The sequence below is a fragment of the Frigidibacter sp. MR17.24 genome (genome assembly GCF_037095655.1).
GTDB lineage: Bacteria > Pseudomonadota > Alphaproteobacteria > Rhodobacterales > Rhodobacteraceae > Frigidibacter.
In genome coordinates, this window is record NZ_JBAWKE010000002.1 from 854504 (window position 1) to 910462 (window position 55959).

Genomic DNA, 55959 nt, shown 5'->3' on the forward strand with positions numbered 1-55959 from the left:
CGCGCAGATCGCCGACCTGCTTGGGCGCGACGCGGTGCCCGAGCGGCTGGCGCGCGCCGCGGGCGACCTGTCGGGCCATGACGCGCTGCTGGCGCTGCTGGACGCGGCCCTGGTGGCCGAGCCGCCGCTTTTGGCCCGCGACGGCGGCTTCATCGCCAGCGGCTACCAGCCCGAGCTGGACGAGACCCGCGCCCTGCGCGACGAGGGTCGCGGCGTGATCGCGCGGATGCAGGGCGACTACATCGCCCAGACCGGCGTGCAGTCGCTGAAGATCAAGCACAACAACGTGCTGGGCTATTTCATCGAGACGACGGCGACCCATGCCGAGAAGATGCTGTCGGCCCCGCTGAACGAGACCTTCATCCACCGCCAGACCACCGCGAACCAGGTCCGGTTCACCACCGTCGAGCTGTCGTCGCTGGAAACCCGGATCCTGAACGCGGCCAATCACGCGCTCGAGATCGAGAAACGGCTCTATGACGGCCTGAAAGGCTCTGTTCTGGTCGAGGCGGCGCGGATCGGCGCCGCGGCGCGGGCGCTGGCCGAGATCGACCTGTCCGCCGCCTTCGCCGAGCTGTCGGCGACCGAGGGCTGGTGCGAGCCGCAGATCGACGCGAGCCGCGCCTTCGAGATCGAGGCCGGGCGCCACCCGGTCGTGGAGCGCGCGCTCTCGCGCTCGGGCACGCCCTTCGTCGCCAACGACTGCGCCCTGACCAGCGGCGAGACCCCGGCGATCTGGCTGATCACCGGGCCGAACATGGCCGGCAAATCGACCTTCCTGCGCCAGAACGCGCTGATCGCGCTTCTGGCGCAGGCGGGCAGCCACGTGCCGGCGGCCTCGGCCCGCATCGGCCTCGTCAGCCAGTTGTTCAGCCGCGTCGGCGCCGCCGACGACCTCGCACGCGGGCGATCGACCTTCATGGTCGAGATGGTCGAGACGGCGGCGATCCTCAATCAGGCCGACGACCGCGCGCTGGTGATCCTTGACGAGATCGGCCGCGGCACCGCGACCTATGACGGTCTGTCGATCGCCTGGGCGGTGATGGAACACCTGCACGGCCAGAACCGGTGCCGGGCGCTGTTCGCGACGCATTACCACGAGATGACCGCGCTGTCGGCGAAGCTTGACGGGGTCGAGAACGCGACGGTCTCGGTCAAGGAATGGGAAGGCGAGGTGATCTTCCTGCACGAGGTGCGGCGCGGCGCGGCCGATCGCAGCTATGGCGTGCAGGTGGCGCGGCTCGCGGGCCTGCCGCCGGCGGTGATCGACCGCGCCAAGGTGGTGCTGGACGCGCTGGAGAAGGGCGAACGCGAGGGGGGCGGGCGCAAGGCCGCGGTGATCGACGACCTGCCGCTATTCTCGGCACTGCAGGCGCCGCCGATCCCTGCCCCGGTGGCCGCGCCCGCGGGCCCCTCGGCGGCCGAGGCGCATCTGGCGGGCCTGCATCCCGACGAGATGACCCCGCGCGAGGCGCTGACCGAGCTTTACAGGCTGAAGGAGCTGCTGGCGCGATAGCCGGCGGCCGCGCGAGCGGCGAGCGGGTCGAGCGGCGCCGCCTCGCGCTCGCGCGCGCGCATCATCCGCATCTGACGATCGGCCGCCTGCCGCACCGCCCCGGCGAATTCCGCATCCGTCCAGCGCCCGCGCGCGGCCTGCGCCAGCCGGGCCGCCCGCGCCTTGTCGACCCGCCCGCTGGCCAGCGCGTCGGCCGCCAGCGCGTTCAGCCCGCTCAGGATCTCGGCATCCGTCAGTGCCGCGGCCGGCTCGGGCTCCTGCGCGGCCCTGGCCGCGGCCCTCGGGTCCGCCCGGGTTTCGGCACGCGAGTCGGGCCTTGGCGCGCCGGCCGGCGGCCGGGGCTTGCGCGCCTCTGCCGCGCGGCGACCGAAGAGGGTTGCGAACAGGGACATCGGGACGGGCAGCCTCGTGAGGACTTTGCTGAAAATCCTCTTAATCCCGACCCACGCCAAGCGCAGCAGAAAGATGAACAGACGGTTAACGCTTCGCGTGACAAACTGCAGCCGCATGAGTCCCCCTCACCGGAGTACGAGTATGGCAAAACTGAACCTGGCCCCGCGGGCCCTGTCGCAATCGATCCTTCCGTGGTTCCAGAATGCGACCTTCTCGGTCTTCAACATCGTCGTCGGCCAGACACCGCGCCCCGATGTCGAGGACCGCGTGCTGGATGACGTCGGCAGCTATGGCCGCCAAATCGGGCGGATCGGCGACGCGCTTGCGGTGATGCTGCGTCTGTTGGACACGCTTCAGCGCGAGGGACGGCTGACGGGGTCGCTTGCCCTGACGCCCGAGGACGAAAAGGCGCTGTGGGCCCTGCGGCTGCAGCTGGCCGCGGTCGAGGCGGTGAAGAAGCAGGCCTGACGCGAAACGGCCGCCCCGGGGGGCGGCCGTTTCATGTGAAACAGGGGCGGTCCGGGATCAGGACTTCGGCGTCGAGCTGACGCCGACCTGCGCCGGACGCAGCAGGCGATCGTGCAGCATGAAGCCTTCGGCCATCACCTGGATGATGTCGCCGGCCTTGGTGTTCGGCACCGGCGCCTCGAACATCGCCTGATGGATGTTGGGATCGAAGGTGTCGCCGACCTGCGGCATCACCGCCTCGAGCCCGTGCTTCGAGAACACCTTGACCAGCTCGCGCAGCGTCAGCTCGACCCCTTCGATCAGCGGGGCGGCGGCGGCCCGCTCGGTCTCGCCGGCATGGTCCAGCGCGCGGCGCAGCGAATCGTAGACCGGCAGCAGGTCGCGCGCGAGCTTCGAGCCGCCGTACTGCTCCGCCTCGCGGCGGTCGCGGTCGGCGCGCTTGCGCGAATTCTCGGCATCCGCCAGCGCGCGCATGAAGCGGTCGCGCAGCTCGTCGCGCTCGGCGACCAGCGCCTCGTAATCCGCCGATGCGGCGTCCAGACCCGCCTCGTCGGCCGGTTCGGTGATCTGTGCCTGATCCTCGAGGATCTCGTCTTTTTTCGTATCGCTCATTTCTCAACCCTTGCCCCGGCGGTGCGACCCTACCGTTCCGACAGAAGCCGCCCCACCAGTTGCGCCGTGTAATCGACGATCGGAACGATGCGGCCATAGTTGAGCCGCGTCGGACCGATCACGCCGATGGCGCCGATGATCTTACGGTCAGCGTTCATATAGGGAGAGACCACCAGAGAGGAACCCGAAAGTGAGAAAAGCTTGTTTTCGGAGCCGATGAAGATGCGCACCCCGTCGCCGCCCTCGGCCAGTTCCAGGAAATCGACGATGTCGCGCTTGCGCTCGAGGTCGTCGAAGAGCGTGCGCACCCGCGCAAGCTCGGCCGCCTCGGCCGCGCCGATCAGGTTCGACCGCCCGCGCACGATCAGCCGCTCATAGGTTTCGCCCGTGTCCTGCCACAGCGCCAGCCCGCTCTCGACCAGATCCTGCGCCAGCCGGTCCAGCTCCTGGCGGTGCGCGGCGATCTCGCGCGCGAGGTCGCGGCTGAGATCTGTGAGCGTCTTGCCCTCGGCCACAGCGTTGAGGAAATTCGCCGCCTCGCGCATCGAGGACGGCGTCTGGCCGACCGGCGGGCGGAACACCCGGTTCTCGACATGGCCGTCGGCGAACACCAGCACCACCAGCGCGCGGTCGGGCGCGAGCGAGACGAATTCGATATGCCGGATCGGCGCCTCGCGCTTGGGGGCCAGCACGAGGCTCGCCCCCTGGGTCAGCCCCGACAGCGCCGAGCCGACCCGGTCGAGCAGGGTGCCGACATCGCGCTCGTTCGTGCCAAGCGTCGCGTCCAGCGCCTCGCGGTCCTGGCTCGCGACGGTCGACACCTCCATCAGCCCGTCGACGAACATCCGCAGGCCCAGCTGCGTCGGCACCCGGCCGGCCGAAACATGCGGGCTGTCCAGCAGCCCGAGGTATTCCAGATCCTGCATCACGTTGCGGATCGTCGCGGCCGAGACCTTCTCGGTCATCGAGCGCGTCAGCGTGCGCGATCCCACCGGCTCGCCGGTATCGAGATAGCCTTCGACCACCCGGCGAAACACCTCGCGCGAGCGCTCGTTCATCTCTGACAGAAGCTTGGAGCCTTCGTTCATCTCACGACCCATCACGGGGACCGATCCTGCCGCGTTCCGCGCTGCACCGCAACAGGGACCCGGGCTTGCATCGCCCCCGCCCAGCCCTCTAATGGGCCCCGATTGCGAGGAAAGGACGGACACATGCGCCCCTCTGGCCGAAAGCTAAGCGAGATGCGCCCGATTTCAATCGAGACCGGGATCACGAAACATGCCGAGGGCTCGTGCCTGATCAAGGTCGGCGACACGCACGTGCTGTGCACCGCCACCGTCGAGGAAAAGGCGCCCTCGTTCCTCAAGGGTACCGGGCTGGGCTGGGTGACCGCCGAATACGGCATGCTGCCGCGCGCGACCCACAGCCGGAACCGGCGCGAAAGCGCCGCCGGCAAGCAGTCGGGCCGCACGCAGGAGATCCAGCGCCTGATCGGGCGATCCTTGCGCGCCGGCATCGACCGGGTGGCGCTTGGCGAGAAGCAGATCGTCGTCGACTGCGACGTGATCCAGGCCGATGGCGGCACCCGCTGCGCCTCGATCACCGGCGGATGGGTCGCGCTGCGGCTGGCGGTGAACAAGATGCTGAAGGCGGGCGTGCTGAAGACCGACCCGATCGTCGACCACGTCGCCGCCGTCAGCTGCGGCATCTACGGCGGCCAGCCGATCCTCGACCTCGACTATCTCGAAGACAGCGAGGCCGGGACCGACGGCAACTTCATCCTGACCGGCGCGAAGAAGCTGGTCGAGGTGCAGATGTCGGCCGAGGGCGCCACGTTCAGCCGCGACGAGATGACCCAGCTTCTCGACCTGGCCGAGGCCGGCACCGACGTGCTGGTGGCGGCGCAGAAGGCCGCGCTGTGATGGCGCGTTTCACGGGAAACAGGCTTCTGGTCGCGACCCACAACGCCGGCAAGCTCGAAGAGATGGTCGAGCTGCTGGCCCCGTTCGGGATCGAGGTCGTCGGCGCCAAGGCGATGAACCTTCCCGAGCCCGAAGAGACCGGCACCACCTTCGTCGAGAATGCCCGGATCAAGGCCCATGCCGCCGCGAAGGCCACGGGACTGCCGGCGCTGTCGGATGACAGCGGGATCGAGGTCGACTGCCTCGACGGCGCGCCCGGGGTCTACACCGCCGACTGGGCCGAGACCCCCTCGGGGCGCGATTTCGTCATGGCGATGGAAAAGACCTGGGCCGCCTGCGACGCGGTCTCGGCCCCCCTGCCCCGGACGGGCCGCTTCCGCTCGACGCTGGTGCTGGCCTTCCCGGACGGCAGCGACGAGGTGTTCGAGGGCCGCGCCGAGGGCCAGCTGGTCTGGCCGATGCGCGGCACGCAGGGCCACGGCTATGACCCGATGTTCCAGCCCGACGGCGAAAGCCGGACCTTCGCCGAGATGAGCCACGAGGAAAAGAACCGCATCAGCCACCGGGCCGATGCCTTCCGCAAATTCGTCAAAGGATGCTTCGAATGACCGCCAAACTGATCTCGTCCGGGTCCGCCTTCGAAAAGACCATGGGCTACAGCCGCGCCGTGGTGAAGGGCGACTTCTGCTTCGTCTCCGGCACCACCGGCTATGACTATGCCACGATGACCATGCCCGACAGCGTCGCCGATCAGGCGGACAACTGCTTCAAGACCATCTCGGGCGCGCTGGAACAGGGCGGCTTCACCCTCGCCGACGTGGTGCGCGTTCAGTACACCATCGCCGACGCGGCGCTGGTCGACACCGTCGTGCCGGTGCTGGGCAAATGGCTGGCCGAGATCCGCCCGGCGGCGACGATGGTCGTGGCGCCGCTGATCAAGCCCGAGATGCTGATCGAGATCGAAGTCACGGCGCTGAAGGGCTGAGACGGATGGAGGACTGGCAGAACGGCGGTTTCGGTCTTTACCTGCACTGGCCGTTCTGCGCCTCCAAGTGCCCGTACTGCGATTTCAACTCGCACGTCTCGGCCCAGATCGACCAGCAGCGCTGGAAAAGGGCCTATTTGAGCGAAATCGAGCGGCTGGGCCGCGAGACCGGCCCCCGCGTTCTTGATACCGTGTTCTTCGGCGGCGGCACGCCCAGCCTGATGGACCCGGAGCTTGTCGCCGCGATCATCGACAAGATCCGGGCAACCTGGCCGATGCGCAACGACGTCGAGATCACGCTGGAAGCCAACCCCGGGTCGATCGAGGCCGGGCGCTTCCGCGGGTATCGCGATGCGGGCGTCAACAGGGTCTCGATGGGCCTTCAGGCTCTGAACGATGCCGATCTGAAGCGGCTCGGGCGGCTGCATTCGGTGGCCGAGGCGCGGGCCGCCTTCGACATCGCCCGGTCCACCTTCGACCGCGTCAGCTTCGACATGATCTATGCACGGCAGGACCAGACGCCCGAGGCCTGGTCTCGGGAACTGCGCGAGGCGATCGCGATGGCGGTCGATCACCTGTCGCTCTACCAGCTGACGATCGAGGACGGCACCGCCTTCGGCGCCCGCCACGCCGCCGGGGGCCTGCGCGGCCTGCCCGACGAAGACAATGCCGCCGACATGTACCACCTGACGCAGGACATCTGTGACGCGGCGGGCATGCCGGCCTACGAGATTTCCAACCACGCCCGCGACGGCGCCGAAAGCCGGCACAATCGCATCTACTGGTCGGCCGGCGACTGGGGCGGCATCGGCCCCGGTGCCCACGGCCGCCTGACCCTTGGCGGCACCCGGACCGCGACCGAGACCGAGACCGCGCCGCTGAAATGGCTTCTCGCCGCCGAGCGCGGTTCGGGGGAAACCCTGAGGGAGCCGGTGGCGTTGTCCGACCAGGGCGCCGAATACCTGATGATGGGCCTGCGACTGACCGAGGGGCTGAGCCTCGCACGTCTGGGGCAGATGACCACGCTGGATGCGGCCAAGGTGAAAGGGCTGACCGAGTTGGACATGATCGAGATCGACGGCGACCGGCTGCGCGCGACGCGCGGCGGCCGCGCGGTGCTGAATGCCGTCATCCGCGAGCTGATGGCCTGACATGGCGCAGGCCGTGCGGATCTTCTGGGCGACGCTCGGATCGCTGGCGCTGGCGCTCGCCGTGATGGGCGTGGTCCTGCCGCTGATGCCGACCGTGCCCTTCGCGCTTCTCGCCGCGTTCTGCTTCGCGCGGTCGTCGCGGCGGGTCCACGACTGGATCCTGAACCACCGTCACCTCGGGCCGCCGATCCGCAACTGGCAGGAACGCCGGGCGATCGGGCGGCGGGCCAAGTGGCTCGCCACCGCGTCCTTCTTCGGCTCTGTCGGCATCGCCACCGTTATGGCGCTGCCCCCTGTCGCGATCGCGGCGCAGGCGCTGTGCCTGGCCTGCTGCGCGGCCTTCATCTGGTCGCGGCCCGATGCCTGAGCACGCCGCCTGAACACGCCGCCTGAGCGCACTTCCGGGCCGTCGCGCCTTAGCGCGACAGCATCCGGCACAGCTCGTCGAGCTGCTCGAGATCCTTGTACCCGATGGTCAGCGACCCCGACCCGTCCGCCCGGAAATCAATCGAGACCTTCATTCCCAGCGTCGCCGAGAGATCGCCCTCGAGCACGCGGGTATCGGCATCCTTTTCGACGGCACGCGGCCGCGGCGGCGCCTTGGGGGCCGCATCGGGATCCGCCGGCTTCACCAGCTTTTCCGTCTCGCGCACCGACAGGCCGCGGTCGATCACCTGCTGGGCAAGCCCGGCGGCATTGTCGGTCGTGATCAGCGCCCGGGCGTGGCCGGCCGACAGCCGCCCCTCGCGCAGGTGATCCAGCACTTCGTCGGGCAGGGTCAGCAGGCGCAGCAGGTTCGCGATGTGGCTGCGGCTTTTCGACAGCGCCTCGGCCAGCTTCTCCTGCGTATGCCCGAACCGGTCCATCAGCTGGCGATAGGCCATCGCCTCTTCGACCGCGTTCAGGTCGGCGCGCTGGATGTTCTCGATGATCGCGACTTCCAGCACCTCGGTGTCCGAGAAATCGCGGACGATGACCGGCAGGTCATGCACCTGGGCCATCTGCGCGGCGCGCCACCGACGCTCGCCGGCGACGATCTCGTAGGTGCCGCCGTCGCGCTCGCGCACGATCAGCGGCTGGATCACGCCCTTTTCGCGGATCGAGTCCGACAGTTCCTGCAACGCCTCGGGGGTGAACCGCCGGCGGGGCTGGTCGGGGTTCGGCACGATCTTCTCGACCGGAACGCGCAGGTCGGCGCGGCGCGGCTGTTCGACCGTCGGTGCGGGCCCCACGTCGGCCATCAGCGCCGAGAGACCGCGACCCAGTCCGCGTTTCTTGTCCATCATCCTGCCCTGCCCCTCATTTTGTAGTGTGATTTGCCGAATCTACCAGATCATGCCGGAACGGCAGTGCGACCCAGCAATTCCTTCGCCAGCGCGCGATAGGCCTGGCTGCCCTTGGACTGCGGGTCATAGGCAAGGACCGGAACCGCGAAGGACGGCGCCTCGGACACGCGGACATTGCGCGGCACCACCGTCTGGAACACCAGCTCACCCAGCGTGTCGCGGGCATCCTGCTCGACCTGAAGCGACAGGTTGTTGCGCGCATCATGCATCGTCAGCAGCACGCCGTCGATCCGCAGATCAGGGTTCGCGCTTGCCCGCACTTCGCGGATCGTCAGCATCAGCTGCGACAGCCCTTCCAGAGCGAAGAACTCGGCCTGAAGCGGCACCAGCACCGCGTCGGCGGCGACCATCGCGTTGATGGTCAGCAGGCTCAGCGACGGCGGGCAATCGATCAGCACGAATTCGAAGGCGAAGCGGTCGATCTCGACCTGCCGCAGCGCATCGCGCAGCAGGAAGCTGCGCTTTTCATTTGCCATCATCTCGATATCGGCCGAGGACAGGTCCGTCGTCGCCGGGCAGATCCAGACGTTGTCGGTCTGCGTCTCGCGGATCACCTTTTCCAGCGGCGCGTCGTCGATGATCAGGTCATAGGTGGTCAGCGCCCGATCGTCGACGCCATAGCCGGTCGAGGCATTGCCCTGCGGATCAAGATCGACGATCAGAACGCGATGCCCCGCCTCGGCCAGCGCCGCGGCCAGGTTGATCGCCGTCGTGGTCTTGCCCACCCCGCCCTTCTGGTTCGCGATGGCGATGATGCGAGGAGCCGGGGGACGCGAGAGGTCAGACACGACGGATGCCTTTCAGTTGCAGGACGGCGGCGGCAGGATCGGTGATACTCGGCCGGATCTGAAGATCGAATGACCAATCGCGCCGCGCCTCTTCAAGCTCGGCCTGATGGCTGGCTCCCTTCGGGAACAGCGCGGTGCCGTCGGCTGCCAGATGGCGCTCGGCAAAGCCAAGCAAGGCCGGCAGGGCCGCCAGCGCGCGCGCCGACAGCACATCCGCTGCGAGCGGGGGGACCTTCTCGATCCGGTCCGGGATCACCACGGTGCCCAAGCCAAGATCGCGGGCCGCCGTGGCAAGGAACGCGGCCTTGCGCATGTCGGATTCCACCAGGGTCACAGACAGGTCGGGCTTCAGTTCCGCTGCGAGGATGGCCACGACCAGGCCGGGAAAGCCGCCACCTGCCCCAAGATCGGCCCAATGATGCGCGCCATCGGGGCAAAGGCCGAAAACCTGCGCGGAATCGCGGATGTGGCGATCTTCCAGCGTGTCCAGCGTCGCCTTGGAGACGAGGTTGATCGCAGGATTCCACTTCCGCACCAACGCGGCATAGCGGGCGAGACGGTCGGATGTTTCACGTGAAACATCCACAAGCACATTGAGATCATCCATCTCAGCCCGCCTGCCGCAGGCGATCCATCTGCCGCAGTCTGGCGAGGATCAAGGTCAAGGCGGCCGGGGTCATGCCGTCAATGCGCCCGGCCTGCGCCAGGCTCGACGGACGGACGCGGGCCAATTTGGCCTTGAGTTCGTTCGACAGGCCACCGAGGTCGTCGTAGATGAAGTGATCCGGAATCCGGATATCCTCGTCCCGCCGCAGCGCCGCGACATCGATTCGCTGGCGCTCGATGTAGTTGGCGTACAGCGCGTCGCGGCCAAGCTGGTCGCGAATATCAGGCTCGATGTCCGTGATGCCGGGAATAGCCGGCTCGAGTTGGTCGAAGGTCACGCCTTCGAAGGCGAGCAACTGCAACCCGTCGCGCCGCTGGCCGTCCTGGCCCACCTTGATCCCGAGCGCCGCTGCCTCCCCCGGGCTGAGGCGCACCTGCGACAGAACCCCCCTGCCCTGCTCGATCTTCTCCATCTTCTCGGCGAAGACCCGGGCACGCTGCTCGCCAACACATCCCAAGGCGAGGCCCAGCGGCGTCAGGCGTTGATCCGCATTGTCGGCCCGCAGGCTCAGCCGGAACTCGGCGCGCGAGGTGAACATGCGATAGGGCTCTGACACACCACGGGTGGTGAGGTCGTCGATCATCACCCCAATATAGCTGTCAGACCGCGAGAAGGTCGCCGGAGCGCGGCCCTGCACCAGCAACGCGGCGTTCAGGCCGGCAACCAGCCCTTGAGCCGCCGCTTCCTCGTACCCCGTCGTGCCATTGATCTGCCCGGCAAGGAACAGCCCCGGAAGGGCCGCGCAATGCAGCGTCAGATCCAGCGCGCGCGGATCGACGTAATCGTATTCGATCGCGTAGCCGGGCTGGGTGATCACCACATCCTCAAGCCCGCGCATCGACCGGACATAGGCTTCCTGCACATCGGCCGGCAGCGAAGTCGAGATTCCGTTCGGATAGATGGTCGGATCGTCCAAGCCCTCGGGCTCCAGGAACACCTGATGCGACGACTTGTCGGCAAACCGAACCACCTTGTCCTCGATCGAGGGGCAATAGCGCGGGCCCACACCCTCGATGTGCCCGCCGTACATCGCCGAGCGACCGAGATTGTCGCGGATGATCTGATGCGTGTGGTCATTCGTGTGGGTGATGCCGCAGGAAATCTGCCGAACCAGCGGCGCGCGGTTCAGGAAGCTGAACACCACCGGGTCCTCGTCTCCCGGCTGTTCCTCGAGCACGGACCAGTCGATGCTGCGCCCGTCCAGCCGCGGCGGCGTGCCGGTCTTCAACCGGCCGACCGGCAGATCAAGGCCCCGGATCCGCTGCGCGAGCGGGATCGAGGGCCGGTCGCCCATCCGGCCGCCCGAGCTGCGCTGATCGCCGATATGGATCACGCCATTGAGGAAGGTTCCAGAGGTCAGAACGACGGCGCGCGCCGGGATCTCTGACCCGTCTGCCAACAGCACGCCAGCGATCCTGCCGGCCTGCAGCAGGAAATCGGCAACCTCGCCCTCGATGACCGACAGGTTGGGGCGATTGGCAAATTCCTCGGCCATCGCAAGACGATAGAGCTTCCGATCGGCCTGCGCCCGCGGGCCCTGCACGGCGGGGCCCTTGCGACGGTTCAGCAAGCGGTACTGGATCCCCGCCTTGTCGGCGACGCGGCCCATGACGCCATCCAGCGCATCGATTTCGCGCACGAGATGGCCCTTGCCGAGCCCCCCGATCGCCGGATTGCAGGACATCACGCCCAGATCGCCGCGGCGAAGCGTGATCAGCGCGGTTTCCGCACCGGCCCGGGCCGAGGCCTGTGCGGCTTCGGCGCCAGCATGGCCACCGCCGACGATGATGACGTCAAAATGTTTCACGTGAAACATCCCCCTCGATTCGCCTGCCGAACCTGCGCCTACTTGCCTATGCAGAAAGACGCAAAGATTTCACCCAGAAGATGCTCCACATCCACGCGACCGACGAGCGAGTCAAGCGCGCGGATTGCACGGCGAAGATCTTCGGCTGCCAACTCTGCCGCCTCTGCCCCGTTCCTTACAGCAAGCGCGGCCGATTCAATAGCCTCGATCGCCAGGGCAATTGCCAGCCGATGCCGCTCTCGCGTGACCAAAGCCGCGTCGCCGGCGCGCGCCTCCAGCAGCGCGGTGACCTTCGCCACAAGCTCGGAAACCCCTGCCCCGGTCTTGCCGGACACGCCGCCGCCGCCATCCGCCTTGCCGCGGATCACGATATCCTGATCGACGGGATCGATGCCCGGCGGCAGCCCGTCGTCGGACACGAGGAAAATCCGAAGGTCTGCCGCCGCCGCCCGATCGATCGCGCGGCGCACGCCGATCGCTTCCACCACGTCCTCGGTTTCGCGCAGGCCCGCGGTATCCAGCAGTGTCACCGCCAGACCGGCAAGGTCCATCCTGACCTCGATCACGTCGCGCGTGGTTCCCGCGACCTCCGAGGTGATCGCCGCCTCGCGACCGGCAAGCCGGTTCAGCAGCGTCGACTTGCCGGCATTCGGAAGCCCGACGATCGCGACCTCGAAGCCGTCGCGGATCCGCTCGGCCATCGCGGCGCCCGCAACCTCGCGCCGAAGATCGGCAAGCATGCCGTCGAGCAGCGACAAGACCTCGGGCGACACGTCGACCGGCACGTCCTCGTCGGCGAAATCGATGGTCGCTTCGATCAGCGCCGCCGCACGGATCAGCCGCGCGCGCCACTCCTCTGTCCGTGCGCCGATCGCGCCCGACAGCACGCGGAAGGCCTGCCGCCGTTGCGCCTCGGTCTCGGCATCGATCAGGTCGGCAAGGCCCTCGACCTGCGCCAGGTCGAGGCAGCCATTTTCCAGCGCCCGACGGGTGAATTCCCCGGCCTCGGCCAGGCGCAGGCCCGGCCGGCGCGACAATGCCTGAAGCACCGCATTCACCGTGGCGATCGATCCATGCAGGTGCAGCTCTGCGCTGGCCTCACCGGTAAAGCTGCTGCCGGCGGCGAAGGTCAGCACCAGCGCCTGGTCCAGCACCAGTTCACCGTCGCGCAGGGTCCGCAACGAGGATCGGCGCGGTTCGGGAACCGCGCCGGCAAGGTGGTGAACCGTGGCGAAAGCCTCGGGGCCGGAGATGCGGATGACCGCCACCCCGGCCCGGCCACGCGCCGAGGCCAGGGCGTAGATCGTATCCATCTCAGCCGTTCATCGAGTCGAAGAATTCCGAGTTCGTCTTGGTCTGCTTCAGCTTCGAGATCAGGAACTCGATCGCATCCGTAGTACCCATCGGGTTGAGGATGCGGCGCAGCAGGTAGGTCTTCTGCAGGTCTTTCTGTTCGACCAGCAGGTCCTCTTTCCGGGTGCCGGACTTGAGGATGTCCATCGCCGGGAACACGCGCTTGTCGGCGACCTTGCGGTCCAGCACGATTTCCGAGTTACCGGTGCCCTTGAATTCTTCGAAGATGACTTCGTCCATCCGCGAGCCGGTATCGATCAGCGCGGTCGCGATGATCGTCAGCGAACCGCCTTCCTCGATATTCCGCGCTGCACCGAAGAAGCGCTTCGGCCGCTGCAGCGCATTCGCATCAACACCACCAGTCAGCACTTTGCCCGAGGACGGCACCACGGTGTTGAAGGCACGACCAAGTCTTGTGATCGAGTCGAGAAGGATCACAACATCTCGTTTGTGCTCGACCAGACGCTTGGCCTTTTCGATCACCATCTCGGCCACCGCGACGTGACGGGTGGCGGGTTCATCGAAGGTCGACGAGATCACCTCGCCTTTCACCGACCGCTGCATGTCGGTGACTTCCTCGGGACGCTCGTCGATCAGCAGGACGATCAGGTAGCATTCCGGGTGATTGCGCTCGATCGAATGGGCGATGTTCTGCAAGAGAACCGTCTTGCCCGTCCGCGGCGGCGCCACGATCAGCGAACGCTGTCCCTTCCCAATCGGCGACACCAGATCGATGATCCGGGCCGAACGGTCGCGGATCGTCGGGTCCTCGATCTCCATCTTCAGCCGCTCGTTCGGATAGAGCGGCGTGAGGTTGTCGAAGGCCACCTTGTGGCGGGCCTTCTCGGGATCGGTGAAGTTGATGCCCTCGACTTTGGTCAGCGCGAAGTAGCGCTCGTTCTCGCCCGGGGCGCGGATCACGCCCTCGACGGTATCGCCGGTGCGCAGCGAGAACTGGCGGATCATGTCGGGCGAGACGTAGATGTCATCCGGACCCGGCAGATAGTTCGCCTCGGGCGAGCGCAGGAAGCCGAAGCCGTCCTGCAGCACTTCCAGGACGCCATCCCCGCCGATCGTGTAGCCTTCCTCGTCGGCATATTCGCGCAGGATCGAGAACATCATCTCGCCCTTGCGCATGGTCGAGGCGTTCTCGATCTCGAGCTCTTCCGCCATCGCCAGCAGATCCGCCGGGCTTTTCGCCTTCAGGTCGGACAGGTTGAGGCGTTCGTCTTCGAGGATGTCGGACATGGACACTCGTTCAATGGGGCCGGGGCCCGGTGGGCCGGGCGCGGACGGTCTGGGATATCTGTCAATCGGGGGGCGCGATGGGCCGGACGGCCCTGCTGGCAGCGCAGATAAGGATCGCGCGGCCACGAGTCAACGATCTTGGCGATTTTCGGCGCGGCGGATCGAGGGTTGCGTCAGAACTTAACGATCACCGACACCACGATCACCACCAGAAGCAGCGTCGGGACCTCGTTCGCGATCCGGTAGCTGCGCCCCGGCAACCCATTCCCCCCGGCAAGCGCGCGGCGCTGCCGTGCCAGCCACATGTGAAACACCGTCATCGCGATGACCGAGACCGCCTTGGCCCAGGGCCAGGCGAAGCTCCAGCTGACGACCCCGGGCGTGGCGACCAGCGCCAGGCCGAAGATCCACGTCGCGATCATCGAGGGGTTCATGATCAGCCGAAGCAGCTTCTGCTCCATGATCACGAAACTGTCAAAAGGCTCGGAACCCGGACCGGGCCCGGCGCGTTCCGCGTGATAGACGAAAAGCCTTGGCAGATAGAAGATCCCGGCCATCCACGCGACGACCGAGATCACGTGCAGTGCCTTCGTCCAGGGGTAGAGCGAGATCAAGAGGTCCGTCATCGGGGCAGTCTCCGGTCGGCTGGGATCTCTCCCCTATTAACAATCTATTTAGAAAGAAGAAGAGTAGTTGAATCTGTAGGGCCTGTGGATCTCTGGATTTGGCAGGTTCTCCCGCAGGTTTCCCACATGGCGTCCGTCTGTGGACCAATCCGTGGGGGAATCGTGGGATCGGACAAGGTGACGGTAAAACACGATATTTATCAGTGTGTTGTAACAAGTCTCTCGTTCGTTCGCATGTGGGTTGTCTGTGGGTGGCACGAGCGTTGCCGGCAGGACTCACATCCTCGGGAAAACCGGACCAACACGTGGAAAAGGGGGTAGCGCGGCGGGGGTGGATGGGGTGAAACGGGGGCCCGGTCGCCCGGCACCCGCTTCGTCCCCGCCCCGCCTACAGGGCTCGCCCCCGAGTCCCGCACAGGAATATCCACATGCCCGTGCCGCCTGCAGATCCCGCCCCCCAGCCCAGGACGCGGCTGGTCCTTGCCACCGGGTCCGAAAGCCGGCGGGCGATGGTTGCCGCCGCGGGCCTGACCGCCGATCTGGCGCCGGCGCGGATCGACGAGGAGGCGGTGCGGCAGGCGCTCGCGGCCGAAGGCGCCTCGCCTCGCGACCAGGCGGATGCGCTGGCCGAGATGAAGGCGCGCAAGATCTCGGACCGGGTGCCGGGGGCGCTGGTGCTGGGGGCGGACCAGATCCTCGACCTCGACGGTCAGGTCTTCGCCAAGCCCGAAACCGCCGAGGCCGCGCGCGCCCAGCTGGCCCGGCTGTCCGGCAAGACGCACCGGCTGCACTCGGCCGCGGTGGTCTACCGCGACGGCGAACCGCTGTGGCGCCACGTCGGCACCGCGCGGCTGACGCTCAACACGCTTTCAGAGCGGTTCATCGACGGCTATGTCTTCCGTAACTGGGACGACATCCGCCACACCGTCGGCGGCTACATGATCGAGAAGGAGGGCGTGCGCCTCATGGCACGCATCGAGGGCGACCACTTCACCATCCTGGGGCTGCCGCTGCTGCCGCTGCTGAACTGGCTGCGCGTGACCGGAGAGATCGACGGATGAACGATCATCCCCGGATTCCGCTCGCCGGCGTCATCGGATCGCCAGTCGCGCATTCCCGCTCTCCGAAGCTGCACAATTTCTGGCTGAAGCGGTACGGGCTGCAGGGCCACTACATCGCGATGGACATCGCGCAGGCCGACCTGAAAGAGGTGCTGCGCACGCTGCCCAAGGCTGGCTTCGTCGGTTGCAACGTCACGATCCCGCACAAGGAGACCGTGCTGCAGATCGCCGACGTGGTCACCGACCGCGCGGCGCTGATCGGCGCGGCCAACACGCTGATCTTCCGCCGCGACGGCAAGATCCATGCCGACAACACCGACGGCTACGGCTTCGTCGCTTCGCTGCGCCAGGATGCCCCGCACTGGGCGCCGCAGACCGGGCCGGCCGCCGTCTTCGGCGCCGGCGGCGCGGCGCGGGCGATCGTCGCCTCGCTGCTCGAGGTCGGCGTGCCCGAGATCCGCATCGCCAACCGCTCGCGCCCCCGCGCCGAGGCGCTGCGCCAGGAATTCGGCGCCAAGCTTGTGGTCTGCGACTGGACCCAGGCCGGCATGATGTTCGACGGCGCGGTGACGGCGGTGAACACCACCGCGCTCGGCATGGTCGGCAAGCCCGAGCTGGTGCTGCCGATGGATGCGCTGTCGCCCGACTGCATCGTGACGGACATCGTCTACACCCCGCTGCGCACACGCTTCCTTGAGGATGCCGCCGCGCGCGGATGCAGCACCGTCGACGGTCTGGGCATGCTGCTGCACCAGGCGACCCCGGGGTTCGAACGCTGGTTCGGACAACGGCCCGAGGTCGACGACGAAACGCGGTCCGCGGTCCTGGCATGACCTTCCGGCTTGGCCTCACCGGTTCGATCGGGATGGGCAAGTCGACGACCGCGTCGATGTTCGCGGACGAAGGCGTGCCGGTCTGGGATGCCGACGCGACCGTGCATCGGCTGTACGGCCCCGGCGGCGCGGCGGTCGCGCCCGTGGGCGCGATGGCGCCCGGTACGGTCACAGATGACGGCGCCATCGACCGGGCGAGGCTGAAGGACTGGCTGGGGGGTGATCCGGGCCGGCTCATCCTGCTCGAGGCGATCGTGCACCCGCTGGTGGCCGCCGACCGCGCGGCCTTTGTCGCGGCCCATGCGGCGGCGGCGCTGGTGCTTCTGGACATACCGCTTCTTTACGAGGCCGCCAGCACCGATGCCGTCGATGCGGTGGTCGTCGTCTCGGCCCCCGCGGCGGTGCAGCGCGCGCGCGTGCTGGCGCGCCCCGGCATGACCGATGCGGTGCTCGAGATGATCCTCGCCCGGCAGATGCCGGATGCCGAGAAGCGGGCCCGCGCCGATTACGTGATCGAGACCGTGACGCTCGAGGCCGCGCGCGACGCGGTGCGGGCGCTGGTCGCAAAACTGGGAACTTCCGATGCGTGAGATCGTCCTCGACACTGAAACCACCGGTTTCGACCCTTCGAGCGGCGACAGGATCGTCGAGATCGGCGCGGTCGAGCTGTTCAACCACATGCCGACGGGCCGCACCTATCACCAGTACATCAACCCCGAGCGCGCGATGCCGGCCGAGGCGTTCGCGGTGCACGGGCTTGGCGACGACTTCCTGTCGGACAAGCCGGTGTTCAAGCGCGTCGGGCAGGCGTTCCTCGATTTCATCGGCCCGGATTCCAAGCTGGTGATCCACAACGCCAGCTTCGACATGAAATTCCTCAATGCCGAGCTGGGCTGGGCCGGGATGCCGCGCATTCCCGACGACCGCGCGATCGACACCGTGATGATCGCGCGGCGCAAGTTCCCGGGCTCGCCGGCCTCGCTCGACGCGCTGTGCCGCCGGTTCGGGGTCGACAATTCGGCGCGCGAGAAGCACGGCGCGCTTCTCGACAGCGAGATCCTGGCCGAGGTCTATCTGGAGCTGCTGGGCGGCCGTCAGCCCGATCTCGTGCTGGCCTCGGGCCCGCAGGTGCCGGCTGCCGGCGCCGTGGTGACCGAGGGCTGGCGCCCGCCGCCGCGCCCGCAAAAGCTGCCGCCCCGCCTCACCGAGGCCGAGCGCGCCGCCCATGCGGGCTTCGTGGCCAAGCTGGGCGACGCGGCGGTCTGGAAACGCTTCGGCGGCTGACCGTCAAAGCGCGTCGCGCGATCCCCGCCAGCGGGCATAACCGTCGTCGAATGCGGGTCGAAGCGCCGTGACAGGCTCGATCACGCGAGCGATCTCGGGCTGGGTGCAGATCTCGACGCCCGCGCCTTCGACGGCCATCATCCCCATCCGCGCCGCGCCGAAGGCGCCGCCGAAATCGCCCGCCACCGGCAGCGACACCGGCGTGCCGAGCACGGTCGCGATCACGCCCAGCCAGTAGTCCGAGCGCGACCCGCCGCCCACGGCCAGCAGGCTGTCGATCCGGGTGCCGGTCGCGGCCAGCGCGTCGCGGCAGTCGCGGATCGCGAAGGCGACGCCCTCGAGCACGGCGCGGGTCATCGCGTCGCGGTCGGTCGCATGTTCAAGCCCGAGGAAGCCCGCGCGGATCGCCGCATCGTTCAGCGGGGTGCGCTCGCCGCCGAGATAGGGAAGAAAACGGGTCTTTCCCGGCGCTGCGACGTCGGACCCCAGCGCGCGCACGAGGTCGGCGGCCCCCGCCCCGGCGATGCGCGACCACCAGTTCAGCGCATCGGTCGCCGCAAGGATCACCCCCATCTGGTGCCAGGTGTCCGGGATAGCGTGGCAGAAGGTGTGCACCGCGGTCGCCGGGTCGGGGCGATAGCCGTCATCGGCCGCGAACAGCACGCCAGAGGTGCCGAGCGAGACGAAGGCCTCGCCGCGGCGCACCACGCCGACGCCAAGCGCCGAGGCGGCATTGTCGCCGGCCCCGCCCGCGACCACCACCTGCGGCGAGAGGCGCAGCTTCGCCGCCAGTGCCGGGCGCAGCCGCCCGGACGGGGCCGAGCCTTCGACCAGCGCCGGCATCTGGTCGCGCCGCATGCCGCTTGCCGCGAGAAGCGCGTCGGACCAGTCGCGCGCCCCGGTGTCGAACCAGCTGGTGCCGGCCGCATCCGACATGTCGCCGACATGCTCACCCGTCAGCCAGAGCCGCAGGTAATCCTTCGGCAGCAGCACCTTGGCGACCTTCTCGAAGATCGCGGGTTCGTTCCGGGCAACCCAGACCAGCTTCGGCGCGGTAAAGCCGGGGAAGACGATGTTGCCGCTGATCTCGCGGAACTGCGGATCGGCATCCAGCTCGGCCGCCTCGCGGTGGGCGCGGGTGTCGTTCCACAGGATGCAGGGCCGAAGCACGTTGTCGGCCGAGTCCAGAAGCACCGCGCCATGCATGTGCCCCGACAGGCCGATGCCGCGGACATGGTCAAGCGGATGATCCTCGGCAAGAAGGCCCAAGACCGTCTCGGCCGCCGCGATCCACTCGGCCGGGGCCTGCTCCGACCAGCTTTCGGCCGGGCGCTGCACGGTCAGGGGCGCGGTCGCCTCGGTCAGGATCCGCTGCGCGTCATCCATCAGGATTGCCTTCAGCCCCGAGGTTCCCAAATCCAGCCCGATATACATGCGCGTCCTCCTCGCAGCCTCTGCGCGCCCCTCGCGGCGCGCGTCGCCAGTGATCGCCCGAGCCGGCAGGAAGGACAAGGCCCGAAGCCCTTTGAAAAGCCCCTGCCAAGGCATCTCCGGAGCGCGTGAAAGAAAATGAAAATATTTACGCTTTGCTAGGAACCTTCGCAGGCAAACAGAGTTTGTGCAGTGAACCGCGACGGCTTTGCCGGGCTGGCGCGGTGATCCGGCTCAGGTCCCCGCCAATGCCGGATGCCGCGGAACGCTCCCTTGCCCCACAGTCCCTCACTTAGGGAGCGTTCCGCGGCTCCCCATCGCTTCCCCTCGCACCGCTGTCCTGATGCATCCATGCCGCGGCGTCGTCGCGTCGCCTGGATGCGCGATTGCAGCTTGGTGAACCGTTCGTCACAGTTCACGCGTAGAAGCACCGAAAGGCGCGTTTCAGACGAAGGCCCGGTCTTGCGCGGAGATCAGACCCTGCACATCCCATCGCTGAAGACATTCCTCGAGATCGGCTCGGGGATGATGAAGATCATCGACGAGCGCAACCTTGGACTGGTTGCGGCGGGCGTTGCCTTCTACGCGATGTTCGCGATCTTCCCGGCGCTGGCGGCGGTGGTCTCGGTCTGGAGCTGGCTCGCCGCCGATCCCGAGGTGCTGGAAAGCTACCTTCTCGTGGCGCGGGGCTTCATCCCGGACGAGGCCTTCGGGCTGATCGCGGGGCAGGTCTCGGCGCTGGTCGCAGCCTCGGCGCAAAGCGGCATCGGCTGGCGTACGCTGATCTCGCTGATGATCGCGCTGTGGTCGACGCGGGCGGGGCTTGCCTCGGTCGTCCAGGGGCTGAACGCGATCCACGGTTATCCGAACCACCGGACGGCCAAGCAGTTCCTGCTGCCGCTGATCCTGACGATGACGGTGTTGGGGATGGCGATCCTGGCGCTGGCGACGGTGGTCGTGTTGCCGATCCTGCTGCACATCCTGCCGCTCGGCCCGATCGAGGGGCGGATCATCGGCGGGATTCCCTGGGTCATCACCTTCCTGCTGCTGCTGGTGACGATCGCGATGGTCTACCGCTATGGTCCCAACACGCGCCGGGCGCTGCGGGCGGGCTGGCTGACGCCGGGCGCGGGTCTCGCGGCGGCGCTCTGGGCGGCGGCGTCGCTGGCCTTCTCGCTCTATCTGTCGAATTTCGGTGCCTACAACAGGGTCTACGGCTCGCTCGGGGCCGGCGTGGCGCTGCTGATGTGGTTCTACCTGTCGGCCTATGCCGTGCTGCTGGGCGCGGCGCTGAACCATGTGCTGGGCATCCCGCGCCCGCATCCCGACGAGGTCGGCGGCCGGGGCCGGCTCAGGAGCCGGACCGGGCCCCCGATCTGAAGCCCTCGCCAAAGCTGCGCCCGGTCTGCACCCCGGTCAGGAAGGCCTCGGCCAGCGGCGGCGGCGCGTTGATGATCGGCGGCGGCGGCGGCGGCGGCGCCGGACGGCGCAGCATCGCGACCGCGATCAGCGCGACGACAAGATAGGCCAACGCCACGATCAGCGCCGCGAGCGCCGCGCCAAGCGCGTTGCTCAGCGCGATGAAGGCGGCCACGGTCGCGAAGATCGCGGCGACCAGCCCCGCGATGCCGGCGATAAGGCACAGCACGGCGGAACGCGCCAGTCCGGAGACGGCGCGTTGCACACGATATTCGAGGGCGGCGATGAGTCCGCCCATGCGTCAGCGACGCGCCGTGAGCAGGCCGAGCGCGAAGCCGATGCCGGCCGCGATGCCGACCGCGGTCGCGGGGCGCTCTTTGACGAAGGTGTCGGCCTGGGTCGCGACGTTGCTGGCAGCCGCGCCGGCCTGGCCGCGGATCGACTCGAGTTGGGCCGAGGCCTGGTTCGTCAGCACGTCGAGCTTGGCGAGCGTCTGGGCCCGCAGCGTCTCGGCCTGGGCCTTGGCGCTGTCGAGGGTCGACAGGCTCTGATGCTTGCCGTAGTCGCCCAGCGTGTTGGTGATGTTGGCAAGGTCGGTCTTGAGGTCGGCAATCTGCTTCTGAAGGGCCACGAGGTCAGCTTCGGCAGCCTTGCCGTTGGTGTAAGCGGCAGCACGCGCCATGGTGCACTCCTTTCGATAAATCGCCCAGGCGTGACCGCCCGGGCCGGACTGTTCATCGATCTTGCAACGTCGCCAGTGCCCTGACGGTTCCGCCGCGCAGTGCCCTTGCGGCAGAACACCGCATCGGGGACCGCGGCGGTTGCCGCGCCGGAACCTTCGCAGGTGCAGCGGCGTTCCGATCCCGACACCCATGATGCATCCACGAAAGGAGACCGCAATGCTCTACTGGGCCGCAATCTTCCTTCTCGTCGCGTCCATCACCGGATTCTTCGGCTTCGGCGGGCTTGCCTTCGCCTCGGCGGGCATCAGCCAGGCGCTGTCCGTCATCTTCCTGGCGCTCTGCGTCGCGGCGCTGATCGGCTCGGTCCGCGGCGGCCGCGGCGAGGGCCAGCCAGACCGCTGACCGCGGCGCCTGCCCTACGCCAGTCAGGATCCACGCACGAGAAAGGGCGCCCCCGCGGGGGCGCCCTTCGCATGTGAGATAGACACTCGGTCAGGCCGCGAGGGTCTCGGTCGAGGCGAAGAACATCGCTTGGCTCACGGCCGAGCGGACCTGCTCTTCGAGATAGGGCTTCGAGATCAGGAAGGCGGGTTCGGGACGCTCGCCGGTCAGCAGGCGCTCGGGGAACGCGGTGATGAAGATCACCGGCACGTCGCCAAGCTCGGCCAGGATGTCGTTCACCGCATCGATGCCCGACGAGTTGTCGGCAAGCTGAATGTCGGCGAGGATCAGCGCCGGGCGCTCCTTGCGCGCCAGTGCGACCGCCTGATCGCGGGTGCGGGCGATCCCGGTGACCTCGTGGCCCATCGACTGGACGATCGACTGGATGTCCATCGCGATGATGGTCTCGTCCTCGATCACCATGACGCGGCCAAGCACCGAACGCTCCATCTCGCGCAGCGCGATCGTGACCAGCTCCTCGGCCTCGCCGGGCGAGACCTGCATGATCTGCGCGACCTGCTCGAAGCGCATCTCCTCGATCGTGCGCAGCAGAAGCGCCTCGCGGGTGTTGCGGGTCAGGCTGGCCAGGTGGACCTGCGCCCGCGCCTCGAGCGCATCGGATCCCTCTTCGGCGACCGGCGCCCCGGCCGAGGACCAGATCGCGTGGAAGGCCCTAAACAGCGCGACGCGCGGCTCGAGCCCGGTTTCGAACAGGCTGCGATCGACGAGGATCGCCTCCAGCGTGGCGACGGCGTACCTGTCCCCGGTGTCCTGAGAGCCGGTCAGCGCGCGCGCGTACCGACGCAGATACGGCAGCTCGGGACCGATCATCGCCGAGATGTCCGCGGTTTGCCCTTCTGTCATGTCGTCTCCAGACGTTTTTTCATTTTTCTCGGAACCGAACGTGGGTCGCGGTGTTCGGTTCCAGAGCAAATGCAAAAAAGAATGCCTCGGGACATCATGACGCCAGACGCAAGCGACGACAGCAGGCCCACCGTCGAACGGCAGATCGACGAAAATCTGCGCCGGGTGTACCAGCAGATGGTCGAGGAATCCGTGCCTGACAAATTCATGTCCCTGCTCGCGCAGCTTCGCCAGCAGGACGGCGGGAAAGGCTCGGACGACAAATGACCGACGCCAAGTCCTGCAAGGATATGGATCCTCGCGACGAGCTCGTCACCCACCTGCCCGCGCTTCGCGCCTTTGCTCTGTCTCTCACCCGCAATTCCTCGGCCGCCGATGACCTCGTGCAGGACACGATCCTCAAGGCCTGGTCGAACATGCACCGCTTCCAGCGCGGCACCAACCTGCGGGCCTGGCTGTTCACGATCCTGCGCAACACCTTCTATTCGGCCCGCCGCAAGACCCGGCGCGAGGTTGCCGATGTCGACGGGATCCACTCCAGCCGCCTCGCGACCAAGCCCGACCATGACGGCCGGCTGGCGATGGCCGACTTCAAGGCGGCGTTCGAGCAGCTTCCCGACGAACAGCGCGAGGCTTTGATCCTTGTGGGGGCATCGGGCTTCGCCTACGAAGAGGCGGCCGAGATGTGCGGCGTCGCGGTCGGCACGATCAAGAGCCGGGCGAACCGTGGCCGCCGCCGTCTGGCCGAACTGCTCAAGCTGGCCGACGGTGAGGAACTGACGATGACGGATCCCGCGACCATGGCCGTGATGGCTGCCTCCGCCTCCTCGGGCTGAGACGAGGTGAAGGCCACCCTCCGCGCCTGGGCGAGGTTTACCGAAAGGCTGGGCGTGCGCCTGGCCTTTCTGCTGTCTGTCGCCCTGCTGCCGCTGGGCATGATCGCGCTGTCGCAGACCTGGCAAATGGCCCATGACGCCGAGGCCGCGTCCGAAACCGCGCTCCTTCAGCGCACCTCGAGCGTCGTCGGCGGCGAGCAGGCGATCATTCACGGCGCGCTCGGCGCCGCCGGGGCCCTGGCGCAATCGGTTCTCGAGAATATCAGTGACAGCGCGGTCTGCTCGGACATGCTGCGCGAGTTCGTCGTGCGCAGCGCGCTCTATTCCTTCGCGGGCTTCATCCCGACCAGCGGCAGGATGACCTGCTCCTCGGCCGGGCGCGAGATGGACCTGTCCGAGGACCCGCTTTTTCTGCGTTTCATGGATGCGCCGCGGGCGCAGGTGAACGCGACCAAGCGCGGCGGCGTCTCGGCCGAGCCCGTCGTGCTGATCAGCGTCCCCGTCACCCGCGACGGCGTGCTGCTTGGCATGATGACCATGTCGGTGCCGCACCGGATCCTGCTCAGCCTGCGCTCGGGCATCGGCGACGAAAGCGCGGTGGACGTGGTCTTGCTGAACGACCAGGGCGAGGTGCTGTTTTCCGAGCCGCGTCCCTTCGACCAGTCCGCCGAGACCCTGCCGCGCGACGTCCCGGTGTCGCGTCTCGGGCCGCACATGGACCAGCCGATCTTCCGCGGCCGGGACGGCGCCGGCCGCGACCGCGTCTTCGCCGCCGTCACGGCGGTGCCGAACCTTGTCTACGTGCTGGGCAGCTGGGACCCCGATCGCGCCCAGCTCAGCCGCGACCTGATCTCTCCCGCGACGATCCTGTTCCCGCTGACGATGTGGATCACCTGCCTTGTCGTGGCCTATGCCGCCGTCGACCGGCTGGTCATCCGGCACATCCGCGACCTGCGCGGCGAGATGCGTCGCTTCGCGCTGGGCCGCCGGGACCAGATCCCGCAGGTGCCGCGCCATGCCCCGTCCGAGATCACCGATGTCGCCCACACCTTCCAGAACCTCGCCCGCATCGTCATGCGCGACGAGGCCGAGCGCGAGGCGAGCCTGCAGGAGAAGACCGTCCTGCTGAAGGAGATCCACCACCGGGTGAAGAACAACCTGCAGCTCATCGCCTCGATCATGAACATGCAGATCCGGCGCGTGCACGAACCCGCGGCCCGCTCGGTGCTGAAAAGCGTGCAGGACCGGGTGGCGAGCCTCGCCACGATCCACCGCAATCTCTATCAGGCGGAATCGCTGTCCGCGGTGCAGGCCGATGCCCTTCTGGGCGACATCGTGCGGCAGATGTCGACGATGACCGCCGGCCTTGGCCAGGGGCCGCAGCCCGAAACCGATTTCGACCCGGTCAGCCTGTACCCCGACCAGGCGGTCCCCGTGGCGCTGTTCGCGACCGAGGGCCTGACCAACGCGCTGAAATACGCCACGCGCAGCCCCGAGGGCGGCCAGCGCTGGATCCGGATCAGTCTGAAGTCGACCGGCCCGGCGCGGGCGCGCCTCGCGGTCGAGAATTCGGCCGGGGGCGAGCTTCTGGCGGCCAACGAGCGGACCGGGATCGGCACCCAGTTGATCACCGCCTTCGCCGGCCAGCTTGGCACAGAGGTCGAACGGATCGACGAGCCCGACCGCTATGGCATCGCCATCGAGTTCGAGGTCGCGGCCTTCCAGGAAGGCATCCAGCAGTTCCCGCAGACCGCGCAGGGCAAGGTCACCGGCACGCCGCGCGACGGCGCCGGCCACTGACGCGCACCGGGGTCCGGGGCGCGCAGACACGTGGCCTCTTGCAGTCCCTGCAACGATGACAGCGGCGGGCCGTCGGGCGGGCACGGCGGCGAGCGACGACACGCCCCTGCCCCTCCGGCGACAGCCCCCGCATCCGTCGACCATCTTCCCGACAGGCGCCACGTCGGCATGACCCGCGCCACGCGCGGGCAGCGATGCACGACAAAGGGCCCGGGGATCTCTCCCCGGGCCCTTCGTTTCGGTCAAAGCGTCGGATCAGCCGTCGTTGGCCGAGTATTCCGGCATCTGCTCCATCTGCTCTTCGGTCTGCGTCACGTGGACCGAGAGGTTGCTGGCGTCTTCGCCCTCGGCGGTCATGCGCAGGTCGTCGAAGCTGAAGGCGACCGGCTTGGCGCCGATGCCCAGGAAGCCACCCAGATCGACCACGGCGTCGGTGATGGTGCCGTCATCGGCGATCACCAGCTCGGAGATGTCACCGACCTTCTCGTCGTTCGAGTCGTAGACCGGTGCACCCTGCAGCTGCTCGGCGGTGACGGTCGTCGGGTCGACTTCCATCGCGGCGGTCTGCTCGCCCTCGGCGGCCGGGGGCGTCGCGGCGGTGTCTGCGGCCATCTCGCTCGACCCGGCGGCCGTCCCGGCAGCGGTGCCAGCGGCGGCGCCCGTCGCGGCGCCAGTGGCGGCGCTGTCGGAGGCCATGGTGTCAGTGGACGCGGCGCCGGTGGTCGCGGCCCCGTCCGTGGCGGCGGTGCCAGTCGCGGCGGTGTTCATCGACGCTTGGTCGGCGGCTTGGTCGTCCTCTTCACCCGGCATGGTGAATTCCGGCGCGTTCTCAAGCTGTTCCTTCGAGGCGGTGAAGGCCACGAAGTACTCGCCCGCATCGTCGCCATCGGGGATCAGGTTCAGCTGGTCCATGCTAATGGCCACGGTCTTCTCGCCGATGCCGAGGAAGCCGCCGACGTCGACCAGGATCGCCTCGAGCTGGCCATCGCGGCTCATCAGCACGTCGCTGATCTCGCCGACGTCGTCCCAGTCGGTGTTGGCTTCGGTCATCTCGGCCGAGGCGTCGATTTCGCCTTCGGCGGTGTAGATGCGCTTGCCGATCAGGTTCGAGGCCGACAGCGTCTGTTCACCCTCGGCGGGCATGTACGAAAAATCGCTCGTGCCCATCGTGGCATTGGCGGCCGGCGCGGCGGTGTCCGCGGCGGGCTGTTCGGCGGTCTGGGCGTAGAGCGGCACGGCGGTCATGGCAACCAGCGCGGTCGAAGCAAGAAGCTTTTTCATCTCGTGTCCTTTCATCTCCTCCGTGGGGTCTGGCGGCCGCGTCGCGTTGCGGTGGGCCGCCGCGGCCCCGGTATGAACTGACAACGAAATGCGCAGGCGACGGTTCCTGTGCTAAGTTATTGATCTTGCCAGAAATATTGCACCGATACCCCGGAACTGAAAAGTCCCCCGCGCGTTACGCGCGAGGGACTTGCAAGACTGTTTGCGCTCGCATCCGCCGGGCGGCGGGTCAGTAGTCCTTCTCGAAGTAGATCCCGATGCTGGTGCCGCCGTCGCCCTCGGCCGAGCCGCGGGCGGTGATGTTGCGCGTCACGTCTAGATTGAGGTTGATCGAGGTCGATCCGCCGGCGCCCACCGTCACATCGGTATAGACCTTGTCCGAGATGTAGCGCCCGGCCCGCACCGCCGCGGCACCGTCGCTGTCGGTGGTCACGTCCAGATCGTCGAGACCGGTCGATTTGCGCAGGTTTCCGATGATCCCGTCGCCGCCGCGCCCCGCCAGCGTCGACACGGCCGAGGCAAGCTGCGCGGCCTGCAGCGGCGAGATGTTGTCAAGCCCGCGCCCGAACAGCAGCTGCGACAGCACCTCTTCCTGCGGCAGGCCGTTGGCCGAGACGAAGCTGATCTGCGGGTCCGATGCCGGCCCCTCGATCCGGATCGTCGCGGTGTCGGTGTCGGTGGTGGTCGAGGCCGCGAAGGTGATCACCGGCACCAGCGTGCCCTGCAGCTGGATCAGCCCCTCGTCCAGCGTGAAGCGCTGGCCAAGGATGTCGAGCCGGCCGCGCACCAGTTCGAACTGGCCCTGCGGCTGGACGTCGTTGGTGGTGCCGCGCACCCGCAGCTCGCCGCCCAGTTCCGCGTCAAGCCCGCGGCCGCGCACGAAGATCTGGTTCGGCGCGCTGATACGCACATCCAGCGGGAAGCCGCCGCTGGTGCCCTCGGTGCTGACGCTCGTCACCTCGTCCGCGCCGGCGCGGGCGCGGGTGCGGCGCACCGCGGCGCTGTCGTTGACGTGCCGCAGCCCCGTCACGGCGCCCGACGCGGCAAAGCCGGTCGAGGGCACGCGGATCTCGGTCTCGCCCAGCGCGAGCCGGCCCGAGATCTCGGCCCCGCCCATCAGCGGCCCGTCGATCGCGAGATCGCCCGCGATCGAGGTCTGGTAAAGCTGCGGGTCCTTCAGCACCAGGCTGCCGAGCCGGATCGCCAGATCGGCCGGATAGCTGCCGCTGAGCGTCACCGGGCCGCTGACGTTGATCGTGCCGCCCTCCGAGCCGCGGGCCTTAACGGCGATCTGCGCCCGCCCGCCCGACAGGTCGACCGTGGCGTCGATCCCCTCGAGCGCGAGGCTCGCGGCCGGGACCGAGACACGGGTGCCGCGGGTCGAGACCCGGCCCGACAGCGCGTCGAGGCCCGGCGCGCCGTTCAGCCGCAGATCGAAGCTGATCGGCCCGTCGACCGTCTGGGGCGCGATGAAGGGATTGGCCAGCGCCGCCTGGGCCGAGCCGGTGACGGACAGGTCCGCGGTCGCGAAATCGGCGGCGACAGAGCCTTGGGCGCGCGCGTTCACGCCGCCCGGCCCCTCGGCCGTCAGGTCCAGGCGATAGCCCTGCCCCTGCGGCTGGGCGATCGTGCCCGACACCGACAGCGGGCCCGGGAACTGGGGCACCACCAGCGCCATGTTCGCCAGCCGGGCCTGCAGCGTGATCTGCGACCCGTCGCCGCCGGTCGCGCCGCTGGCGCTGGCGGTCAGCTGCGGGTTCTGCAGGTCCAGCTGTTCGATCCGCACCGCGCCCTGGTCCTCTTCGGCCACCAGCGCGATCGTGGTCGCGCCGGCCAGAATCCGGTCGGCCTCGGGCTGGTTCACCGCAAGGTCGTTCGCATCGCCGTTCAGCGTGATCCGCCGCACCGGCGCGGCCGCCGTGCCGGTTTCGGTCAGGGTGGCATTGGCATTCAGCCGGCCGCGATAGCCCGGCCCCATCACCGAGAGGTCCGGCAGGCCGATCTCGGCCCGCAGGTCGCTGGCGCCGGGGTCGTAGGTGCCCGCGGCATCCAGCGTCACCCGCGGCCCCGCGAGCCGCGCGACGTCGAGGCGCAGCGCGGTGCCGTCCTGGCGGCCGCGCAAGTCCAGCTCGGTCGCGCCCTGCAGCAGGCCGCTCGCCTGCTGGATGCCGACGGCAAGGTCCTGCCCCCGCCCGGTAAGGCTGAAATCGCGCACCGGCGCATCGGCGCCGCCGCTTTCGACCAGGGTCGCATCGGCAGTGAGCGCACCGCCATAGCCTGCGCCCATCACCGACAGGTCGGGCAGACGGAAACTTGCCTTCAGGTCGGCGTCGCCCGGCCCATAGCGCCCGGTGGCATCGAGCGAGACCGCCTGGCCATTGATCCGCGCCACGTCGAGCGTGACGGCATTGTCCAGCAGCCCGCCGATCAGCGACAGCGTCGTCTCGCCGCGCAGCAGGCCGTCAAGCTGCGGCACGCCCACGCGCAGGTCGCGCCCGGTGCCGTCGATGTCGAACCGGCGCAGCGGCCCCGCCTCGCGCATGTGGGCGCTGGCGTTCAGCGCCCCGCCATAGGGGCCCCCCATCACCGACAGGTCGGTGAAGTCGAGATCGGCCGTCAGGTCGCTGCGCCCCGGCGCGACGGTGCCCACGGCGGTCGCGGTCAGGGTCTGCGCCTGCAGCCGCGCCGACCGGATCACCGTGCCCTCGGTCGAGCGCCCGGCATCCAGCGCCAGCGTCGAGCGGCCAGACAGCAGCGCGTCGACCGGGTCGATCCCGGCCCCGAGGTCGGTGCCGTCAAGGTTGACGCGCGCGTCGAAAGCACCGGTCAGCACGGCATACCGCCCTTCGACCCGCGCTTCGGTCGCCCCCGACAGCGACTGCCCGGCGAGGCCAGAGTAGCGATCGAGGTCGGCGACATTGGCCGAAACGGTGCCCGCCACCGCCAGGTCGCCCGAGGGGCCCGAGATGGTCAGGTCGCCGCCCATGCCGTAACCCTCGCCCTGCAGGCTGAGGTTCGAGATCGCGAACCCCTCGTCCACCGTGGCAAGGTCGGCGCTGCCGGTCAGGCTCGGCCCCAGCGCGCGGGCCAGGTCGGGGTCGGGCGAGGTGACGCCGCTGGCCGCGAAATCGACCGTCCCGCCAAGGTCGGCGGTCGCGCCCTGTGCCAGTTGGCCGCTGCCGTCGAGCGTCAGGTCCTCGATCCCGATGGTGGCGCTGCGCAGGCCCTTGAGATTGCCCGCCAGCCGCCAGTCGGGGCCGGTCGCGGCATCATAGTCGAGGTTCAGCGCCGCCGAGGTGACGTAGGTTTCCGACCCCGAGGTCGGCAGCAGCACGTCGCCGCCGCCCGGCAGCCCGAGGGTCAGCGCCAGGTCCGCCAGCGTCGGCACGCCGTCGGCGCCGACCTGCGCGCGGCCCGTAAGCTGCAGCGCCTGCGCGCTCAGCGTCAGGCTCGGCAGGTCCATCGCCCCGTCGGGGCCGCGGCTGCCCTGCGCCTGCAGCCGCACGTCGTTGCCGAAGAAGTCCTGATAGGCCGGCAGGAACAGCGGCGCGACATCACCCCCGAGATCGACGCGGAAGCCGCGCGTGGGCTCTTGCCCCTCGGCCGCCTCGGTCGCGGTCAGTTCGACCGTGCCGGTCAGCCGCGGCTGGTTGTCGGTGGCCAGCCGGATGTCCGCGGTGAAGTCCGACAGCGGCCCCTGCCCGTTCACCGCCAGCTCCAGCGCCGGTGCGCCCGGCAGGCCGATGGTGGTGGCAAGGATGCCGCTCGCGCCCTCGCTCAGGTCCAGCGCGACGGTGGCCTGCTCGGTCTCGTTGACGAAGCCGCCGGTCAGCGAGATGCGGCCCTGCTGCCCGTCGGTGCGCTCGGCCTGGATGTCGACGTTGCCCTCGCCGCCGGCAAGGTTGGCGCTGCCGGTCAGCGAGAAGTCGACCGGGGTGCCGATGATCGGCTGGCCCAGCGACACCTCGCCCACGATCAGCGATTCAAGGTTCAGGCTCACCGGCAGTTCGGGCAGCGAAAAGCCCGACGAGGCGGTCGAGGCCTCCATCGGGTCGGGTTCGCTCGCGGGCAGGCGATCAAGCTCGATCGACTCGGCCGACAGCTCGCGGATGTCGATCTGCCGGCGCAGCAGCGCGAGCCGGCTCCATTGCATCGCCCCGCCCCGGATCGTGAGCCACGGCCCCTGGTCGTCCGAGATCGTCAGGCTGTCGAAGGTCGCGCGCGAGGACAGCGCGCCCTCGAACCCCTCGAGGCGCACGGTGCGGCCCTCGCCGCCGAGGCTGTCCTCGATCAGGCCGGTAAGCCAGCCGCGGTCCTCGTCGCCCGAGGGCGCCGCCTGCGCGCTTTGATCCTGCGGGCTTTGATCCTGGGTCGCCTGGTCCTGGGCGGCGGCCCCCAGCGGCAGCAGGCACAGGGCGGCGAGCGGAAGAAGCGTGCGACGTGTCATCAGAAGGCCTGCCCGATGCCGATGTAGAATTGCATGCCCTCGCCCGTGTCACCCGAGACGGGGGCGGCGACGTCGAGCCGGATCGGCCCGATGCCGGTGTTGTAGCGCAGGCCGAAGCCGGCGCCGGACTGGCTGTCGCTCTGCTCGTCGCCCGAGACCCAGCCCGCGTCGTAGAAGGTGACGAGGCCGATCGACTTGGTCACGTTCACGCGCAGTTCGGCCGAGATCGCGGCATAGCTGGTGCCGCCGGTCTTCAGGTCGGGGTCGATTTCATAGACGCCCAGCGACTGGTAGGGCTGGCCGCGCACCGTGCCGCCGCCGCCGGTATAGTAGAGATAGTCGCGCGGCACCTGGCTCAGGCCCGCGCCCTCGATCCGCCCGCCCTGGAAGCGGCCGGCGATGACGACGCGGTCGTCGCTGCCGAAACCGTGGTAGGCGCGGGTGTCGAACCCGAGCTTGGCGCCGGTCCCGGTGGTTTCCAGCCCGTAGAAGGGCATGATCTCGCCCTTCAGATAGAACCCCTCGGTCGCGTTCAGCGCGTTGTTGCGCTTGTCCCAGGTCAGCGAGAACGGCAGGATCAGCTGGCGGTACGAGGTGTCGATGCCCAGATCGTCGGTCACGTCCGAGCCTTCGAAACCGAAGGCGATCTCGCCCGTCAGCTTGTCGGTGATGTAGCGCGTGAGGCCGAAGGTCAGGCGCACGTTGTCCGAGGTGTAGTCGTCCTCCTCGTCGTGGCCCGCGAGCGCGTCGATGAAGGCCGAGCTGTCGCGGAACGGCGTGCCCGGCCGCTCCAGCCGCGCGCCAAGGTTGTAGTCCATCCCGCCGACCGAGCTGCCCATGCCCGAGACCTCGCCGTCGATGGTCAGCTTCTCGGCACCGCCGAACAGGTTGCGGTGCATCCAGCCCGCCTCGAGCGCCGCGCCGTCATCGGACGAGATCGAGGCGCCGAAGCTGAGCTTGCGGCGCTTCTCCTCGGTCAGGATCAGGGAATAGTCCAGCTTGTCCCCGTCGCGGACGGTGTCGGCCTCCTTCAGCACGATGCCGCGGAAGGCGCCGGTGCGGCGCAGGCGCTCGGCCACGGCGTCGACCTCGTCGGGGTCGAAGCGTTCGCCGGTCGGAAAGCCGGCGATGCGGCGGATCGCGTCCTCGCGCACCCGCCGGTTGCCCGAGACGGCGACGCGGCCGAAGGTCACGCGCGGGCCGGGCTGGAAGCCCAGCCGCGCGTCCAGCGTGTCGGTCCGGTGGTCGGCCGTCACCTGCTGGTCGGACAGCCGGGCCTTGGCATAGCCGACGGCGCGCCAGCCATCGACGCCGGCCGCGGCCGCGTCCGAGATGGTGCTGGCCTGCGCGGGCCGGCCGACGGCGAAGTCCTCGGGCATCTCGGTCTTGGGCGCCAGCGGGCGCGCCTGCGCGTTCGAGAAGGTGAAGGCGGGGCCGGGATCGACGGTGATGATGATGCTGCCGATCTTCGCCGGCGCGTCCAGCGGCGGGATCGAGGCGGCTTCGCGCCCGTCGACGGCGATGGTGATGACGCCGGAATAATGCCCTTCGGCATACAGCGCCCCCAGGATCCGGCCATAGTCGGCCTGCGCCGCGGCCAGCAGGTCCTGCGGCTGGGCGTTGTCCTCGTCGCGGGTGACATTGGTCTGCGAGGCGGCCAGCACGGCGTTTCCGATGCTGTGGTCCTTGCCGATGATGCGGATCTCGAACTTGTCCAGCGCGAGCGCCGGCGTGGCTGCCAGCAGTCCGATACCAGCGACGGTGAACCCCGCCCTGCGCGTCAGGCCCCGAAGGACCGCGCGCCGCATCCGTTGCCGCATGCCGTGATCTCCTTGGTCGTCCCTGCCGGTGACGCACCGGCATGCCCCAGTCCTTGCAGGTCTGGCGTGTCGTTGCCACCCCCTTTGGCAATCCGGGCGGGGACTCGCCGGTTCCAAAAATGTGATCGGGACGCATGAAAAAGCCGGCCTGTGGCCGGCTTGCACGTCATGCGCGTGGCGATCGGGATGGCTTCGCCCCGCTTCGGGCGTTCCCTCCCGACCGGGACGGCGCCGCGGATCAGACGATCGGCGACTGGGCCTTCTGGGCCTCGGCGCGGCGCACCAGCTCGTTGCGGTAGAGCGCGAGGAAATCGACCGTGTCGAGGTTGACCGGCGGGAAGCCCCCGTCGCGGGTGACGTCGAAGACGATGCGGCGGATGAAGGGGAACAGCATCCGCGGGCATTCGATCAGCAGGTAGGGATGGATCTGGTCGTTCGGCACGCCCTCGATCGCGAAGATCCCGCCGTAGTCCAGCTCCAGCAGGAACAGCGCCGCGCCGTCGGCCTTGTTGTTCGAGGCGACCTTGAACTTGGCGGTCACCTCGTACTGGCCCTCGACCGGGCGCTTGCGGGCGTCGAGGCTGACCTGCACGGTCATCTCGGGCGTCACCTCGCCCGAGTTCAGGCCCTTCTGCGCAAGGATGTTCTCGAAGGACATGTCGCGCACGAACTGCGCAAGCACCTGCATCTTCGGCTGGATCTGCGGCTGCGGTTGCGGCGTGGGGGTGCCGTTCTCGGTCATGGTGGTCTCCCTCGGGGCGTTCTTGGTTGGCCAAGGGTCTAACAGGCCCGGCCAGTCACCTCAATGCGCTCCCCTCGATCCCGCGGGCCGGGCAGGGCCGGCCCCGCTCCCCTAGCGCGCCCCGTCAGTCGCGCGTCCAGCCCGAGCGGCCGTCGGCCGGCCGGCGCGAGGTTTCGCCCTGCGGGATCTCGTGGAACTCGCCGTCGATGACGTCGGCGCCCGGGCGGCGCGGGTCCGGCCTGCGGAACGGATCGCGGCCCGCCCCTGCCCCGCCGACCACGACCACCCGCCGGCCCAGCGCGCGGACGATCCCGTGGCGCAGCGGCGGCAGCAGCAGGGCAAGGCCGATCGCATCGGTCAGGAAACCGGGCAGAATCAGCAAGATGCCTGCGATCACCTTGATCGCGCCCTCGGCCACCGGCACCGCGGGGTCGCGCAGCCCGCCGATCGGCGCGCGCAGGTCGGCCATCGCCCGCGCCCCGGCCGAGCGGATCACGGCAAAGCCGACCAGCGGCCCCAGCAGCACGATGATCAGCGTCGGGCCCAGCCCGATGGCACCGCCGATCGAGACGAACAGCGCGATTTCGATGACGGGAAGCGCCAGAAGCGCGGCAAGCGGCCACATGGGGCGAGAGATCCTTTCAATTTGTCTGCACTGCGACCCGTCGGGCCGTCGGCCGTCCGGTCGAACGAGCAGGGGCGAGGCATGGACTTGAACTGCCCCCTGTCCTACATAGGTAGGGATCGCCCGATGTTCCAACCGCCGGTTCGCAATCTCGCCCCGGCCTTGCCACGACCGAAAAGGCCGTACCGATGTCCAATGCCCTTATCCAGCTGCTTGTCCTGGCCGGTGTCGCGATCTTCCTGATCCTGCGGCTGAAGGCGGTGCTCGGCAGCCGCGAAGGGTTCGAGAAGCCTCCGGTGCAGGTGCCCGATCAGGAAACCGCCGCGGCACCGCGACGCGGGTTCGAGGTGATCGAGGGCGGGCCCGACCGCGACATCGCCGACCACGTGCCCGAGACTTCGCCCGCCTTCCACGCGCTCGCCGCGATGAAGCAGGCCGAGCCGGGCTTTTCGGTGGCCGAGTTCCTCAAGGGCGCGGGCGGCGCCTACGAGATGATCCTGATCGCGTTCGAGACCGGCAAGCTCGACCCGGTCAAGCCGTTCCTGTCGCCCGAGGTGCGCGACAGCTTCGAGGCCGCCGTCGCCGAGCGTGCCGCGCGCGGCCTGACCACCGAGGCGACGTTCCTCGGCCTGCGCGAGCTTGCGCTGCAGGATGCCGAATTCGACCCGGCATCGCGGCTGGGCGAGGTGACGGTGCGCATGACCGGCGAGCTGGTGACCGCGACGCGCGACGCGGGCGGCGAGCTGGTCGACGGCGATCCCAAGGCCTCGCGGCGCCAGCGCGACGTCTGGACCTTCGCCCGCACCATGGGCGCCGAGGATCCGAACTGGCAGCTGGTGGCCACCGGCGAATGACGCGGGCCGGCGCACGGCCCCCGCAGGGCCCCGATACCCCGAACGCCGCCGCAAGGGCGGCGTTTTTCGTGTCTCCCCGCGCGGCGTGGTGACAGCGTGGGACGGCGCAGGAAAGGCCTGAGCGAGGAGGATCGCGCGCTCTGGGATCAGGTGGCGAAAAGCATCCGCCGCGAGGCCCCGCCCGCGACCCGCCCTCCCGAGGCCGGCCCCGCCCCGCCGCCCGCGCCCCAGTCCCTGCCCGACCCCGACCGGCCCCGCAGCCTGATCGACATCTTCCGGATGGGCGAGAAGGCCCCCGCCCAGCGGCCGCGCCACGACTTGGCCCCGGGCCCGGTCGAACGGCTGGCGGCGCAGGGGGTGCGGATGGACGCGGGCCAGCACCGCAAGATGGTGCGCGGCCGGCTTGCGCCCGAGGCCCGCATCGACCTGCACGGCATGACCCTGGCCGAGGCGCATCCCGAGCTGATCCGCTTCGTGCTGAACGCCCATTCCGCCGGCCTGCGGCTGGTGCTGGTGATCACCGGCAAGGGCAAGGTGCGCGACGAGGGCGGCCCGATCCCGACCCGCACCGGCGTGCTGCGCCACCAGGTGCCGCGCTGGCTGCAGGCGCCGCCGCTCGGGCCCGTCGTGCTGCAGGTCTCGGGGGCGCATCTCAAGCATGGCGGCGAGGGGGCGTATTACGTCTACCTGCGCCGGACGCGCTGATCCTTTCCACATCGTGGAAAACACGCGCGGCGTGACTCGCCGCCGCGCGCCTGCAAGATTAGCTGCGACGCGAGAATGGCAGCCGCATGTCTGGAGGTACCCGCGATGTCCACCCCCGAGAACCTGTCCCCGGTTATCCGCTCCGGCCTCGAGGTCGCGCCCGCGCTTGCGGCCTTCGTCGAAGAGCGGCTGCTGCCCGGCCTGCCCGTCACGGCCGAGGCCTTCTGGTCCGGCTATGCCGCGATGCTGGCCGAGCTTGCGCCCGAGAACGCCCGGCTGCTGGCGGTGCGCGACGAGATGCAGGCCGAGATCGACGGCTTCCTGAAGGCGCGCAAGGGCAAGGATGTCTCGCCCGCCGAGATGGAGGCCTTCCTGCGCGGCATCGGCTACATCGTCCCCGAGGGCCCGGCCTTCGAGGTCACCACCCCCGACTGCGACCCCGAGATCGCGACCATCGCCGGCCCGCAGCTGGTGGTGCCGGTGATGAATGCGCGCTTCGCGTTGAACGCGGCGAATGCGCGCTGGGGCAGCCTTTACGACGCGCTCTACGGCACCGACGCCCTTCCCGGCGCCCCGGCCGGCAAGGGCTATGACGCCGCGCGCGGCGCCGAGGCGGTGGCCTGGGCGGTCGAGTTCCTCGACGGCGCGGTGCCGCTGGCGGGCGCCAGCCATTCGGGCGTCTCGGCCTATGCGGTCGAGGACGGCCGGCTGGTCGCCACCGTGCATGGCGACGCGCACGGGCTGAAGGACCCCGGCCAGTTCGTGGGCTGGACCGACAGCTCGTTCCTGCTCAGCAACAACGGGCTGCACATCGAGCTGGTGATCGACCGCGACCACCCGGTCGGCGCCGCCAGCGCCGCGGGGCTGCGCGACGTGGTGCTGGAAAGCGCGATGACCGCGATCCAGGACTGCGAGGATTCGGTCGCCGCGGTGGATGCCGAGGACAAGGTGCTGGCCTATACGAACTGGCTGGGCCTGATGAAGGGCGACCTGGCCGAGACCTTCACCAAGGCCGGGGTCGAGATGACCCGCACCGCCAATCCCGACCGGACCTTCACCACCGCGACCGGCACGCTGACCCTTCCGGGGCGCTCGGTGCTTCTGGTGCGCAACGTCGGCCATCTGATGACCACCGACGCGGTCAGGCTCGACGGCGCCGAGACGCCCGAGGGCATGCTCGACGCGATCGTCACCGTCGCCGCCGCGATGCATGACATGGCCCGGACCGAGAACCGCAATTCGCGCACCGGCTCTGTCTATGTCGTGAAGCCGAAGATGCACGGTCCCGACGAGGCCGCCTTCGCCGACCGCACCTATGCCCGCGTCGAGGACATCCTGGGCCTGCCGCGCAACACGGTGAAGCTTGGCGTGATGGACGAGGAGCGGCGCACCTCGGTCAACCTGACCGAATGCATCCGCGCGGTGCAGGGGCGGCTTGCCTTCATCAACACCGGCTTCCTCGACCGCACCGGCGACGAGATCCACACCGCGATGCAGGCGGGCCCGGTGGTGCCGAAGGGCGAGATGAAGACCGCGGCCTGGCTTGGCGCCTACGAGGACGGCAACGTCGACGCGGGCCTTGCCGCGCATCTCGACGGCAAGGGCCAGATCGGCAAGGGCATGTGGGCCAAGCCCGATGCCATGGCCGAGATGCTGGTCGCCAAGATCGGCCACCCGATGTCGGGCGCGACCACGGCCTGGGTGCCCTCGCCCACCGCCGCGACGCTGCACGCGACGCATTACCACAAGGTCGACGTCTTCGCGCGCCAGGCCGAGCTGAAGGGGCGCGAGCGTGCCGCGCTCTCGAAGCTGCTGACGCTGCCGATGCTGGGGGGCCGCAACCTCTCGGCCAATGAGATCGCGCGCGAGATCGACATGAACTGCCAGTCGATCCTGGGCTACGTGGTGCGCTGGGTCGACCAGGGCGTCGGCTGTTCCAAGGTGCCCGACATCGACGACGTGCCGCTGATGGAGGACCGCGCGACGCTGCGGATCTCGGCGCAGTTCCTGGCGAACTGGCTGATGCACGGGGTGATCACCGAGGCGCAGATCGACGAGAGCCTGCGGCGCATGGCGCTGGAGGTCGACCGGCAGAACGCCGGCGATCCGGCCTATGTCGCGATGGCGCCGGGCTATGACGGCCCCGCGTTCAAGGCCGCGCGCGAGCTGATCGTCGAGGGCGCGACCCAGCCTTCGGGCTATACCGAGCCGCTGCTGCACGCCTGGCGCCGCGTCGCCAAGGCCGCGGCCTGAGGCGATGCTGGCCGCCGCGCTCGCCATCGGGGTGTTCGCCACCGCGGTCTTCGACCTGTGGGGGGTGCTGGTCGCCCGCGTGCTCGGGCTGCCGGTGAACGACTGGCGGATGGGCGGGCGCTGGTTCTCGCACCTGCTGCGCGGTCGCGCGCGGCACGCCGCGATCGCCGCCGCGCCCGCGCTGCCGGGCGAGCAGGCGGTGGGCTGGATCGGCCACTACCTCGTCGGCTGCTGCTTTGCGCTGCTGACCGTGGCGATCGGCGGGCGCGACTGGCTGGCGGCGCCGGGGATCGCGCTGCCGCTGGCGGTGGGCCTGCTGACCGTCGGCTTCGGCTGGTTCGTGATGAGCCCCTGCATGGGCGCGGGAATCGCCGCGGCGCGCAGCCCGGCGCCCGGCCGCGCCCGCGCCATCGGCCTTGCGGCCCATGCCGTCTTCGGGCTGGCGATGTGGGCGGGCGCGTGGATGCTGGCCGCGGCGTAGCGGGGGCTCTGCCCCCGTCGCGTGCCGCGACTCCCCCGGGATACTTGGACAAAGTCGAAGCGGGATGATGCGGCGGGGGGCGCGCCCCCCGCGGCGTCACAGCACGTAGCGGCTGAGGTCGGCGGATTTCGCCAGCTGGCCGACATTGGTCTCGACGAAGGCCGCGTCGATCGTCACCGACTGGCCGGCGCGGTCGGGGGCGGTGAAGGACAGTTCCTCGAAGACCCGCTCCATCACGGTGTAGAGCCGGCGCGCGCCGATGTTCTCGACGGTGGCATTGACCTCGGCCGCGATCCGGGCGAGCGCGGCGATGCCGTTTTCCGTGAAGGTGACCGTGACCTCCTCGGTGCCCATCAGCGCGGTGTACTGGCGCGTCAGCGCATTGTCGGTCTCGGTCAGGATCCGCACGAAATCGGCCTCGGTCAGGGCGCGCAGCTCGACCCGGATCGGCAGCCGGCCCTGAAGCTCGGGCAGCAGGTCCGAAGGCTTGGCGATGTGGAAGGCGCCCGACGCGATGAACAGGATGTGGTCGGTCTTCACCGGGCCGTACTTGGTCGAGACGGTCGTGCCCTCGATAAGCGGCAACAGGTCGCGCTGCACGCCCTCGCGGCTGACATCGCCGCCGCGCGCCTCGGACCGGGCGCAGACCTTGTCGATCTCGTCGATGAAGACGATGCCGTCCTCCTGCACCGACAGCAGCGCCGCCTGCTTGACCGTCTCGTCGTCGATCAGCTTGTCGGCCTCCTCGCCGATCAGCACCTCGTAGCTTTCGGCCACGGTCATCTTCTTGCGGGTGGTGCGCCCGCCGAAGGCCTTGCCGAAGATGTCGCCGAGGTTCAGCGCGCCCATGCCCATCCCGGGCTGGCCCGGGATCTCCATCATCGGCATCGAGGGCGCGCTGTCGGCGACCTCGAGCTCGATCACCGTGTCGTCCAGCTCGCCCTTCTTCAGCTTCTGGCGGAACATCTCGCGCGTGGCCTCGCGCGCGTCCTTGCCGGCGATCGCCTCGAGCACGCGGTCCTCGGCCATGCCCTGCGCGCGCGCCTTCACCTGCTCGCGCATCCGGGCGCGGGTCTCGACGATCGCGGCATCGGCGAGATCGCGGATGATCTGCTCGACGTCGCGGCCGACATAGCCGACCTCGGTGAACTTCGTCGCCTCGACCTTGAGGAAGGGCGCGCGCGCAAGCCGGGCGAGGCGGCGCGAGATCTCGGTCTTGCCGACGCCGGTCGGGCCGATCATCAGGATGTTCTTCGGATAGACCTCGTCGCGCAGCTCGGGCGGCAGGTTGCGGCGGCGCCAGCGGTTGCGCAGCGCCACCGCGACGGCGCGCTTGGCCTCGGACTGGCCGATGATGAAGCGGTCAAGCTCGGAGACGATCTCGCGGGGGGTCAGGTCGGTCATGTCTTGTCCTCTCAGGCCGAGATGCGTTCGACGGTGAGATTGCCGTTGGTGTAGACGCAGATGTCGGCGGCGATGCCCATCGCGCGGCGCGCGATCGCCTCGGCGTCGTGGTCGCTGTCCATCAGCGCGCGCGCGGCGGCCAGCGCGTAGTTCCCGCCCGAGCCGATCGCGGCCACGTCATGTTCGGGTTCCAGCACGTCGCCGGCGCCGGTGACGACCAGCAGATCGCGGCCGTCGGTGACGATCAGCATCGCTTCCAGCTTCGACAGGTACTTGTCGGTGCGCCAGTCCTTGGCCAGCTCGACGCAGGCGCGGGCAAGCTGGCCGGGCGCGGCCTCCAGCTTCTTCTCCAGCCGTTCGAGCAGGGTGAAGGCATCGGCGGTCGACCCGGCGAAGCCCGCGACCACGTCGCGCCCGCCCGGGGTCAGGCGGCGCACCTTGCGCGCCGTGCCCTTGATCACGGTCTGGCCGAGGCTGACCTGTCCGTCGCCCGCGACCACCACCTCGCCGCCCTTGCGGATGCCGATGATCGTGGTGCCGTGCCAGCCGGGGAAGTCTTCGCTGCTCATCCAGGTCTCCTTCGTGTCGGGGGTCAGATATGGCGCGGGGGGGCCGAGGACAAGGTTGCGGCTCTGGTGCCGGCGGGGCGGCTCTGGCACTGTGCCGCCATGATGATCGCGGACACGCAAGACCTGCCGGCCCAGGCCCGGGCGGCGCTGGCGCACTGGCCCGAGCTTGCGCGCCGGGCCGGGCTGCGCGGCGCGCCCGCGGCGGTGCAGGTGCTGATCCACCGCGACCAGCCGGGCACGCGGCGGGCGGTGCTGGCGCTGCGGGCCGACGGGCAGGCGCTGATCCTGAAGGCCGCGGCCGAGCCCTGGCAGCCCGACCATTTCGACGGCTGCCTCGATGCGATGACGGCGGCGGGCGTGGCCACCGGCGGCGGCGCGCCGCGGGTGCTTGCGCGCGTGGCGGGCGGGCAGGCGGCGCTGCTGGAGCGGGTGGCGGGCCGCTCGCTCGAGCAGATGATGGAGGCGGCCGAGGGCCCGCAGGACATGCGCCGGCTGTTCCGGCGCGGGGCCGAGTGGCTGGGCCGGTTCCAGCGCGCGACCGCCGCCGCGCCGGTGGCCTTCGATCCCGCGGGCATGATCGCGCGGCACGAGCGGCTGCGCGCGGCGGTGCGGGCGGGCGAGCTGCCGGTCGAGGAGCCGGCGCGCTTCCTTGCGCTCTCCGACCGCTTCGGCGCCGTGGCCGCGCGCGCGGCGGGCCACGAGGTCGCGCAGTCCGCGGCCCATGGCGACCTGCACCCCGGCAACATCCTGATCGGCGAGGGGCGCGCGGCCTGGGCCATCGATTTCAACCCCTCGCGGGTGATCTGGACCGGACAGGACATCGCCGACTATGCGCTGTCCTTCGCGCTGCGCTTCGTCGCCCCCAACCGCCAGCCCGAGGGCGGCTGGCTGCCCGAGCCCGAGCGGCGCGCCTTCGCGCGCGGCCACGGCGCGGACCCGATGGCGGGGCCGGTGGCCGAGGCGCTGATCCTGGCCGCGGCGCTGCGCCGCTGGCAGCGGATCGCCGGGCGCGAGGGCACCGGCGCCGAGCGGCTCGAGGCGCTGATGCGGGTCGCGGGCCGCGCCTGCCCGGGGCTCTGGACGTGATCGGCGACAGCGTCGCGCTGCATCTCGACGGCACGATGCTGTCGGCGGCGCGGGCGGGGCGGCAGAACTTCGTCAACCGGCTCGCCGCGGCGCTGGCCTCGGTCGGGCGGACGCTGCGGATCGCGCAGGACAACCCGCTCGCGCGGGTGGCGGCGCTGCGCGGTGCGCCGGGGCTGTGGCACATGATCGAGCCGCCGGGGCCGGGCGGGCTGACGCTGCGGCGAAGCTATGTCGGGCCCTTCTGGCATGTCGAGCGGGTCGCGGCGCGCTGGGACTGGCCCGTCGCGCGCGAGGTGTTCGACCCGGCCGGCATCGACCCGGACCGGGCGGCGCGCTTCGCGGCCTTCTGGCGGGCGCAGGTGTTTCCCGGCCTCGTGCCCGACCGCGCCGGGCACGTCTTCGTGCCGCTGCAGGCCCGGCTGCTCGAGCGGCGCGGCTTTCAGGCCGAAAGCCCGCTCGACATGCTGCGCGCCGTGCTCGGGCGCTGGCCCGGGCGGCGGGTCGAGGCGGGGCTGCACCCGGGCGTCGATTATCCCGGGGCCGAGCTGGCCGCGCTCGAGGGGCTGGCCGCGCGCCACCCGGCGCTGTCGGTCAGCCGCGGACGCTCGGTCGCGCTGATGGCCTCGGCCGACCTGGTGGTGGCCGAGAACAGCGCGATGGCCTTTCAGGGCCTGCTGCTGGACAAGCCCGCGCTGCTGTTCGCCGGGATCGACTTTCACCATGCCGCGGCCTCGGTGCCGCGCGACGGCGCCGCGGCGGCCTTCGACGGCTGCGAGCGGCTGCGGGTCGATCCGGCGGTCTACCTGTGGTGGTTCCTGAAACAGCGCGCGATCAATGCCGGCGCACCCGAGGCCGAGGCGCAGATCCTGGCCGCACTGCGCCGCGGCGGCTGGGATCTCTAGGCCCCCGACAAAGGGGGACGGGTGACAAGCGAAGGGGCGCGCCCCTCACGAGCGCGCCCCGACGTGGTCCCGATCTGTCTGCCGCTGGAGGACGGCTCAGATCGACGAGGTGATCCAGCTTTGCAGCGCGGCCTTCGGCGCGGCGCCGACCTTGTTCGAGACGACCTGGCCGTCCTTGAACATGAACAGCGCCGGGATGCCGCGCACGCCCAGCTGCGCCGGCGACGAGGGGTTCTCGTCGACGTTGATCTTCACGATCTTGACCTTGCCTTCCAGTTCGTTGGCAAGCTCTTCCAGAGCCGGGCCGATCTGGCGGCAGGGGCCGCACCATTCGGCCCAGAAGTCGACGACGACCGGGATGTCCGACTGGCGGACCTCGGTGTCGAAGGTGGCATCGGTGACGGCATGGGTGGCCATGACTCGTTCTCCTGAAATGGGGTCGGACCTGAACGTATGGGTCCAGTTTCCCATCGTCAAGGTGTAGGGGTGCGCCGAAGTGCATCACGCACGATCTCGGGGGCGAGAGGCATGAGGATTCCGGTTGCGGTCCAGAGGATTGCGGTCTCGACCGCGCGGTCGGGCCAGATCTGCGCCAGCGCGGCGGCATAGGCGCCCATCTGACGCAGGATGCCCTCGGGCGTGTCGCCGGGCCGCGCCGGCACCTCCGCGTTCGACTTGTAGTCGAGCGCGACGACCCGCCCGGGCAGGACCAGCAGCCGGTCGATCGCGCCATGCACCAGCGCCCCGCCCAGTTCGGGCAGCCGCGCGGTGAACTCGACCTCGGCCAAGGCCGCGGGCGACAGGAACGGCGCCATGCCGGGCGCGCCAAGGATGCGCGCGGCCTCTGCGATCAGCGGCGCGACCTCGTCCGGGGCGCAGGGGTCCTCGCCCTGGCCCAGAAGCCGCCACCCCAGGTCCGCGGCCTCGGCCGGGTCCCAGCCCGGCAGATGCTCGAGCAGCAGGTGCAGCCGGCGCCCGCGCCGCTTCGCCGCCTCGGTGTCCAGCGGCAGCGCCTCGGCGCCGGGCGTGCCCGCCAGCACCTTCGCGCCGCCGAGATCCGAGGGCGAGAGCGCCCGCGGCCCGGCCGCCGGCGCCGCCGCCGCGCGGGTCAGCCAGCCGGGCAGGGCCTCGGCCGCGTCGGTCGCGTCGGGGGTGTCGGGGGCGGGCAGGGGGGCGGGCCAGTCGCCCGCGGCATGGCGGCGGATCTCGCCCTCGGGCGTGGCCAGCGTCGCCGCCCCGACCCCGTCGAGCCCCTGCGACACCAGCGTCCACCAGTCGCCGTCGTTCTTCGCCTCGCCCGCGCCGCAGACGACAAGCCAGCTTTCGGCCCGCGTCATCGCGACGTACAGCAGCCGGTCGCGCTCTTCCATCGAGCGGGCCTTGAGCGCGCCCTTCGCGGCCGACAGCGGCGCCGGCGCCTCGTCGGCGGCCGCCTTCCAGAAGCCATGGCCGTCGATCGTCAGGATCGCCGCGTCACCCTGCGCCTCGCGCCGGATCGTGTCGGGCAGGATCACCACCGGCGCCTCGAGCCCCTTGGCGCCGTGCACGGTCATCACCCGGATCGCGCGGCCCGCGCCCTCGGGCGAGCGCTTCACCTCGACCTCGCCGCCCTCGAGCCAGACGAGGAAGCCGGTGAGCGAGGGGATGTTGCCGCTCTCGAAGGTCAGGGCCTGGGTCAGCAGCTCGTCGATGCCGTCCTCGGCCTCGGCGCCCAGCCGCGCGATCAGCCGGCGGCGGCCGTCGTGGCGGGTCAGAAGCCGCTCGATCAACTCGAACGGGCGCAGGAAGTCGGCATGGTCGCGCAGGTCCGCCAGGATCGCCCGCGTGGCCTCGTGTTCGGGCAGGCCGCGCAGCTGCGCCCAGAGATAGCGCCCCGGCGGCCGGCCCTGCGCCAGCCGGTGCAGGTCGTCCTCGGACCAGCCGAACAGCGGCGAGCGCAGCGCCGCGGCCAGCGACAGGTCATCCTCGGGCGTGGCCAGGAACGCGAGCACCGCGCGGATGTCCTTCACCGCCAGCTCCGCCGCCAGCTTCAGCCGGTCCGCGCCCGCGATCGGCAGGCCCGCGGTCTTGCACGCGGCGATGATCTCGGCAAACAGCGCCGAGCGGCGCTGCACCAGGATCAGCACGTCGCCCGCCCGCATCGGCCGCGGCCCCTTCGGCGTCGGGATCCGGGTGCCGGCCTCAAGCTCGCGCTTGATCCAGCCGGCGATCCGGCGCGCGAGCACGACCGAGTGGTGGGCCTCGGGCAGAAGGTCGACGGGATCGTCCCAGGCCTCGTCCTCGGGTTCGGCCGCCTTCTGCACCGGCGGCCACAGGTCGACCCGGCCGGGCAGGCCCTCGTGGAAGGCGATGTGCAGCGGCGCGCCGCCGATGCCCTGGTCGGGGCGGGGGGCGAAGACGGCATCGACCACCTGCAGCACCGCGCCGGCCGAGCGGAACGAATGTTCCAGCGCGCGTTCGCGCAAGGTGGCGCCGATGCCCGCGAACTTGGCGCCGAAATGCGCGCGCATGCGGTCGAAGGCGGCAAGGTCGGCTCCCTGGAACGAATAGATCGACTGCTTCTTGTCGCCGACGACGAAGATGGTGCGGATGCGGTCGCTGGCGCCGACGCCGGCGGTGAATTCCTCCGACAGCCGCTCGATCACCTGCCACTGCCCGGGCGAGGTGTCCTGCGCCTCGTCCACCAGAATGTGGTCGATGCCGCCGTCAAGCCGGAACAGCACCCATTGCGCCAGCCCTCGGTCGGATAGAAGCCGCGCGGTCAGCGTGATCAGGTCGTCGAAATCGACCCAGCCGCGCGCGGCCTTGGCGGCGTGATAGCGCGGCAGGAAGGCGCCCGCGAAGCGGTGCAGCGCGGCCGAGCGGCGCGCATTGGCCAGGGCAAGGCGGCGCGGCCGCGCGGCCTCGATGCGCAGCGTCAGCGCATCCAGCCGGTCGAGATGGGGCGCGCAGGGGCCCTGCATCAGACCCTTGGTCAGGATCTTGCCGATCTTGGCCGTGCCCTTCTTGTCGCCCGAGGCGTAAAGCAGCGCACCCTCCAGCGCCGACAGGATCGCGTCGAGCGGCCCGTCCCAGGCGATGCCCCTCAGCTTCGCCGCGACGCGCTGGTCGTTGGTGCCGCTGCCCGCGGCGGCGTCGGCGATGGCGGCCAGCAGGTCCGCCTCGCCGCCCAGCAGCGTGTCGGCGCGCAGGGCGGCGTCGTCATAGCCCGGCGGCAGGCCCAGCAGCGCGGCCAGCGCCGGCGCGTCGAGCGGCGGCTCGAACGCCCCGGCCGCGTGGCACAGCGCGGCGAGCAGCGGCGCGAGGTCGTCCTGCCCGGTCAGCCCGGCCAGCGCGTCGACGGCGCCGCGGTCGCCGCCCGCGGCCATCTCCTCGACGATCTGCGCGCGCAGCAGCTCGGCCGCGCGGTCGTCCATCTCGGTGAAGCCCGGGCTGACCCCGGCCTCGAGCGGGAAGCGGCGCAGCAGCCCCGCGCAGAACGAGTGGATCGTCTGGATCCGCAGCCCGCCCGGCGTCTCGATCGCGCGGGCGAACAGCCTGCGGGCCTCGGCCAGACGCTCGGGCGACAGCGCGGCGATCCCCAGCGCGGCCAGCTCGGCCGACATGGTGGCTTCGTCCAGCATCGCCCAGGCGCCAAGCCGCTTGAACAGCCGGTTCTGCATCTCGGAGGCGGCGGCCTTGGTATAGGTCAGGCACAGGATCCGCTCGGGGTCGGTCCCGCCCATCAGCAGCCGGGCCACCCGGTCGGTCAGCACCCGGGTCTTGCCGGACCCGGCATTGGCCGACAGCCAGGTCGAGGCGTCGGGATCGGCGGCCAGCAGCTGGCGGCGGCTGGCCTCGTCGAGCGGCCCGGTGGGCGGCGCCTCCGTCATGCCGCGCCCTCCTGCCGGTCGTCCGCGCCATAGCCGCCGACCGGGGTCTCGGCCGGGGTGTCGGTGACGTCCCATTCGCCGAAGCGCGACAGGTGGTCGTAGTCGCTGGCGTCCTGCGTCGAATGCATCGCCCGGCGCGCGACATAGCCGCGCCCGCCCTTGAGGTAGTGGGTCAGCAGCCGTTCGAGCCCGGCCCAGGTCTTGTCGGTCCGCCGGTCGTCCAGCAGGTCGGCCCTGGCTCCGGCCGGGTCCTTCATGCCGATGTAGGTCACGCCCTCGACATCCGCGTGCCCCAGCGCCGCGAAACCGCCGCGTTCGGCCATCGCGGCCTCCAGGTACAGCTGCTTGTCATAGGCTTCCTGCATCTTGGTCGTCGGCGGGCTGCCGGTCTTGTAATCGTAGATGTGCACGCGCCCGTCGGTCAGCTGGTCGATCCGGTCGGGCCGGGCGGTCAGGGTGAAGCCCAGGTCGTCCAGCCGGACCGAGCCCGCGCGTTCCAGGATCACCGGCCGCCCCCGCGCCATCCGATCGAATTCCGAGGCGACGAAATCGGCCGCCACCCGTTCGAGCCGCGCCCGCCACAGCCGCTGCGAGGCCGCCCAGGGGATCTGCTCGGCCAGCTCGGCCTCGGCGATGGCCATCAGCCGGTCGCGGGCCGCGGCCTGCGTCTCGCCGTCCGGCCGCTCGGCGACGAAGCGCTCGATGATGCGGTGCAGCACCGTGCCGCGCATCCGCGCATCGGGCTCGATCCCGATCGGCGGCAGCGGCTCCAGCCGCAGGATGCGGCGGGCATAGACTTGGTAGGGGTCGCGGATCAGGCTGCGGATGCCGGTGACGGCAAGCTCGGTCGGGCGCTGGTCCAGCGGCGGCTGCGGCGCCGGGCGCGCGGCGCGCGGCACCTCGGCCGGCGGGCGCTCGACCGCCCGCGCCAGCGCCACCAGCCGCGCGCCGCGCGCGCGCATCGCCGCCAGCGCCACCCGGCCGCCGCGTTCGGGCAGGCCCTCCATCAGGTTCGTCATCCGGTTCAGCCAGCGCGAGGGCACGGTCTCGGCCTCGGCGCTCTTGAGCGCGCGGCTCAGGATCACCCGCGGCGCGCCGATCGCCTGCTGGAAGTCGTGCGCCTCAAGCCCGACGCCGCGCTCGGGCGAGCGCAGGCCCGCATCCGCCCGCATCCGGCGCGACATCCAGGGGTCGGGCGGCGGCTGCTCGGGCCAGACCCCGTCGACCAGCCCGCCGAGGATCACCAGATCGGCGCCCTGCACCCGCGCCTCGAGCGTGCCCCAGATCGCGACGCCGGGGTGCACGGTCTCGGCCCCGCGCACCGATCCGGCCTTGAACAGCGAGGCCACGATCTCGCGGTAGTCGTCGGCGCCGATCTCGCCGCCGTGCGGCGCCTCGGCACGCAGGCCCTGCATGACGCGGGCGGCCTCGCGCCCCGCGGCCTCGCGCCACAGCTCCGAGGCCTCGGGCGTGCCGCCGGGGCCCGCGGCCAGCGCGGCGGCGAGGGCAAGGTGGGTCTCGGTCCAGTCGGTCACCAGCCGGTTGCCGGCGAGCGCGGGGCAGGGGGCGAGGGTCTCGCCCAGCCAGCGCGCCCAGTCCTCGCGGCCCTCGGCGGGCTGGCGCGCGGCCCAGGCCATCAGGTCCTCGGGTCCGGGGAAGGCGGGGCCGCGGCGCCGCAGCCGCAGCTCGAGGTCGCGGGCATGGCGCAGATGCTCGCCGCGGTCGCCCGCGCCGGTGGCGGTGATCGGGTGCTTGAGCAGTGTCAGCAGCGTCTCGACCGTGACCTTCTCGCCGAACAGCGCCGCGACATGGCGCAGGAAGCGCCCCGGCGGCGACAGGATCAGCGGCTGGCCGGCGCTGTCGTCGGGCACGATCCCCCAGCGGTCGAGCGCCGCCGTCACCCGCCGCGTCAGCATCCGGTCGGGGGTGATCAGCGCGGCGCGCAGGCCCTGCTCGGCTGCCTCGCGCAGCGCGATCGCCACCGCCAGCGCCTCGGTCCGGGGATCGGGTGCCTCGATCAGGGTCATGGCCTCGGTCGGCGGCCCCAGCGGCGCAAGGGCCGGCCCCTCGGCCAGCCACTGGTCGGTGACCGGCGCCGGGCGCAGCGCGAGCGAGATCATGCGGTTGCGCTCGGGTTCCGGCGCGGGCGCCGCGGTCCAGCGCCGCACCGCGCCGGGCGCGATCCCCAGGCTTCGGGCAAGCGCCGCGTTGCGGAACTGCGGGTGGTCCTCGGCCGGGAAGCGGCCCTTGAACAGGCTGTCCCAGACCTCGGGCGGCTGGTCGAAATCGTGGCCGGGCAGCACGACCCAGCCCTCGGGCAGCCGCGCCACCGTCTCGAGAAACAGCGCCGTCGCCCCGCGCGAGCCGGTGGAGCCCGCGACCACCACCGGGGCATCGGGCGGGGATGCAGCCCAGCGCGCGGCCAGCGCCTCGACCAGCGCGCGCTGGCGCGCCTCGGGGTCGGGCGCCTCGGAGCCGTCGAAATAGCGCGCGACGATGCGGATGAAGGCAAGCGAGCGCTGCCAGTGCGCGGCATGGTCGGCGATATCGAGCCGCTCGAGCACCTCGGGGCCAAGCCCCTCGTCCTGCATCTCGGCCATCAGGTCCTGCAGGCTCTGCGCCAGGTCGGCGGCGCCCGCGCCGGGGGCGAGATCGGGCGCGGCCTGCATCAGGCCCTGCACCAGCTGCCCCAGTTCCAGCCGGCGCCGCAGCTTCGGCACCGCCGGGTCGATCGCGGCCAGCGGATCGGACCCCAGATCGGTGATCAGCCGCATCCGCGGCAAAAGCCGCGTGCCGCGCGCGTCGAAGGCCTCGGCGATCGCGCGCCGCATCCGGCCCGAGTTGGCGTAAAGCGTCACCCGCGCCATCGCCTCGGGCGGGCGGCCCTCCATGCGCTCGATCAGGCCCGCGACCAGCTCGGCCGGGAAATCGGCGCCGCAGGGCAGGGCGTAAAGCTCAGCCATCGGCGGCCTCCAGCAGGCTCTCGGCCAGGGCGATCGACTCGGGCCGGCCGACGTCGCACCAGCCGCCCGGGTGGATCACGCCGTGCAGCCGTCCGCGGGCGGCGGCGATGTCCCACAGCACGTTGTTCGAGAACTTGCGCTCGCTCACGCCGTCCAGAAGGCCCAGCGTCAGGATTTGCGCGCCGGTATAGACCGCGCCGGGGCCGCGCGTCAGCGCGCCGTCGGGGCCGACCAGGAAATCGCCGCGCCCGGTGTGGCCAGTGGCGCGTTCGCGCGGGACCAGCAGCAAAAGCGCGTCCATCCGCGCCGGGTCCCAGGCCGCGCGCAGCGTGCGCAGCGCGTTCGGCCCGGTCCAGACCGCGTCGGTGTTGAGCGTGAAGCAGGGATCGGACAGCCGGTCGCGCGCCGCCGCAAGCCCGCCGCCGGTTTCCAGGATCTCGGGTTCCGGCGCGATCTCGGCCCGGCCCTCGAGATGGGCCGCGATCTGCCCGGGCAGGTAGTGGGTATTGGCCAGGATCCGCAGATCCATGCCCTCGGCCAGGGCCAGCGCGTGGTCGATCAGCGGCCGGCCCGCGACCGGGACCATCGGCTTCGGCCGCGTCGCGGTCAGCGCGCCCATCCGCGTGCCGAACCCCGCGGCATACAGCATCAGGCTGCGCGGGGCGGTCAGGTCAACGGGTGGCGTCCGCATTCGTCCTTGATCCTCTGCAGGCCTTCGGGGGTCGGCGCGGGCAGCGCCGCGGCCACGGCGGCGGCCAGCGGCGCCAGCGCCGGATGCGCGAGGTCGCGCTGCAACAGCGCCCAGACCCGGGGAATGAGATCGACGTAGTGCGGCTTGCCGAAATGCATCGACAGCCGCGCGAAGCCGCCCAGGATCCGCAGGTTCCGCTGCGCGCCGCAGAACGCGTATTCGGCGCCGAACAGACCCTGATCCAGCCCGTTCGTCTCGGCATAGCGGGCGACCATCCGCGCCTCGACGGCCGGCGACACGTCGCGGCGGGCGTCCTGCAGCATCGAGACGAGGTCATAGGCGCGGTTGCCGGCCATGGCGCTCTGGAAATCCAGAAGGCCCACGCGCGCGGTACCGGCGCGCTCGGGCAGCCACAGCAGGTTCTCGGCATGGAAGTCGCGCAGCGCGATCACCGGCTCGCCGGGCGCGAGCCGGTCCTTCAGCCCCGCGACCAGCGCCGCGAAATCGCCCGAGGGCGCGCCCTCGCCGGTGGCGCCGCGGCGGTACCAGTCGATCGACAGCGCGGCGAAGCGGCCCATGATCTCGCGGTCGTAGGGCACGAGGCCCGGCACCGGCGCGCTTGCGTGCAGCGCCGACAGCAGGTCGGTCGCGGCGGCATACAGCTCTGGCTCGCGCGCGGGGTCGGCGGCGATCACCCGGGCGAAAAGGTCGTCGCCCAGGTCCTCGATCAGCAGGAAGCCCGCCGCCTCGTCCGCGGCGAGGATCGCGGGCGACGAGAAACCGCGCTCGCCCAGCGCGCGGGCGATGGCAAGGAACGGGCGCACGTCCTCGCCCCTGGCGGGATCGGCATCCATCAGCACGGCGGTCCGGCCGCCCTCGATCAGCCGTTCGTACCGCCGGTTCGAGGCGTCGCCGGCCAGCCAGCGGCGTTCGGCCCCGCCCCAGCCCGCGGCCTCGATCAGGGCGCGGGCGGCGGCATCGCGGTCGGTGGTCATCTGCGGGGCGCTCCGATCAGGGGCAGAAGTCGGGCGGCGCGGGGGCCGGTGGCGGTGACGGCCAGCGCGCGCCCTTCGCCCTCGGGCACAAGCGTCAGCTCCAGCCGGTCGGCGGGGGTCATCCAGCCCAGCCGCTCGGGCCATTCCACAAGGCAGACCGCCTCGGAGAACGCATCCTCGAGGCCCAGCTCGGCCGCCTCGTCGGGATCGGTCAGCCGGTAGAGGTCCGCGTGCCAGATCTCGGGCTGGCCCGGCGGGGCATAGGTCTGCACCAGCGTGAAGGTCGGCGAGGGCACGTCCTCGACCGTGCCGGCGGCGGCCAGCCGGGCCTGGATCAGCGCCCGGGCGAAATGGGTCTTGCCGGCGCCGATCTCGCCGGCCAGCAGCAGCACGTCCCCGGCCGCGAGCGCGGGGGCCAGCCGGCGGGCCAGCGCCTCGGTCGCCGCGGGATCGGCGAGATGCAGCAGGGTGGAGGAGGCCGTGTCGGTCATGGCCGAAGGTCTACCCGTCGCGCGCGCCCGGCGAAAGCCCGAAGCGGGGCCGCGGGCGCCGTCGTGGACCTGTCAGGCGGTGATGCGAGGGCGGAGGGGAAGAATGGTGCCGCTGAAGGGACTCGAACCCCCGACCCCATCATTACGAATGACGTGCTCTACCAGCTGAGCTACAGCGGCCTTCTTCCCGGATGCAGGCGCGGTGGCCTGCGATCGCGCGCCCGGCGGTGGAAACCCCCATCCGGACGCGCGGCTGATAGCACCCTTCCGCGCGGGTGTGTAGCCCCTATTTCAGTGTCGCGACGTGTCGAGCCCGCGCGCCGCCGCCACCGAGGGCGGAACCGCGAAGGGATCGGGCTTTTCCTCTTCCGCCGCAGCCGGTTCCACCACCGGCGCCGAGGCCGGGGCGGCCCCGGCGGCATCCGCCGCGGCCGGCGCGGCGGCGGGGGCCGGCGTCTCGGCCTCCGGAACCGGTCCGGCGGCGACCGTGGGCCCTGCCGCGGCTGCGGCCGCCCCGGCCCCGGCCGCGGCCGCCGTCGCGGTTGCGGGGCCGGCGGCTTTCGGCGCCGCGGGCTCGGGGTCCAGCAGTTCGGGCTCGGGCGGGGCGGCCTTCGGCGCATCGGGCGCGGGACCGGTGGCGGCACGGGGTCCACCCACCACCAGCGGCAGCATCTCGGCCCCGTTCGGCAGCGGCGGCATGTCGGGCGCCTCGCGCCAGCTGAGCGTGTCGAACCCGCCGCAGGACGGGCAGACCGGCGCCCAGTCGGCCGCGACCGTCTGGCACTTGTCGCAGATCCACTGCGGCCCGCGGCTGGCCGAGACCGCGCGGGTCAGCCAGGCGCGCACCTCCTGCTCGTCCGCGCCCTCGCCGCGCGCGATCGCGGCCATCAGCGTCAGGCTGCGCGCGGTCGGATGCTTTTCGGGGATGTTCGACAGCGCCCGGCGCGCGCCGGGGAAATCCTCGGCCGCGATCATCAGCTCGGCCCGGGTCAGCGCGGTCTCCTCGGCGCCGGGGGCGGCGTTGAACAGCGTCTCGAAACGCTTGAGCCGCGCGGGCGGCGCCTCGTCGGGCTCGATCGCGGCGAAGGCGCCGGCCAGGTCCGGGTGCGGCTGCATCTCCCAGGCCTTGCGGATCACCCGGGTCGCGTATTTCGCGTTGCCCGCCTCGATGTAGCTGCGCGCGGCCATCACCGCCGCCGGGATCAGGTCGGGCGAGGCGCGGTTGGCCGAGATCGCGGCCTCGCGCGCCTCGATCGAGCGGCCCTCGTCCAGCACTCCCTTCGCCTCTTGCAGCGCCAGCAGGGCGTCGCGGCGCTTGAAGACCTCCTTGGGCAGCTTGCCCATCCGGCTTTTCGCCGCGAGCGTGCCGCGGGCGCCGGCCCAGTCGCCGCTTTCCGTCTGCAGGCGCAGCAGCAGGTCCTGCACCTCGATGTTCTTCGGCTTCATCTCGAAGGCCTTCTCGGCCAGACGCAGCGCGGTCTCGGTCTCGCCCTCGGCAAGCTTGGCAAGCATCAGCCCCCGCACGCCGACAAAGCGCGTGCGCTCGTCCGACAAGAGCCGCTTGTAGGTCTCGATCGCCAGCTTGCGGTCACCCTGCAGCTCGGCCGCCTGCGCCATCACCAGCGCGGTCATCTCGCGCCGCTCGAGCAGCCTGTCGGCCTTGGCGGCCTTGGCCATCGCGGTGCGGCCATCCCCGGCGGCCAGCGCCAGCATCCCGTCCGACAGCGCCTGGAAGCCGCGACGCTCGCGGTTGCGGTCGAAATAGCGGCTGAGCGCGGTTTCGTCCCCGTTGAGGAACTTGAGGAAGGCGATCACCAGCCCGACGATCTTCACCGCCAGCCAGACGATCAGCACCAGCAGCAGCACCGCGATCACCGCCTGCAGCGGCCCGAGGGTGAATTCCATGCCCGCGACCGAGACGCGCACCGCCTCGGCCCAGTCGGAAAGCCAGGCGGCCCCCATCGTCACCAGCCCCACGGCGATGACGAACAGGGCGACCTTCAGGAAGGACCAGAGCATGACGTCTCCTCAGTTCAGGCCGGACGCGATGCCGGCGACCGCCTCGTCGGCGGCGATGCGGGCGCGGGCCCGTTCGGTCCAGGGCGCCATCGCCTCCTGGCCCGCGGGGGGCAGGGCGCCGATCTCGGCCACGGCGCCGGACAGGTCGCCCGCCTGCACGGCGGCCTCGGCCCGGCTCAGCACCGCGTCGGGATCCGATCCCTCGTGCGGGGTGAGCGAGCGCGCGCCGGTCGCCGATTGCAGGTAGGCCAGCGCCCGGTCGCCAAGGCTGCCGTCGGCCCGGGTCGCGGCGAGCGAGGCCGACAGCCCGTCGCGCGCGGCCTCGGGGAAGGCGTCGGCCAGCTCGTCCGTGCTGGGCAGGGTGCCCTGAAGCGCGGCGGGCACGGTGACGCCGGCGGCGGTCAGGTCGGCGCGCGGGCCGTCAAGCGCCGCGCCCGATTCCAGCGCGGCCTGCAGGTGCGACAGCGCGGCGCGGGCCTGGGCCTGGCGGGCGAGTTCCTCGGCCTGGGCCTGGGCCTCGCGGATGCGATCCTCGGCCCCGGACAGGTCCGAGGCATTGTCGAGCCGGTCGCTCAGCGCCGCGATCTGCGCGCGCAGGTCGTCCAGCCCGGCGCCGCCGCCACCCTGCCCGGCCTCGAGCGCGTCTAGCCGCGACACGATCTCGTCCGACAGGGCCGCGGTGCCGTCGGGCATCGGCTGCGCCGAGCGCAGGGCCGACACTTCGGATTCAAGCGTCGCGATGCGGGCGCGCTGGTCGGCGAGGGTCTGTTCCAGCTGCGGGCCGGGGCCGCGCGGGCCGGGCCGGAGGCCTTCGGGGAAGACCCACAGCACGACCGCGGCGCCGATGCCCGCGGCGATGACGCCGCCAAGGATCGCGGGCCAGAAGCTGCTGCCGCCTGCCTCGGACGGCGGCGTCGCGGCGGCCCGGGTGGTGGGCGGCACCGGCGTCGACGTCCCGCCGGCGGTGGGGCTTCCGGTCGCTGCAGTCGCCCCGGCCTTCGCCGGATCGGGCTTGGCGGGATCCGCCTTGGCGGGATCGGTCTTCGGCGTCTCGGTCTTCACGGGGTCGCTTTTCACTGTGTCGGTTTTCCCGGTCGCCGGCGTCGTGGCCGCCGTTTTCGCAGCGTCAGGCTTCGCGGCCTCCGGCGTGGACGGCGTGCCCGCGGGCGGTGCCGGGGGCAGGGGCGGCTTCGCCTCGGGGCCGGTCGTCGTCGGCACGGTGGCGGCAGGGGTGGTGACGATCTCGGCCTCGGTGCTGCCGGTGGCGGGCATCGGGGCCGGGGAATGGCCCTCGGACGGCTTGGGCTTGGCTGCGGACTTGGGCTTGGCCACCGCCTCCGCCCCCGTCGTCTCCGGCGGAGCCGCGGGCGTCTTGGCGGGCCCGGCGGGCGTCGCCGCCTTGGCCGGGGTGGTGCCAGCGGCGTCGTCCGCCGTTCTGCCCTTGGTCGCGGATTTCGGAGCTTTGGTCACGAGGCGCGTCCTTTCGTCTCTTCTCACAACGTCTTACCGGCCACCCGGCGATCTTGCCGTCCTGTCGGGCCGGCCGGAGTCCGGGGCGACCCGGGCGACCTTAGCCCCGACCTTCGCCTGCCATCAAGCTTGTGGCCGATCCGCGACAGCCGGGCCGGACAGCGCCGCCCTCACGATATCGACCATAGCCTCTCCATCCGGTTGCGGCGCAACCACAATCCGCCCGCGCGCCAGCGGTTCCGCGACCTCGGCCACCGCGGGGCTGATCGCGGCCAGCGTGAAGCGCCCGCGTGCCGCCGGGCCCAGCGTCGCCAGCGCCAGCCGGGCAGAGCGCGGCGAGAACAGCGGCAGCACGATCTCGCCGGGGGCGCGGATCAGCGCCAGCGCGGCGGGGGGCGGCGGCAGCTCGGCCTGATCGTAGATCACGGCCTCGGCCACCTCTCGCCCGGCGGCCCGCAGCGCGCCGGCGATGTCGCGCGCGACATGGCGGCCGCGCGCCACCAGCATCGGCCCGGGGTCCGGCCGGGCGAGGATCGCCGCGATCAGCGCCATCGCGTCGGGCGCTTCCGACAGGATCCCGAAGCCCTCGGCGCGGGCGGCGGCGGCGGTGCGCGGCCCGACGGCGAAGACCGGCGGCCGGTCGGGCTGGCCCTGGGCATAGGCGCGCACCGCGTTGCCCGAGGCCAGCACCACCGCCGCCGGCGGCGCCATTTCGGGCAGGGGCAGGGCGCGGATCTCGATCAGCGGCGCGATGA

52 protein-coding genes and 1 tRNA gene (2 of these 53 only partly in view) are annotated in these 55959 nt (G+C 70.6%); 22 read left to right on the forward strand and 31 right to left on the reverse strand.

The genetic code is table 11. The annotated features are described in order from the left end of the window. A protein-coding gene (gene mutS, locus V8J39_RS11400; protein WP_336461000.1) for a DNA mismatch repair protein MutS crosses the window boundary here: on the forward strand, positions 1-1516 show its 3' portion. Its footprint begins 1139 nt before the window's first position; 1516 of the gene's 2655 nt are visible here — the last part of the coding sequence; its start codon lies beyond the left edge, outside the window; it ends in the stop codon at positions 1514-1516. On the opposite strand, the gene V8J39_RS11405 is transcribed toward mutS, so the two are convergent. After that, entirely contained in the window at positions 1486-2025 is a 540-nt protein-coding gene (locus V8J39_RS11405) for a hypothetical protein (protein ID WP_336461001.1), read from the reverse strand. The two genes, mutS and V8J39_RS11405, sit on opposite strands and share 31 nt — an antisense overlap. Before the next feature lie 25 nt (positions 2026-2050). Between V8J39_RS11405 and V8J39_RS11410 the strand changes: the two genes are divergently transcribed. Next, a complete protein-coding gene (locus tag V8J39_RS11410; RefSeq protein ID WP_336461002.1) occupies positions 2051-2377 on the forward strand; it encodes a hypothetical protein in 327 nt (108 codons plus the stop codon). Between the two features lie 57 nt (positions 2378-2434). On the opposite strand, the gene V8J39_RS11415 is transcribed toward V8J39_RS11410, so the two are convergent. Both V8J39_RS11415 and hrcA read right to left on the reverse strand, forming a co-directional pair. Then, entirely contained in the window at positions 2435-2989 is a 555-nt protein-coding gene (locus V8J39_RS11415) for a nucleotide exchange factor GrpE (RefSeq protein ID WP_336461003.1), read from the reverse strand. Positions 2990-3018: 29 nt separating this feature from the next. Continuing rightward, on the reverse strand, positions 3019-4077 hold the full coding sequence (gene hrcA, locus V8J39_RS11420; protein ID WP_336461207.1) for a heat-inducible transcriptional repressor HrcA: 1059 nt from the start codon (positions 4075-4077) through the stop codon (positions 3019-3021). Positions 4078-4200: 123 nt separating this feature from the next. Here hrcA and rph point away from each other — a divergent pair, with 123 nt between their 5' ends. Genes rph through V8J39_RS11445 form a run of 5 tightly spaced genes read left to right on the forward strand, consistent with a single transcriptional unit; the run spans position 4201 to position 7414 of the window. Further along, complete coding sequence (rph, locus tag V8J39_RS11425) at positions 4201-4911, forward strand: ribonuclease PH (protein WP_336461004.1); 711 nt, start codon at positions 4201-4203, stop codon at positions 4909-4911. Next, entirely contained in the window at positions 4911-5519 is a 609-nt protein-coding gene (gene rdgB, locus V8J39_RS11430) for an RdgB/HAM1 family non-canonical purine NTP pyrophosphatase (RefSeq protein WP_442902580.1), read from the forward strand. Before rph ends, rdgB begins: the two co-directional genes overlap by 1 nt. Continuing rightward, on the forward strand, positions 5516-5896 hold the full coding sequence (locus V8J39_RS11435) for a RidA family protein (RefSeq protein ID WP_336461006.1): 381 nt from the start codon (positions 5516-5518) through the stop codon (positions 5894-5896). The genes rdgB and V8J39_RS11435 overlap by 4 nt, the downstream gene beginning before the upstream one ends. Positions 5897-5901: 5 nt before the next feature. After that, positions 5902-7047, forward strand: a complete 1146-nt coding sequence (gene hemW / locus V8J39_RS11440) for a radical SAM family heme chaperone HemW (RefSeq protein WP_336461007.1) — start codon at positions 5902-5904, stop codon at positions 7045-7047. 1 nt (position 7048) lies between these two features. Further along, positions 7049-7414, forward strand: coding sequence for a YbaN family protein (locus V8J39_RS11445; protein WP_336461008.1), 366 nt, complete (start codon positions 7049-7051; stop codon positions 7412-7414). 49 nt (positions 7415-7463) lie between these two features. Here V8J39_RS11445 and V8J39_RS11450 read toward each other — a convergent pair whose 3' ends face one another. The 7 genes from V8J39_RS11450 to V8J39_RS11480 form a co-directional block, all read right to left on the reverse strand. Further along, a complete protein-coding gene (locus tag V8J39_RS11450) occupies positions 7464-8333 on the reverse strand; it encodes a ParB/RepB/Spo0J family partition protein (protein ID WP_336461009.1) in 870 nt (289 codons plus the stop codon). Positions 8334-8380: 47 nt separating this feature from the next. Next, entirely contained in the window at positions 8381-9181 is an 801-nt protein-coding gene (locus V8J39_RS11455) for a ParA family protein (protein WP_336461010.1), read from the reverse strand. After that, complete coding sequence (rsmG, locus tag V8J39_RS11460; RefSeq protein WP_336461011.1) at positions 9174-9788, reverse strand: 16S rRNA (guanine(527)-N(7))-methyltransferase RsmG; 615 nt, start codon at positions 9786-9788, stop codon at positions 9174-9176. The genes V8J39_RS11455 and rsmG overlap by 8 nt, the downstream gene beginning before the upstream one ends. Before the next feature lies 1 nt (position 9789). Then, a complete protein-coding gene (gene mnmG, locus V8J39_RS11465) occupies positions 9790-11664 on the reverse strand; it encodes a tRNA uridine-5-carboxymethylaminomethyl(34) synthesis enzyme MnmG (RefSeq protein ID WP_336461012.1) in 1875 nt (624 codons plus the stop codon). A gap of 29 nt (positions 11665-11693) precedes the next feature. Continuing rightward, positions 11694-12968: a tRNA uridine-5-carboxymethylaminomethyl(34) synthesis GTPase MnmE gene (gene mnmE, locus V8J39_RS11470; RefSeq protein ID WP_336461013.1), complete on the reverse strand. Its 1275-nt coding sequence runs from the start codon at positions 12966-12968 to the stop codon at positions 11694-11696. Between the two features lies 1 nt (position 12969). After that, positions 12970-14256 (reverse strand): transcription termination factor Rho, encoded by a 1287-nt coding sequence (gene rho / locus V8J39_RS11475; RefSeq protein WP_336461014.1) that lies wholly within the window; start codon positions 14254-14256, stop codon positions 12970-12972. Between the two features lie 173 nt (positions 14257-14429). Beyond that, entirely contained in the window at positions 14430-14882 is a 453-nt protein-coding gene (locus V8J39_RS11480) for a CopD family protein (RefSeq protein WP_336461015.1), read from the reverse strand. A gap of 428 nt (positions 14883-15310) precedes the next feature. Here V8J39_RS11480 and V8J39_RS11485 point away from each other — a divergent pair, with 428 nt between their 5' ends. From V8J39_RS11485 to dnaQ, 4 genes are read left to right on the forward strand one after another with little or no spacing between them, the layout of a single operon-like run. Further along, positions 15311-15943 (forward strand): Maf family protein, encoded by a 633-nt coding sequence (locus V8J39_RS11485; protein WP_336461016.1) that lies wholly within the window; start codon positions 15311-15313, stop codon positions 15941-15943. After that, a complete protein-coding gene (locus tag V8J39_RS11490) occupies positions 15940-16776 on the forward strand; it encodes a shikimate dehydrogenase (protein WP_336461017.1) in 837 nt (278 codons plus the stop codon). Before V8J39_RS11485 ends, V8J39_RS11490 begins: the two co-directional genes overlap by 4 nt. Beyond that, entirely contained in the window at positions 16773-17366 is a 594-nt protein-coding gene (coaE, locus tag V8J39_RS11495) for a dephospho-CoA kinase (protein WP_336461018.1), read from the forward strand. Before V8J39_RS11490 ends, coaE begins: the two co-directional genes overlap by 4 nt. Beyond that, complete coding sequence (dnaQ, locus tag V8J39_RS11500) at positions 17359-18060, forward strand: DNA polymerase III subunit epsilon (RefSeq protein ID WP_336461019.1); 702 nt, start codon at positions 17359-17361, stop codon at positions 18058-18060. The genes coaE and dnaQ overlap by 8 nt, the downstream gene beginning before the upstream one ends. A 3-nt stretch (positions 18061-18063) precedes the next feature. On the opposite strand, the gene xylB is transcribed toward dnaQ, so the two are convergent. Next, positions 18064-19494: a xylulokinase gene (gene xylB, locus V8J39_RS11505; protein ID WP_336461020.1), complete on the reverse strand. Its 1431-nt coding sequence runs from the start codon at positions 19492-19494 to the stop codon at positions 18064-18066. 459 nt (positions 19495-19953) lie between these two features. On the opposite strand from xylB, the gene V8J39_RS11510 reads away from it, so the two are divergent. Then, the gene (locus V8J39_RS11510) at positions 19954-20871 is read left to right on the forward strand and encodes a YihY/virulence factor BrkB family protein (protein ID WP_336461021.1); all 918 of its coding nucleotides are present in this window, start codon (positions 19954-19956) and stop codon (positions 20869-20871) included. Here V8J39_RS11510 and V8J39_RS11515 read toward each other — a convergent pair. Both V8J39_RS11515 and V8J39_RS11520 read right to left on the reverse strand, forming a co-directional pair. After that, on the reverse strand, positions 20843-21175 hold the full coding sequence (locus V8J39_RS11515; protein ID WP_336461022.1) for a phage holin family protein: 333 nt from the start codon (positions 21173-21175) through the stop codon (positions 20843-20845). The two genes, V8J39_RS11510 and V8J39_RS11515, sit on opposite strands and share 29 nt — an antisense overlap. Before the next feature lie 36 nt (positions 21176-21211). After that, positions 21212-21592, reverse strand: coding sequence for a DUF883 family protein (locus V8J39_RS11520; RefSeq protein ID WP_336461023.1), 381 nt, complete (start codon positions 21590-21592; stop codon positions 21212-21214). Positions 21593-21809: 217 nt separating this feature from the next. On the opposite strand from V8J39_RS11520, the gene V8J39_RS11525 reads away from it, so the two are divergent. Continuing rightward, positions 21810-21995 (forward strand): DUF1328 domain-containing protein, encoded by a 186-nt coding sequence (locus V8J39_RS11525; protein ID WP_336461024.1) that lies wholly within the window; start codon positions 21810-21812, stop codon positions 21993-21995. Between the two features lie 90 nt (positions 21996-22085). Here V8J39_RS11525 and V8J39_RS11530 read toward each other — a convergent pair whose 3' ends face one another. Then, positions 22086-22898 (reverse strand): response regulator, encoded by an 813-nt coding sequence (locus V8J39_RS11530; RefSeq protein ID WP_336461025.1) that lies wholly within the window; start codon positions 22896-22898, stop codon positions 22086-22088. A 96-nt stretch (positions 22899-22994) separates the two neighbouring features. On the opposite strand from V8J39_RS11530, the gene V8J39_RS11535 reads away from it, so the two are divergent. From V8J39_RS11535 to V8J39_RS11545, 3 genes are read left to right on the forward strand one after another with little or no spacing between them, the layout of a single operon-like run. After that, complete coding sequence (locus V8J39_RS11535; RefSeq protein ID WP_336461026.1) at positions 22995-23165, forward strand: NepR family anti-sigma factor; 171 nt, start codon at positions 22995-22997, stop codon at positions 23163-23165. After that, the gene (locus tag V8J39_RS11540) at positions 23162-23734 is read left to right on the forward strand and encodes an RNA polymerase sigma factor (protein ID WP_336461027.1); all 573 of its coding nucleotides are present in this window, start codon (positions 23162-23164) and stop codon (positions 23732-23734) included. Before V8J39_RS11535 ends, V8J39_RS11540 begins: the two co-directional genes overlap by 4 nt. A gap of 54 nt (positions 23735-23788) precedes the next feature. Beyond that, a complete protein-coding gene (locus tag V8J39_RS11545; RefSeq protein ID WP_336461028.1) occupies positions 23789-25534 on the forward strand; it encodes a sensor histidine kinase in 1746 nt (581 codons plus the stop codon). A 255-nt stretch (positions 25535-25789) separates the two neighbouring features. Here the strand turns inward: V8J39_RS11545 and V8J39_RS11550 are convergent, their stop codons facing one another. From V8J39_RS11550 to V8J39_RS11570, 5 genes are all read right to left on the reverse strand, one after another. Then, positions 25790-26815 (reverse strand): PRC-barrel domain-containing protein, encoded by a 1026-nt coding sequence (locus V8J39_RS11550; protein WP_336461029.1) that lies wholly within the window; start codon positions 26813-26815, stop codon positions 25790-25792. A 229-nt stretch (positions 26816-27044) separates the two neighbouring features. Further along, positions 27045-31262, reverse strand: a complete 4218-nt coding sequence (locus V8J39_RS11555) for a translocation/assembly module TamB domain-containing protein (protein ID WP_336461030.1) — start codon at positions 31260-31262, stop codon at positions 27045-27047. Continuing rightward, positions 31262-33082 carry an autotransporter assembly complex protein TamA gene (locus V8J39_RS11560; protein WP_336461031.1) on the reverse strand — a complete coding sequence of 607 codons (1821 nt, stop codon included), beginning with the start codon at positions 33080-33082 and terminating at the stop codon, positions 31262-31264. The genes V8J39_RS11555 and V8J39_RS11560 overlap by 1 nt, the downstream gene beginning before the upstream one ends. 238 nt (positions 33083-33320) lie before the next feature. Next, on the reverse strand, positions 33321-33824 hold the full coding sequence (secB, locus tag V8J39_RS11565) for a protein-export chaperone SecB (RefSeq protein ID WP_336461032.1): 504 nt from the start codon (positions 33822-33824) through the stop codon (positions 33321-33323). A 124-nt stretch (positions 33825-33948) separates the two neighbouring features. Then, positions 33949-34449: an FxsA family protein gene (locus V8J39_RS11570; RefSeq protein ID WP_336461033.1), complete on the reverse strand. Its 501-nt coding sequence runs from the start codon at positions 34447-34449 to the stop codon at positions 33949-33951. Between the two features lie 188 nt (positions 34450-34637). On the opposite strand from V8J39_RS11570, the gene V8J39_RS11575 reads away from it, so the two are divergent. The 4 genes from V8J39_RS11575 (at position 34638) to V8J39_RS11590 (ending at position 38742) form a co-directional block, all read left to right on the forward strand. Continuing rightward, complete coding sequence (locus V8J39_RS11575; RefSeq protein ID WP_336461034.1) at positions 34638-35303, forward strand: Tim44/TimA family putative adaptor protein; 666 nt, start codon at positions 34638-34640, stop codon at positions 35301-35303. Positions 35304-35453: 150 nt separating this feature from the next. Next, positions 35454-36008: a Smr/MutS family protein gene (locus V8J39_RS11580; RefSeq protein WP_336461035.1), complete on the forward strand. Its 555-nt coding sequence runs from the start codon at positions 35454-35456 to the stop codon at positions 36006-36008. Between the two features lie 105 nt (positions 36009-36113). Continuing rightward, positions 36114-38261: a malate synthase G gene (locus V8J39_RS11585; RefSeq protein ID WP_336461036.1), complete on the forward strand. Its 2148-nt coding sequence runs from the start codon at positions 36114-36116 to the stop codon at positions 38259-38261. Positions 38262-38265: 4 nt separating this feature from the next. Beyond that, complete coding sequence (locus V8J39_RS11590; RefSeq protein ID WP_336461037.1) at positions 38266-38742, forward strand: DUF2938 family protein; 477 nt, start codon at positions 38266-38268, stop codon at positions 38740-38742. Between the two features lie 96 nt (positions 38743-38838). On the opposite strand, the gene hslU is transcribed toward V8J39_RS11590, so the two are convergent. Both hslU and hslV read right to left on the reverse strand, forming a co-directional pair. After that, entirely contained in the window at positions 38839-40146 is a 1308-nt protein-coding gene (gene hslU / locus V8J39_RS11595) for an ATP-dependent protease ATPase subunit HslU (protein ID WP_336461038.1), read from the reverse strand. A gap of 11 nt (positions 40147-40157) precedes the next feature. Next, positions 40158-40715: an ATP-dependent protease subunit HslV gene (gene hslV / locus V8J39_RS11600; protein WP_336461039.1), complete on the reverse strand. Its 558-nt coding sequence runs from the start codon at positions 40713-40715 to the stop codon at positions 40158-40160. A gap of 99 nt (positions 40716-40814) precedes the next feature. On the opposite strand from hslV, the gene V8J39_RS11605 reads away from it, so the two are divergent. Both V8J39_RS11605 and V8J39_RS11610 read left to right on the forward strand, forming a co-directional pair. Beyond that, positions 40815-41801: a phosphotransferase gene (locus tag V8J39_RS11605; RefSeq protein WP_336461040.1), complete on the forward strand. Its 987-nt coding sequence runs from the start codon at positions 40815-40817 to the stop codon at positions 41799-41801. Then, entirely contained in the window at positions 41798-42703 is a 906-nt protein-coding gene (locus V8J39_RS11610) for a hypothetical protein (protein WP_336461041.1), read from the forward strand. The genes V8J39_RS11605 and V8J39_RS11610 overlap by 4 nt, the downstream gene beginning before the upstream one ends. Before the next feature lie 96 nt (positions 42704-42799). Here V8J39_RS11610 and trxA read toward each other — a convergent pair whose 3' ends face one another. The 10 genes from trxA to V8J39_RS11660 all read right to left on the reverse strand — a co-directional run. Continuing rightward, positions 42800-43120: a thioredoxin gene (gene trxA, locus V8J39_RS11615; RefSeq protein WP_336461042.1), complete on the reverse strand. Its 321-nt coding sequence runs from the start codon at positions 43118-43120 to the stop codon at positions 42800-42802. Positions 43121-43176: 56 nt separating this feature from the next. Further along, positions 43177-46575, reverse strand: coding sequence for a double-strand break repair helicase AddA (addA, locus tag V8J39_RS11620; protein ID WP_336461043.1), 3399 nt, complete (start codon positions 46573-46575; stop codon positions 43177-43179). Then, the gene (addB, locus tag V8J39_RS11625; RefSeq protein ID WP_336461044.1) at positions 46572-49538 is read right to left on the reverse strand and encodes a double-strand break repair protein AddB; all 2967 of its coding nucleotides are present in this window, start codon (positions 49536-49538) and stop codon (positions 46572-46574) included. The genes addA and addB overlap by 4 nt, the downstream gene beginning before the upstream one ends. After that, on the reverse strand, positions 49531-50229 hold the full coding sequence (locus V8J39_RS11630) for a nucleotidyltransferase family protein (protein WP_336461045.1): 699 nt from the start codon (positions 50227-50229) through the stop codon (positions 49531-49533). Before V8J39_RS11630 ends, addB begins: the two co-directional genes overlap by 8 nt. Further along, the gene (locus tag V8J39_RS11635; RefSeq protein ID WP_336461046.1) at positions 50205-51224 is read right to left on the reverse strand and encodes an aminoglycoside phosphotransferase family protein; all 1020 of its coding nucleotides are present in this window, start codon (positions 51222-51224) and stop codon (positions 50205-50207) included. Before V8J39_RS11635 ends, V8J39_RS11630 begins: the two co-directional genes overlap by 25 nt. Beyond that, positions 51221-51715: a tRNA (adenosine(37)-N6)-threonylcarbamoyltransferase complex ATPase subunit type 1 TsaE gene (gene tsaE / locus V8J39_RS11640; protein ID WP_336461047.1), complete on the reverse strand. Its 495-nt coding sequence runs from the start codon at positions 51713-51715 to the stop codon at positions 51221-51223. The genes V8J39_RS11635 and tsaE overlap by 4 nt, the downstream gene beginning before the upstream one ends. A 104-nt stretch (positions 51716-51819) precedes the next feature. Further along, positions 51820-51895: transfer RNA gene (locus V8J39_RS11645), tRNA-Thr, on the reverse strand. A 111-nt stretch (positions 51896-52006) separates the two neighbouring features. Continuing rightward, entirely contained in the window at positions 52007-53734 is a 1728-nt protein-coding gene (locus V8J39_RS11650) for a heme biosynthesis protein HemY (protein ID WP_442902581.1), read from the reverse strand. Between the two features lie 9 nt (positions 53735-53743). Then, on the reverse strand, positions 53744-55204 hold the full coding sequence (locus V8J39_RS11655) for a hypothetical protein (protein ID WP_336461048.1): 1461 nt from the start codon (positions 55202-55204) through the stop codon (positions 53744-53746). A 123-nt stretch (positions 55205-55327) separates the two neighbouring features. Beyond that, on the reverse strand, positions 55328-55959 hold the 3' portion of the coding sequence (locus tag V8J39_RS11660) for a uroporphyrinogen-III synthase (protein ID WP_336461049.1). 91 nt of this gene lie beyond the right edge of the window; 632 of the gene's 723 nt are visible here — the last part of the coding sequence; its start codon lies off the right edge, out of view; it ends in the stop codon at positions 55328-55330.

Coding starts and splice junctions, on each gene's coding strand:
- V8J39_RS11405 (WP_336461001.1), bottom strand. CDS start 2,025: ATGCGGCTGCAGTTTGTCACGCGAAGCGTTAACCGTCTGTTCATCTTT.
- V8J39_RS11410 (WP_336461002.1), top strand. CDS start 2,051: ATGGCAAAACTGAACCTGGCCCCGCGGGCCCTGTCGCAATCGATCCTT.
- V8J39_RS11415 (WP_336461003.1), bottom strand. CDS start 2,989: ATGAGCGATACGAAAAAAGACGAGATCCTCGAGGATCAGGCACAGATC.
- hrcA (WP_336461207.1), bottom strand. CDS start 4,077: ATGAACGAAGGCTCCAAGCTTCTGTCAGAGATGAACGAGCGCTCGCGC.
- rph (WP_336461004.1), top strand. CDS start 4,201: ATGCGCCCCTCTGGCCGAAAGCTAAGCGAGATGCGCCCGATTTCAATC.
- rdgB (WP_442902580.1), top strand. CDS start 4,911: ATGGCGCGTTTCACGGGAAACAGGCTTCTGGTCGCGACCCACAACGCC.
- V8J39_RS11435 (WP_336461006.1), top strand. CDS start 5,516: ATGACCGCCAAACTGATCTCGTCCGGGTCCGCCTTCGAAAAGACCATG.
- hemW (WP_336461007.1), top strand. CDS start 5,902: ATGGAGGACTGGCAGAACGGCGGTTTCGGTCTTTACCTGCACTGGCCG.
- V8J39_RS11445 (WP_336461008.1), top strand. CDS start 7,049: ATGGCGCAGGCCGTGCGGATCTTCTGGGCGACGCTCGGATCGCTGGCG.
- V8J39_RS11450 (WP_336461009.1), bottom strand. CDS start 8,333: ATGATGGACAAGAAACGCGGACTGGGTCGCGGTCTCTCGGCGCTGATG.
- rsmG (WP_336461011.1), bottom strand. CDS start 9,788: ATGGATGATCTCAATGTGCTTGTGGATGTTTCACGTGAAACATCCGAC.
- mnmG (WP_336461012.1), bottom strand. CDS start 11,664: ATGTTTCACGTGAAACATTTTGACGTCATCATCGTCGGCGGTGGCCAT.
- mnmE (WP_336461013.1), bottom strand. CDS start 12,968: ATGGATACGATCTACGCCCTGGCCTCGGCGCGTGGCCGGGCCGGGGTG.
- rho (WP_336461014.1), bottom strand. CDS start 14,256: ATGTCCGACATCCTCGAAGACGAACGCCTCAACCTGTCCGACCTGAAG.
- V8J39_RS11480 (WP_336461015.1), bottom strand. CDS start 14,882: ATGACGGACCTCTTGATCTCGCTCTACCCCTGGACGAAGGCACTGCAC.
- V8J39_RS11485 (WP_336461016.1), top strand. CDS start 15,311: ATGCCCGTGCCGCCTGCAGATCCCGCCCCCCAGCCCAGGACGCGGCTG.
- V8J39_RS11490 (WP_336461017.1), top strand. CDS start 15,940: ATGAACGATCATCCCCGGATTCCGCTCGCCGGCGTCATCGGATCGCCA.
- coaE (WP_336461018.1), top strand. CDS start 16,773: ATGACCTTCCGGCTTGGCCTCACCGGTTCGATCGGGATGGGCAAGTCG.
- dnaQ (WP_336461019.1), top strand. CDS start 17,359: ATGCGTGAGATCGTCCTCGACACTGAAACCACCGGTTTCGACCCTTCG.
- xylB (WP_336461020.1), bottom strand. CDS start 19,494: ATGTATATCGGGCTGGATTTGGGAACCTCGGGGCTGAAGGCAATCCTG.
- V8J39_RS11520 (WP_336461023.1), bottom strand. CDS start 21,592: ATGGCGCGTGCTGCCGCTTACACCAACGGCAAGGCTGCCGAAGCTGAC.
- V8J39_RS11525 (WP_336461024.1), top strand. CDS start 21,810: ATGCTCTACTGGGCCGCAATCTTCCTTCTCGTCGCGTCCATCACCGGA.
- V8J39_RS11530 (WP_336461025.1), bottom strand. CDS start 22,898: ATGACAGAAGGGCAAACCGCGGACATCTCGGCGATGATCGGTCCCGAG.
- V8J39_RS11535 (WP_336461026.1), top strand. CDS start 22,995: ATGACGCCAGACGCAAGCGACGACAGCAGGCCCACCGTCGAACGGCAG.
- V8J39_RS11540 (WP_336461027.1), top strand. CDS start 23,162: ATGACCGACGCCAAGTCCTGCAAGGATATGGATCCTCGCGACGAGCTC.
- V8J39_RS11550 (WP_336461029.1), bottom strand. CDS start 26,815: ATGAAAAAGCTTCTTGCTTCGACCGCGCTGGTTGCCATGACCGCCGTG.
- V8J39_RS11555 (WP_336461030.1), bottom strand. CDS start 31,262: ATGACACGTCGCACGCTTCTTCCGCTCGCCGCCCTGTGCCTGCTGCCG.
- V8J39_RS11560 (WP_336461031.1), bottom strand. CDS start 33,082: ATGCGGCAACGGATGCGGCGCGCGGTCCTTCGGGGCCTGACGCGCAGG.
- secB (WP_336461032.1), bottom strand. CDS start 33,824: ATGACCGAGAACGGCACCCCCACGCCGCAACCGCAGCCGCAGATCCAG.
- V8J39_RS11570 (WP_336461033.1), bottom strand. CDS start 34,449: ATGTGGCCGCTTGCCGCGCTTCTGGCGCTTCCCGTCATCGAAATCGCG.
- V8J39_RS11575 (WP_336461034.1), top strand. CDS start 34,638: ATGTCCAATGCCCTTATCCAGCTGCTTGTCCTGGCCGGTGTCGCGATC.
- V8J39_RS11585 (WP_336461036.1), top strand. CDS start 36,114: ATGTCCACCCCCGAGAACCTGTCCCCGGTTATCCGCTCCGGCCTCGAG.
- V8J39_RS11590 (WP_336461037.1), top strand. CDS start 38,266: ATGCTGGCCGCCGCGCTCGCCATCGGGGTGTTCGCCACCGCGGTCTTC.
- hslU (WP_336461038.1), bottom strand. CDS start 40,146: ATGACCGACCTGACCCCCCGCGAGATCGTCTCCGAGCTTGACCGCTTC.
- hslV (WP_336461039.1), bottom strand. CDS start 40,715: ATGAGCAGCGAAGACTTCCCCGGCTGGCACGGCACCACGATCATCGGC.
- V8J39_RS11605 (WP_336461040.1), top strand. CDS start 40,815: ATGATGATCGCGGACACGCAAGACCTGCCGGCCCAGGCCCGGGCGGCG.
- trxA (WP_336461042.1), bottom strand. CDS start 43,120: ATGGCCACCCATGCCGTCACCGATGCCACCTTCGACACCGAGGTCCGC.
- addA (WP_336461043.1), bottom strand. CDS start 46,575: ATGACGGAGGCGCCGCCCACCGGGCCGCTCGACGAGGCCAGCCGCCGC.
- addB (WP_336461044.1), bottom strand. CDS start 49,538: ATGGCTGAGCTTTACGCCCTGCCCTGCGGCGCCGATTTCCCGGCCGAG.
- V8J39_RS11630 (WP_336461045.1), bottom strand. CDS start 50,229: ATGCGGACGCCACCCGTTGACCTGACCGCCCCGCGCAGCCTGATGCTG.
- V8J39_RS11635 (WP_336461046.1), bottom strand. CDS start 51,224: ATGACCACCGACCGCGATGCCGCCGCCCGCGCCCTGATCGAGGCCGCG.
- tsaE (WP_336461047.1), bottom strand. CDS start 51,715: ATGACCGACACGGCCTCCTCCACCCTGCTGCATCTCGCCGATCCCGCG.
- V8J39_RS11650 (WP_442902581.1), bottom strand. CDS start 53,734: ATGCTCTGGTCCTTCCTGAAGGTCGCCCTGTTCGTCATCGCCGTGGGG.